Annotated in this window: 75 protein-coding genes and 3 pseudogenes (1 of these 78 cut by a window edge); 62 read left to right on the top strand and 16 right to left on the bottom strand. The window is 28.8% G+C overall.

Features of this window, described 5'->3' with window-relative positions; translation table 11 throughout:
• The 6 genes from EII29_RS07840 to EII29_RS07815 all read left to right on the top strand — a co-directional run.
• A protein-coding gene (locus tag EII29_RS07840; RefSeq protein WP_125236980.1) for a hypothetical protein crosses the window boundary here: on the top strand, positions 1-517 show its 3' portion. It extends 191 nt beyond the left edge of the window; 517 of the gene's 708 nt are visible here — the last part of the coding sequence; the start codon falls outside the window, past its left edge; the stop codon is at positions 515-517.
• 149 nt (positions 518-666) lie between these two features.
• The gene (locus tag EII29_RS07835) at positions 667-2,241 is read left to right on the top strand and encodes a type I restriction-modification system subunit M (RefSeq protein WP_125236979.1); all 1,575 of its coding nucleotides are present in this window, start codon (positions 667-669) and stop codon (positions 2,239-2,241) included.
• Positions 2,241-3,251 carry a virulence RhuM family protein gene (locus EII29_RS07830; RefSeq protein WP_125236978.1) on the top strand — a complete coding sequence of 337 codons (1,011 nt, stop codon included), beginning with the start codon at positions 2,241-2,243 and terminating at the stop codon, positions 3,249-3,251. Before EII29_RS07835 ends, EII29_RS07830 begins: the two co-directional genes overlap by 1 nt.
• A 34-nt stretch (positions 3,252-3,285) precedes the next feature.
• On the top strand, positions 3,286-5,130 hold the full coding sequence (locus EII29_RS07825; RefSeq protein WP_125236977.1) for a restriction endonuclease subunit S: 1,845 nt from the start codon (positions 3,286-3,288) through the stop codon (positions 5,128-5,130).
• 65 nt (positions 5,131-5,195) lie between these two features.
• The gene (locus EII29_RS07820; RefSeq protein WP_125236976.1) at positions 5,196-8,219 is read left to right on the top strand and encodes a type I restriction endonuclease subunit R; all 3,024 of its coding nucleotides are present in this window, start codon (positions 5,196-5,198) and stop codon (positions 8,217-8,219) included.
• A gap of 514 nt (positions 8,220-8,733) precedes the next feature.
• Positions 8,734-8,922: a hypothetical protein gene (locus EII29_RS07815; RefSeq protein WP_125236975.1), complete on the top strand. Its 189-nt coding sequence runs from the start codon at positions 8,734-8,736 to the stop codon at positions 8,920-8,922.
• A gap of 244 nt (positions 8,923-9,166) precedes the next feature.
• On the opposite strand, the gene EII29_RS07810 is transcribed toward EII29_RS07815, so the two are convergent.
• Complete coding sequence (locus EII29_RS07810) at positions 9,167-9,574, bottom strand: pyridoxamine 5'-phosphate oxidase family protein (protein WP_125236974.1); 408 nt, start codon at positions 9,572-9,574, stop codon at positions 9,167-9,169.
• Between the two features lie 313 nt (positions 9,575-9,887).
• Here EII29_RS07810 and cobI point away from each other — a divergent pair.
• The 7 genes and pseudogenes from cobI (at position 9,888) to tnpA (ending at position 14,405) form a co-directional block, all read left to right on the top strand.
• Positions 9,888-10,604 (top strand): annotated as a pseudogene (gene cobI / locus EII29_RS07805) (precorrin-2 C(20)-methyltransferase).
• Between the two features lie 161 nt (positions 10,605-10,765).
• Positions 10,766-11,524, top strand: a pseudogene (gene cobM / locus EII29_RS07800) (precorrin-4 C(11)-methyltransferase).
• A gap of 313 nt (positions 11,525-11,837) precedes the next feature.
• Entirely contained in the window at positions 11,838-12,227 is a 390-nt protein-coding gene (locus EII29_RS07795) for a helix-turn-helix domain-containing protein (RefSeq protein ID WP_125236973.1), read from the top strand.
• 65 nt (positions 12,228-12,292) lie between these two features.
• Positions 12,293-12,859, top strand: coding sequence for a cysteine hydrolase family protein (locus EII29_RS07790; RefSeq protein ID WP_125236972.1), 567 nt, complete (start codon positions 12,293-12,295; stop codon positions 12,857-12,859).
• Positions 12,860-13,036: 177 nt separating this feature from the next.
• Positions 13,037-13,162, top strand: a complete 126-nt coding sequence (locus EII29_RS13060; protein WP_255411025.1) for a hypothetical protein — start codon at positions 13,037-13,039, stop codon at positions 13,160-13,162.
• Between the two features lie 386 nt (positions 13,163-13,548).
• Positions 13,549-13,785, top strand: coding sequence for a hypothetical protein (locus EII29_RS12845; RefSeq protein WP_233573285.1), 237 nt, complete (start codon positions 13,549-13,551; stop codon positions 13,783-13,785).
• Positions 13,786-13,921: 136 nt separating this feature from the next.
• Positions 13,922-14,405 (top strand): annotated as a pseudogene (gene tnpA / locus EII29_RS07780) (IS200/IS605 family transposase).
• A gap of 261 nt (positions 14,406-14,666) precedes the next feature.
• Here tnpA and EII29_RS07775 read toward each other — a convergent pair.
• On the bottom strand, positions 14,667-14,885 hold the full coding sequence (locus tag EII29_RS07775) for a heavy-metal-associated domain-containing protein (RefSeq protein ID WP_125236971.1): 219 nt from the start codon (positions 14,883-14,885) through the stop codon (positions 14,667-14,669).
• A 151-nt stretch (positions 14,886-15,036) separates the two neighbouring features.
• On the opposite strand from EII29_RS07775, the gene EII29_RS07770 reads away from it, so the two are divergent.
• The 3 genes from EII29_RS07770 to EII29_RS07760 all read left to right on the top strand — a co-directional run bounded on the left by EII29_RS07770 (position 15,037) and on the right by EII29_RS07760 (position 16,603).
• Complete coding sequence (locus tag EII29_RS07770; protein WP_125236970.1) at positions 15,037-15,654, top strand: class I SAM-dependent methyltransferase; 618 nt, start codon at positions 15,037-15,039, stop codon at positions 15,652-15,654.
• A gap of 125 nt (positions 15,655-15,779) precedes the next feature.
• Positions 15,780-16,274, top strand: coding sequence for a flavodoxin (locus EII29_RS07765; protein ID WP_125236969.1), 495 nt, complete (start codon positions 15,780-15,782; stop codon positions 16,272-16,274).
• Positions 16,244-16,603, top strand: a complete 360-nt coding sequence (locus EII29_RS07760) for a DUF2023 family protein (RefSeq protein WP_125236968.1) — start codon at positions 16,244-16,246, stop codon at positions 16,601-16,603. Before EII29_RS07765 ends, EII29_RS07760 begins: the two co-directional genes overlap by 31 nt.
• 470 nt (positions 16,604-17,073) lie before the next feature.
• On the opposite strand, the gene EII29_RS07755 is transcribed toward EII29_RS07760, so the two are convergent.
• The 14 genes from EII29_RS07755 to EII29_RS07700 all read right to left on the bottom strand — a co-directional run bounded on the left by EII29_RS07755 (position 17,074) and on the right by EII29_RS07700 (position 22,347).
• On the bottom strand, positions 17,074-18,141 hold the full coding sequence (locus tag EII29_RS07755; protein ID WP_125236967.1) for a site-specific integrase: 1,068 nt from the start codon (positions 18,139-18,141) through the stop codon (positions 17,074-17,076).
• A gap of 91 nt (positions 18,142-18,232) precedes the next feature.
• Complete coding sequence (locus EII29_RS07750; protein ID WP_125236966.1) at positions 18,233-18,433, bottom strand: DUF739 domain-containing protein; 201 nt, start codon at positions 18,431-18,433, stop codon at positions 18,233-18,235.
• Between the two features lie 3 nt (positions 18,434-18,436).
• Positions 18,437-18,844 (bottom strand): YopX family protein, encoded by a 408-nt coding sequence (locus EII29_RS07745; protein ID WP_125236965.1) that lies wholly within the window; start codon positions 18,842-18,844, stop codon positions 18,437-18,439.
• Positions 18,831-18,986 (bottom strand): hypothetical protein, encoded by a 156-nt coding sequence (locus tag EII29_RS12090; RefSeq protein ID WP_158612492.1) that lies wholly within the window; start codon positions 18,984-18,986, stop codon positions 18,831-18,833. Before EII29_RS12090 ends, EII29_RS07745 begins: the two co-directional genes overlap by 14 nt.
• Positions 18,986-19,204 (bottom strand): hypothetical protein, encoded by a 219-nt coding sequence (locus EII29_RS07740; protein ID WP_125236964.1) that lies wholly within the window; start codon positions 19,202-19,204, stop codon positions 18,986-18,988. The genes EII29_RS12090 and EII29_RS07740 overlap by 1 nt, the downstream gene beginning before the upstream one ends.
• Positions 19,205-19,218: 14 nt before the next feature.
• Positions 19,219-19,509, bottom strand: a complete 291-nt coding sequence (locus tag EII29_RS07735; protein ID WP_125236963.1) for a hypothetical protein — start codon at positions 19,507-19,509, stop codon at positions 19,219-19,221.
• Positions 19,510-19,517: 8 nt separating this feature from the next.
• Positions 19,518-20,210 carry a transcriptional regulator gene (locus EII29_RS07730; RefSeq protein ID WP_125236962.1) on the bottom strand — a complete coding sequence of 231 codons (693 nt, stop codon included), beginning with the start codon at positions 20,208-20,210 and terminating at the stop codon, positions 19,518-19,520.
• Positions 20,211-20,223: 13 nt separating this feature from the next.
• Positions 20,224-20,829 carry an ERF family protein gene (locus EII29_RS07725; RefSeq protein WP_158612491.1) on the bottom strand — a complete coding sequence of 202 codons (606 nt, stop codon included), beginning with the start codon at positions 20,827-20,829 and terminating at the stop codon, positions 20,224-20,226.
• On the bottom strand, positions 20,826-20,954 hold the full coding sequence (locus tag EII29_RS07720) for an enterotoxin type A (protein WP_125236960.1): 129 nt from the start codon (positions 20,952-20,954) through the stop codon (positions 20,826-20,828). Before EII29_RS07720 ends, EII29_RS07725 begins: the two co-directional genes overlap by 4 nt.
• Entirely contained in the window at positions 20,954-21,202 is a 249-nt protein-coding gene (locus EII29_RS07715) for a hypothetical protein (RefSeq protein ID WP_125236959.1), read from the bottom strand. Before EII29_RS07715 ends, EII29_RS07720 begins: the two co-directional genes overlap by 1 nt.
• A gap of 64 nt (positions 21,203-21,266) precedes the next feature.
• Entirely contained in the window at positions 21,267-21,500 is a 234-nt protein-coding gene (locus EII29_RS07710; RefSeq protein ID WP_125236958.1) for a hypothetical protein, read from the bottom strand.
• Positions 21,501-21,610: 110 nt separating this feature from the next.
• Positions 21,611-21,874, bottom strand: a complete 264-nt coding sequence (locus EII29_RS07705; RefSeq protein WP_125236957.1) for a hypothetical protein — start codon at positions 21,872-21,874, stop codon at positions 21,611-21,613.
• A gap of 4 nt (positions 21,875-21,878) precedes the next feature.
• Entirely contained in the window at positions 21,879-22,025 is a 147-nt protein-coding gene (locus EII29_RS12085) for a hypothetical protein (RefSeq protein ID WP_158612490.1), read from the bottom strand.
• Position 22,026: 1 nt separating this feature from the next.
• Entirely contained in the window at positions 22,027-22,347 is a 321-nt protein-coding gene (locus tag EII29_RS07700) for a hypothetical protein (RefSeq protein ID WP_125236956.1), read from the bottom strand.
• A gap of 182 nt (positions 22,348-22,529) precedes the next feature.
• On the opposite strand from EII29_RS07700, the gene EII29_RS07695 reads away from it, so the two are divergent.
• The 46 genes from EII29_RS07695 (at position 22,530) to EII29_RS07485 (ending at position 55,571) form a co-directional block, all read left to right on the top strand.
• The gene (locus tag EII29_RS07695) at positions 22,530-22,994 is read left to right on the top strand and encodes a hypothetical protein (protein WP_125236955.1); all 465 of its coding nucleotides are present in this window, start codon (positions 22,530-22,532) and stop codon (positions 22,992-22,994) included.
• Between the two features lie 15 nt (positions 22,995-23,009).
• Positions 23,010-24,101: a type I restriction endonuclease gene (locus EII29_RS07690; protein WP_125236954.1), complete on the top strand. Its 1,092-nt coding sequence runs from the start codon at positions 23,010-23,012 to the stop codon at positions 24,099-24,101.
• Positions 24,102-24,269: 168 nt separating this feature from the next.
• A complete protein-coding gene (locus EII29_RS12080; protein ID WP_158612489.1) occupies positions 24,270-24,434 on the top strand; it encodes a hypothetical protein in 165 nt (54 codons plus the stop codon).
• Positions 24,421-24,969: a hypothetical protein gene (locus tag EII29_RS07685; RefSeq protein WP_125236953.1), complete on the top strand. Its 549-nt coding sequence runs from the start codon at positions 24,421-24,423 to the stop codon at positions 24,967-24,969. The genes EII29_RS12080 and EII29_RS07685 overlap by 14 nt, the downstream gene beginning before the upstream one ends.
• A gap of 18 nt (positions 24,970-24,987) precedes the next feature.
• Positions 24,988-25,239, top strand: a complete 252-nt coding sequence (locus EII29_RS07680; protein ID WP_125236952.1) for an ABC-three component system middle component 8 — start codon at positions 24,988-24,990, stop codon at positions 25,237-25,239.
• Positions 25,226-27,001, top strand: a complete 1,776-nt coding sequence (locus tag EII29_RS07675; RefSeq protein WP_125236951.1) for a DUF2326 domain-containing protein — start codon at positions 25,226-25,228, stop codon at positions 26,999-27,001. Before EII29_RS07680 ends, EII29_RS07675 begins: the two co-directional genes overlap by 14 nt.
• A 95-nt stretch (positions 27,002-27,096) precedes the next feature.
• Positions 27,097-27,291, top strand: a complete 195-nt coding sequence (locus tag EII29_RS07670; RefSeq protein ID WP_125236950.1) for a type II toxin-antitoxin system HicA family toxin — start codon at positions 27,097-27,099, stop codon at positions 27,289-27,291.
• A 36-nt stretch (positions 27,292-27,327) separates the two neighbouring features.
• On the top strand, positions 27,328-27,756 hold the full coding sequence (locus EII29_RS07665) for a type II toxin-antitoxin system HicB family antitoxin (protein ID WP_125236949.1): 429 nt from the start codon (positions 27,328-27,330) through the stop codon (positions 27,754-27,756).
• Between the two features lie 97 nt (positions 27,757-27,853).
• Complete coding sequence (locus tag EII29_RS07660; protein WP_125236948.1) at positions 27,854-28,078, top strand: helix-turn-helix transcriptional regulator; 225 nt, start codon at positions 27,854-27,856, stop codon at positions 28,076-28,078.
• A gap of 324 nt (positions 28,079-28,402) precedes the next feature.
• Entirely contained in the window at positions 28,403-29,185 is a 783-nt protein-coding gene (locus EII29_RS07655) for a helix-turn-helix domain-containing protein (protein ID WP_125236947.1), read from the top strand.
• Positions 29,109-29,855 carry an ATP-binding protein gene (locus EII29_RS07650; protein WP_125236946.1) on the top strand — a complete coding sequence of 249 codons (747 nt, stop codon included), beginning with the start codon at positions 29,109-29,111 and terminating at the stop codon, positions 29,853-29,855. The genes EII29_RS07655 and EII29_RS07650 overlap by 77 nt, the downstream gene beginning before the upstream one ends.
• Positions 29,852-30,013, top strand: coding sequence for a hypothetical protein (locus EII29_RS12075; protein WP_158612488.1), 162 nt, complete (start codon positions 29,852-29,854; stop codon positions 30,011-30,013). Before EII29_RS07650 ends, EII29_RS12075 begins: the two co-directional genes overlap by 4 nt.
• Positions 30,001-30,198 (top strand): hypothetical protein, encoded by a 198-nt coding sequence (locus tag EII29_RS07645; protein ID WP_125236945.1) that lies wholly within the window; start codon positions 30,001-30,003, stop codon positions 30,196-30,198. Before EII29_RS12075 ends, EII29_RS07645 begins: the two co-directional genes overlap by 13 nt.
• A gap of 11 nt (positions 30,199-30,209) precedes the next feature.
• Positions 30,210-30,683 (top strand): MmcB family DNA repair protein, encoded by a 474-nt coding sequence (locus tag EII29_RS07640; protein WP_158612487.1) that lies wholly within the window; start codon positions 30,210-30,212, stop codon positions 30,681-30,683.
• A gap of 25 nt (positions 30,684-30,708) precedes the next feature.
• A complete protein-coding gene (locus tag EII29_RS07635; protein ID WP_125236944.1) occupies positions 30,709-31,080 on the top strand; it encodes a hypothetical protein in 372 nt (123 codons plus the stop codon).
• On the top strand, positions 31,073-31,444 hold the full coding sequence (locus EII29_RS07630) for a RusA family crossover junction endodeoxyribonuclease (protein WP_158612486.1): 372 nt from the start codon (positions 31,073-31,075) through the stop codon (positions 31,442-31,444). The genes EII29_RS07635 and EII29_RS07630 overlap by 8 nt, the downstream gene beginning before the upstream one ends.
• Positions 31,445-31,454: 10 nt before the next feature.
• On the top strand, positions 31,455-32,219 hold the full coding sequence (locus EII29_RS07625) for a hypothetical protein (protein ID WP_125236942.1): 765 nt from the start codon (positions 31,455-31,457) through the stop codon (positions 32,217-32,219).
• 23 nt (positions 32,220-32,242) lie between these two features.
• A complete protein-coding gene (locus EII29_RS07620) occupies positions 32,243-32,998 on the top strand; it encodes a putative HNHc nuclease (protein ID WP_125236941.1) in 756 nt (251 codons plus the stop codon).
• Between the two features lie 98 nt (positions 32,999-33,096).
• Positions 33,097-33,681 carry a dsDNA nuclease domain-containing protein gene (locus EII29_RS07615; RefSeq protein WP_125236940.1) on the top strand — a complete coding sequence of 195 codons (585 nt, stop codon included), beginning with the start codon at positions 33,097-33,099 and terminating at the stop codon, positions 33,679-33,681.
• A gap of 358 nt (positions 33,682-34,039) precedes the next feature.
• A complete protein-coding gene (locus EII29_RS07610) occupies positions 34,040-35,740 on the top strand; it encodes an AAA family ATPase (RefSeq protein ID WP_125236939.1) in 1,701 nt (566 codons plus the stop codon).
• Positions 35,741-35,816: 76 nt separating this feature from the next.
• Entirely contained in the window at positions 35,817-35,975 is a 159-nt protein-coding gene (locus EII29_RS12070) for a hypothetical protein (protein WP_158612485.1), read from the top strand.
• A gap of 210 nt (positions 35,976-36,185) precedes the next feature.
• A complete protein-coding gene (locus EII29_RS07605) occupies positions 36,186-36,650 on the top strand; it encodes a DNA methyltransferase (protein WP_125236938.1) in 465 nt (154 codons plus the stop codon).
• Complete coding sequence (locus EII29_RS07600; RefSeq protein ID WP_125236937.1) at positions 36,643-37,335, top strand: hypothetical protein; 693 nt, start codon at positions 36,643-36,645, stop codon at positions 37,333-37,335. Before EII29_RS07605 ends, EII29_RS07600 begins: the two co-directional genes overlap by 8 nt.
• A complete protein-coding gene (locus EII29_RS07595; RefSeq protein ID WP_125236936.1) occupies positions 37,332-38,663 on the top strand; it encodes a PBSX family phage terminase large subunit in 1,332 nt (443 codons plus the stop codon). The genes EII29_RS07600 and EII29_RS07595 overlap by 4 nt, the downstream gene beginning before the upstream one ends.
• 1 nt (position 38,664) lies before the next feature.
• Positions 38,665-39,918, top strand: coding sequence for a phage portal protein (locus EII29_RS07590; RefSeq protein WP_158612484.1), 1,254 nt, complete (start codon positions 38,665-38,667; stop codon positions 39,916-39,918).
• Positions 39,887-40,627 (top strand): phage minor head protein, encoded by a 741-nt coding sequence (locus EII29_RS07585; RefSeq protein WP_158612483.1) that lies wholly within the window; start codon positions 39,887-39,889, stop codon positions 40,625-40,627. Before EII29_RS07590 ends, EII29_RS07585 begins: the two co-directional genes overlap by 32 nt.
• A gap of 10 nt (positions 40,628-40,637) precedes the next feature.
• The gene (locus EII29_RS07580; protein ID WP_125236933.1) at positions 40,638-42,293 is read left to right on the top strand and encodes a phage major capsid protein; all 1,656 of its coding nucleotides are present in this window, start codon (positions 40,638-40,640) and stop codon (positions 42,291-42,293) included.
• 11 nt (positions 42,294-42,304) lie between these two features.
• Positions 42,305-42,847 (top strand): hypothetical protein, encoded by a 543-nt coding sequence (locus tag EII29_RS07575; protein WP_125236932.1) that lies wholly within the window; start codon positions 42,305-42,307, stop codon positions 42,845-42,847.
• Positions 42,840-43,292 (top strand): hypothetical protein, encoded by a 453-nt coding sequence (locus tag EII29_RS07570; RefSeq protein WP_125236931.1) that lies wholly within the window; start codon positions 42,840-42,842, stop codon positions 43,290-43,292. The genes EII29_RS07575 and EII29_RS07570 overlap by 8 nt, the downstream gene beginning before the upstream one ends.
• Before the next feature lies 1 nt (position 43,293).
• A complete protein-coding gene (locus tag EII29_RS07565) occupies positions 43,294-43,626 on the top strand; it encodes a hypothetical protein (RefSeq protein ID WP_125236930.1) in 333 nt (110 codons plus the stop codon).
• Complete coding sequence (locus tag EII29_RS07560) at positions 43,623-44,099, top strand: hypothetical protein (RefSeq protein ID WP_125236929.1); 477 nt, start codon at positions 43,623-43,625, stop codon at positions 44,097-44,099. Before EII29_RS07565 ends, EII29_RS07560 begins: the two co-directional genes overlap by 4 nt.
• Positions 44,092-45,132: a hypothetical protein gene (locus tag EII29_RS07555; RefSeq protein WP_125236928.1), complete on the top strand. Its 1,041-nt coding sequence runs from the start codon at positions 44,092-44,094 to the stop codon at positions 45,130-45,132. The genes EII29_RS07560 and EII29_RS07555 overlap by 8 nt, the downstream gene beginning before the upstream one ends.
• A gap of 10 nt (positions 45,133-45,142) precedes the next feature.
• Complete coding sequence (locus tag EII29_RS07550) at positions 45,143-45,574, top strand: hypothetical protein (RefSeq protein WP_125236927.1); 432 nt, start codon at positions 45,143-45,145, stop codon at positions 45,572-45,574.
• A gap of 13 nt (positions 45,575-45,587) precedes the next feature.
• A complete protein-coding gene (locus tag EII29_RS07545) occupies positions 45,588-45,974 on the top strand; it encodes a hypothetical protein (protein ID WP_125236926.1) in 387 nt (128 codons plus the stop codon).
• Between the two features lie 157 nt (positions 45,975-46,131).
• Positions 46,132-48,564, top strand: coding sequence for a hypothetical protein (locus tag EII29_RS07540; RefSeq protein ID WP_125236925.1), 2,433 nt, complete (start codon positions 46,132-46,134; stop codon positions 48,562-48,564).
• A 4-nt stretch (positions 48,565-48,568) separates the two neighbouring features.
• Positions 48,569-49,246: a phage baseplate protein gene (locus EII29_RS07535; RefSeq protein ID WP_125236924.1), complete on the top strand. Its 678-nt coding sequence runs from the start codon at positions 48,569-48,571 to the stop codon at positions 49,244-49,246.
• Positions 49,228-49,596, top strand: a complete 369-nt coding sequence (locus EII29_RS07530) for a hypothetical protein (RefSeq protein ID WP_148096410.1) — start codon at positions 49,228-49,230, stop codon at positions 49,594-49,596. Before EII29_RS07535 ends, EII29_RS07530 begins: the two co-directional genes overlap by 19 nt.
• Positions 49,586-50,377: a hypothetical protein gene (locus EII29_RS07525; RefSeq protein ID WP_125236922.1), complete on the top strand. Its 792-nt coding sequence runs from the start codon at positions 49,586-49,588 to the stop codon at positions 50,375-50,377. The genes EII29_RS07530 and EII29_RS07525 overlap by 11 nt, the downstream gene beginning before the upstream one ends.
• Positions 50,343-50,723: a hypothetical protein gene (locus EII29_RS07520; RefSeq protein WP_125236921.1), complete on the top strand. Its 381-nt coding sequence runs from the start codon at positions 50,343-50,345 to the stop codon at positions 50,721-50,723. The genes EII29_RS07525 and EII29_RS07520 overlap by 35 nt, the downstream gene beginning before the upstream one ends.
• On the top strand, positions 50,723-51,253 hold the full coding sequence (locus tag EII29_RS07515; RefSeq protein ID WP_125236920.1) for a Gp138 family membrane-puncturing spike protein: 531 nt from the start codon (positions 50,723-50,725) through the stop codon (positions 51,251-51,253). Before EII29_RS07520 ends, EII29_RS07515 begins: the two co-directional genes overlap by 1 nt.
• Before the next feature lie 11 nt (positions 51,254-51,264).
• Complete coding sequence (locus EII29_RS07510; RefSeq protein ID WP_125236919.1) at positions 51,265-51,642, top strand: hypothetical protein; 378 nt, start codon at positions 51,265-51,267, stop codon at positions 51,640-51,642.
• A complete protein-coding gene (locus EII29_RS07505; protein ID WP_125236918.1) occupies positions 51,630-52,757 on the top strand; it encodes a baseplate J/gp47 family protein in 1,128 nt (375 codons plus the stop codon). The genes EII29_RS07510 and EII29_RS07505 overlap by 13 nt, the downstream gene beginning before the upstream one ends.
• The gene (locus EII29_RS07500) at positions 52,747-53,394 is read left to right on the top strand and encodes a hypothetical protein (protein WP_125236917.1); all 648 of its coding nucleotides are present in this window, start codon (positions 52,747-52,749) and stop codon (positions 53,392-53,394) included. Before EII29_RS07505 ends, EII29_RS07500 begins: the two co-directional genes overlap by 11 nt.
• A gap of 9 nt (positions 53,395-53,403) precedes the next feature.
• Positions 53,404-54,450 (top strand): hypothetical protein, encoded by a 1,047-nt coding sequence (locus tag EII29_RS12705; protein WP_199726055.1) that lies wholly within the window; start codon positions 53,404-53,406, stop codon positions 54,448-54,450.
• 21 nt (positions 54,451-54,471) lie between these two features.
• Positions 54,472-55,041: a hypothetical protein gene (locus EII29_RS07490; protein ID WP_125236916.1), complete on the top strand. Its 570-nt coding sequence runs from the start codon at positions 54,472-54,474 to the stop codon at positions 55,039-55,041.
• On the top strand, positions 55,041-55,571 hold the full coding sequence (locus tag EII29_RS07485; RefSeq protein WP_125236915.1) for a glycoside hydrolase family 108 protein: 531 nt from the start codon (positions 55,041-55,043) through the stop codon (positions 55,569-55,571). The genes EII29_RS07490 and EII29_RS07485 overlap by 1 nt, the downstream gene beginning before the upstream one ends.
• Positions 55,572-55,627 lie beyond the last annotated feature (56 nt).

Below are 55,627 nucleotides of genomic sequence, written 5' to 3'. Positions count from 1 at the left end.
AAAAAAAGATTTAGTTAAATATTATCTTGCTACAATTAATAGAACTGGTACTGAATATATTACTGGAGCAGAATTTATTTCTTTACTTTCTATTATTTTTGATTCAGCTACAACTTTTCGTAGAAGAGACTATATAAGGTATTCTGAAAAACTGTATCTTTTAATAAGAGACTCTGATAAGGCTGAAGTAATGAGAGCGAGATACTTTGAAGATCTTACTTATAAAAGAAATAAGTTAAAAAATCAAAGAATAAAAAAATATAGTATTGTGACTGATGAATTAACAGGTATGAATTTAAAAATTCAAACTGCCGAATTTTCTCATATAAGAAGTGTAGCTTTGTATCCGGACTTACAACTTGAGCTTGACAATGGACTTATTATTAATAAAAAGACTCATGAGTTAATAACAGAAAAGGGTATACAAAATGAAGAAGACTTATATAATTTATGTTTAGAAAAAAATTGGAACACGAATTGGTATAATTTTTATAAACAAATTTTTTATGAAATATAAAAATATTTTAATTTCATCTTTATTGTTACAATAAAAAAGAAATTAACTTTATCAAATATTTTTTAACTATGATATTTTAGATAATATCTAGAAAAAATGAAAATAAGAAATATTAAAGACTTAATAAAAATTTATAAAGTGAGGAAAAAATGGCTGACAACTTGAAAGAAAATAATGGAATAAATCAAAGAGCAGAGCTCCATAGAAAAATTTGGGCAATTGCCGATGATGTTCGTGGAGCAGTTGATGGATGGGATTTCAAACAGTACATATTAGGAATTCTTTTTTATAGATTTATATCAGAAAATATGACTGAATTTTTTAATTCTGCTGAACATGAAGCAGGATATACAGACTTTGATTATGCAAAAATTTCTGATGAAGAAGCTGAAATAGATTTCAGATCAAGTACAGTGGAAGAGAAAGGTTTTTTCATTTTGCCAAGTCAACTTTTTGAGAGAGTTGTAAAAGATGCCAAGGAAAATGAGAATCTAAATACTGATTTGGCAAATATATTTAAAGCAATTGAGGGAAGTGCTATCGGTTTTGCTTCTGAAGATGATATAAAAGGTTTATTTGAAGATATCGATACAACCAGTAATCGTTTAGGTGCAACAGTAGCAGAAAAGAACAGAAGACTAACTGATATATTAACAGGAATAGCGGAAATCAACTTTGGAAATTTTAAGAATAATGATATTGATGCTTTCGGTGATGCTTACGAATATTTGATTTCAAATTATGCAAGTAATGCAGGTAAATCAGGAGGAGAATTTTTTACTCCACAAACTGTATCAAAGCTTTTGGCAAGGCTTGTTATGGATGGAAAAACAAGTATTAACAAAGTATATGACCCTACATGTGGAAGTGGTTCTTTGCTCCTACAAATGAAAAAACAATTTGATGAACATATTATAGATGAAGGTTTTTTTGGACAAGAAATTAATATGACCAACTTTAACTTAGCTCGTATGAATATGTTCTTACACAATGTAAATTATAATAATTTTTCAATTAAAAGAGGAGATACTTTAATTAATCCATTACACAAAGATGAAAAGCCTTTTGATGCAATTGTTTCTAATCCTCCGTACTCAATAAAATGGGTAGGAGATGCTGATCCAACTCTTATTAATGATGAAAGATTTGCTCCGGCAGGAAAATTAGCCCCTAAATCTTATGCTGATTATGCTTTTATAATGCACTCACTTAGTTATTTATCAAGCAAAGGGAGAGCAGCAATTGTATGTTTTCCTGGAATTTTTTATCGTAAGGGAGCAGAACAAACGATTCGTAAATATTTAGTTGAAAATAACTTTGTTGATTGTGTTATTCAGTTACCAGAGAATTTATTTTTTGGAACATCAATAGCAACTTGTATTTTAGTAATGGCAAAGAATAAAACAGAAAATAAAGTTTTATTTATAGATGCAAGTAAGGAGTTTAAGAAAGAAACAAATAATAATATCTTAGAAGAAAAAAATATAAATGCAATAGTTGAGGAATTTAGAAATAGAACTGATAAAGAATACTTCTCAAGATATGTAGATAAATCAGAAATTGAAGAGAATGATTATAACTTATCCGTATCAACTTATGTAGAAAAAGAAGATACAAGGGAAATAATTGATATAGTAAAATTAAATAAGGAGATTGAAGAAACTGTTTTAAGAATTAATGAACTAAGAGCTTCTATTAATGAGATAGTAAAGGAGTTAAGCTGATGAAAAATGATATTATTATATATAATACAGAAGATGGAAATAGCAGAGTAGAACTTCATTTACTTGATGGAACAATTTGGCTTAGTCAATTGGAAATAGCAGAACTTTTTCAAACAACAAGACAAAATATAACTAAGCATATAAAAACAATACTTGAAGATGGAGAATTAGAAGAAAAAGTGGTATGCAACTATCAGTTGCATACCACTCAACATGGTGCAATAATGGGGAAAACACAAACTAATAAAATAAAATTTTATAACTTAGATATGATATTAGCAATAGGTTATCGTGTTCGTTCACCAAGAGGAATGCAATTTAGAAATTATGCAAGCACAGTTTTAAAAGAATACTTAATAAAAGGCTTTGCTATGGATGATGAAAGATTAAAAGAAAATGGTGGAGGAAAGTATTTTAAAGAATTACTAGAGCGTATTCGTGATATTCGTTCAAGTGAAAAAGTTTTTTATAGACAGGTTTTAGATTTATTTGCAACAAGTATAGATTATAATAAAAATAGTGATGAAGCAAAATATTTTTTTGCAACTGTGCAAAATAAAATGCACTATGCAATTCATCATAATACTGCAAGTGAACTTGTATATAATCGTGTAAATAGTGAAAAGGATTTTATGGGGCTTAAAACTTTTAAAGGAGAGCTTCCAACTTTAAAAGAAGCAAAAATAGCAAAAAACTATTTAAATGAAAAAGAATTAAAAAGTTTAAATAATTTAGTTTCTGGTTATTTAGAATTTGCGGAAAGACAAGCAGAAAAAGAAATTGTTATGTACATGAAAGATTGGGTAGAACATGTTGATAAAATCTTAAAAGCTGTTGGAGAAGATATTTTACAAGGGAATGGTAAAATTACAAATCAAGAGATGTCAGAAAAAGTTAAAAGTGAATATAAAAAATTCAGAGAAAAAAATTTAACCCAAGTAGAAAGAGATTATTTAGAAGAAATTAAAAATATTGAAAGAATTGCAAAAGAAAATAGTAAGAAAAAATAAAAACTTTAATCAAAAATTAAAGGAGCAAATAAGAATGTCTAAAATAATGGATATGATAAAAAATGAAAAAGTTGAGTGGAAAAAGTTGGGGGAAGTTTGTGATATTGTTAAAGGAAAACAATTTAACAAAAGGGATATGTTGGAAGATGGTAAATATCCTGTTATAAATGGAGGAATTACTCCTTCTGGATATGTAGAAGTGTATAATCAAAGTGCCAATACTATAACTATTTCACAGGGGGGAGCTTCAGCGGGGTTTATAAATTTTATAGAAAATAAATTTTGGTTAGGGGCACATGCATTTGCTATAAATCCTAAAGATACAGTTTTGAATAGATACATTTATCATTTTTTGAAAATGAATCAAGAAAAACTTCAAGATAAAAAAGAGGGAGCAGGGATTCCAAGTATTTCAAAAACAACTTTAGAAAGTTTGGAAATTCCAATCCCTAGCATAGAAACTCAAGAAAAAATTGTAAAAATACTTGACAAATTTACAAATTATGTTACTGAATTACAAGCTGAATTACAAGCTCGTACTAAACAGTATTCTTATTATAGAGATATGCTTTTGAGTGAAGAAAATTTAAATAAATTGAGTAAAAAATTAGATAGATTGGAAGATAAAAAATATGAATTAAGGATAGTTACACTTGGAGAAATAGTAGATATAATGGTGGGGGGAGATGTACCTAAGAATAATTTTTCTAAGACAAAAACAAAAGAGTTCTCTATTCCTATTTATAGCAATGGTATCGCTGAAAAGGCATTATATGGATACACAAATCAAATTAGGGTAGATAAGCCAAGTGTAACAGTTTCAGCAAGAGGTACAATAGGTTATGTATGCTTGAGAGAAGAACCATACTATCCAATTGTCAGATTGCTTTGTCTATTACCTAAACAAGATATTGCCATTAAATATTTATATTATTTTTTGCAAAATAGCAAAATTAATCATATACATACTGGTATACCATCATTGACAACTGATATGGTTAAAAATATAAAATTATATTTGCCACCAATTTTAATTCAAAATAAAGTTGTAGAAATTTTAGATAAATTCCAATCTTTGCTTTCTGATACACAAGGTTTATTGCCACAAGAAATTGAACAAAGACAAAAACAATATGAATTTTATAGAGAAAAACTCTTGACATTTGATGAAAAATATGGTAGCCTGCCTGCCTGCCTGCCTGCCTGCCTTATAATAGATACTAAGTTCTTTAGTATTTTAAAAGAGGCTGCGGCGATTGTGGAGGTTGAATTATTTAATAAAGTTGAATGGAAAACATTGGGAGAAGTATCAATAATTACAAGAGGAGCCTCTCCAAGACCTATAAATAAATATTTAACTGATAGTCATGAAGGGATACCTTGGATAAAAATAGGTGATGTTTCTAAAAATTCTAAGTATATAAAGCAAACAGAACAAAAAATAACTCAAGAGGGTGCAAAAAAATCAAGAATTTTGAAAAAGGGAGACTTTGTAATGTCAAACTCAATGAGTTATGGTCGTCCGTATATTTTGGATATAATAGGGGCTATTCATGATGGTTGGGCATCAATTAGTAATTATGAAAATACTTTAGATAGTGATTTTTTATACTATTATTTAGTTTCTTCAAAAGTGGAAAAATACTGGAGAAATAAAATAAATAGTTCGTCTGTTAGCAATCTTAACACAAATATTATAAAATCTTTACCTGTACCTATTATTTCAAAAGAAGTGCAAAAATATGTTTCTAAAATCTTAGATAAATTTGATATTTTAATCAATGATTTAACAAAGGGGTTACCAAAAGAAATAGAATTAAGAGAAAAACAATATGAATATTATAGAGAAAAGTTATTAGATTTTTCTAAAAATAATTAATATATAAGAAAAATTGTAAAAAATTTAAAATATATGCAAAATATTAAATGGAAGGAGTAACTTAAATGTCAGAAGAAAGAATACAGTACACCACATCTACAATAGCTGAAATGACCAATGGAATTATTTTAGCAAACTTTGAAAAAAACAACAGTATTAGAGAAGCATCTTATCAAAGTGAAGCCGAACTTGAAAGAAATATGATTGATAATTTAATTTCTCAAGGATATGAGAGACTTATTGTAAAATCTAATGATGATTTATATACAAATTTAAAGACACAAATTGAAAAGTTAAATGGAATTTCTTTTTCAGCCGAAGAATGGAATAGATTTTTATTGGAATATTTAGATACTCCAAATGATGGTATGATTGAAAAAACACGAAAAATCCAAGAGAATCATATCTATGATTTTATTTTTGATGACGGACATTTAAAAAACATAAAAATTATTGATAAGAAAAATATTCATAATAATTCTTTACAAGTTATAAATCAAGTTAGTCAGAAAGGAAGCAGTTACAATCGCTATGATGTAACAATTTTAGTTAATGGATTGCCATTAGTTCATATTGAATTAAAAAAACGAGGTGTAAATCTTCATGAGGCTTTTAATCAAATTCATAGATATAGTAAAGAGAGCTTCAATAGTGAAAATTCTCTATATAAGTATGTGCAGATTTTTGTTATTTCCAATGGCACTTATACAAGATATTTTGCAAATACAACAGCACAAAATAAAAATAATTATGAATTTACTTGTGAATGGGCGGATGCTAAAAATAAGGTTATTCATGATTTAGAAGATTTTACAAAGACATTTTTTGAAAAGCGTGTTATTCTTGAAGTACTTACAAAATACTGTGTTTTTGATGTAAATAATATACTGCTTATTATGAGACCTTATCAAATAGCAGCAACAGAAAGAATTTTATGGAAGATAAACTCAAGCTATGAAGCAAAAAAAGCAGGAAAAACAGAAGCAGGTGGTTTTATTTGGCATACAACAGGTTCAGGAAAAACACTTACTTCATTTAAAGCTGCAAGATTAGCAACAGAGCTTAATTTTATAGATAAAGTATTTTTTGTGGTAGATAGAAAAGATTTAGACTATCAAACTATGAAAGAATATCAAAGATTTCAGCCGGACAGTGTGAATGGAAGTAAAGATACAAAAGAACTTAAAAGATGTATTGAAAAAGATGATAACAGAATTGTAGTTACAACTATTCAAAAATTGAATGAGTTTATAAAGAAAAATTCCAATCATGAAATTTATGACAAGCATTGTGTACTTATTTTTGATGAATGCCATCGTTCACAATTTGGAGATGCACAAAAAAATATCAGAAAATCTTTTAAAAAATATTATCAATTTGGTTTTACAGGAACACCAATTTTCCCGGAAAACTCTCTTGGTGGAGAAACTACATCAGGAATATTCGGAGCACAGCTTCACAGTTATGTAATAACAGATGCTATTCGTGATGGAAAAGTTTTAAAATTTAAGGTGGATTACAATAATATTACTCCTAAATTTAAGTCAGCAGAAAAAGAAGATGATGAAAAAAAATTAGCTAAATTAGAAAGCAAAATGCTTTTACATCCTGAACGTATAACTGAAATTACAAAGCACATTTTAAAAGTTTTTGATACTAAGACACATAGAAATGAGTTTTACGATTTAAAGCATAGAAGATTAAACGGCTTTAATGCTATGTTTGCAGTACAAAGTGTTGAGGCGGCAAAACTATATTATGAAGAGTTTCAGAAACAACAGGAATCCTTGCCAGAAGAAAAAAGATTAAAAATTGCTACTATATACAGTTTTACTGCAAATGAAGAACAGTCAATTATTGGAGAAATATCAGAAGAAAATTTTGATGTATCTGCTATGGATTCTACTGCAAAAGAATTTTTAACTAAGGTAATTAAAGATTATAATAATTACTTTAAAACAAATTTTTCAATCAATGGTAATGAATTTCAAAATTATTATAAAAATTTATCATTGAAAGTAAAAAACAAAGAAGTTGATTTACTTATTGTTGTCGGCATGTTTTTAACCGGTTTTGATGCACCTACATTAAATACTTTATTTGTTGATAAAAATTTAAGATTTCACGGTCTTATTCAAGCTTTTTCAAGGACTAATCGTATATTGAATAAGGTTAAAACTTTTGGTAATATTGTTTGTTTCAGGGATTTGGAAAAAGCGACACAAAATGCAATTAAAACTTTTGGTGATGAAAACAGTGTAAATATAATTTTGGAAAAAAGTTATGAAGAATATATTCATGGTTTTACTGATGAAGAAACCGGGAAAACAATTAAAGGATATGTAGATATATGTAATGAAATTATTGCTAAATTTCCGGAACCGACTGAAATAGAGCTTGAAGCAGATAAAAAAGAATTTGTAGAGCTTTTTGGTGAAGTATTAAAAGCAGAAAATATACTTAGAAATTTTGATGAATTTGAAAATTTTGAAAAAATTATTTCTGACAGACAAATGCAAGATATGAAAAGTGTATATGTTGATATCAGAGAAAATATTCTAAATTCAAAACGAAATGAAGTAACAGATGGAGAAAATATTGATTTTTCTGATGTTGAATTTCAAATTGATTTGCTAAAAACAGATGAAATAAATTTGGACTATATTTTAGCTTTAATTCTTGAAAAATCTAAAGAAAATGATGATATGGACAGTTTGAAAGCTGAAGTTCGTAGAGTTATTAGAACAAGCCTTGGAACCAGAGCAAAAGAAGAATTAATTATAGATTTTATTAATAAAACAAGATTATCGGAATTAAAAACTACTGATGATATTCTTGAGACATTTTATAGTTTTGCAAAAAAGGAAAAAATGAATAAAATTAATTATTTGGTAGAAGAAGAAAAATTAAAAGAAAATTCAAAACGTTTTATAGAAAAAGCAATTGGAAAAGGATATGTGGAGTATGCGGGAGATGAGTTAGACAGTATAATTCCTGCAACATCACGTAGACATGGTGCACGAGAAAAGAAAAAAGAAACAGTGTTAGAGAAAATAAGGAATATTGTGGAAATTTTTGTTGGCATTTAATTATAATATTTAAGTTATTAAAATTTTATAAATGACTGAAGTGCATATATTGAAATTAATTAAGGCTAGAACAGATAAAAATCTTAAAATAAACTTAAATGGGAATAAATCTTAATGTTATTAAAGAATAAATCTTAGTTTTTATAAATTCTATAAGTTGTAAATGATAAAAACATTAAATTTAAATTTTTTATAAATTCTAATTGATAAGAGCTAAATATATAAAAAATTATTCGTTTTATCAATAAAAATATTATAAAGATTTTAACTGGTCTTATAAGAAAAGAGAAATGAATAATGTTAAATTTTATAATGGAAGAATTAAAAAATACAACTACAGATGTATTTTTTCTGAAAGATTGAAATAACTAAAATATATCCTAAAAATATAATTTCGGGAAGAAAGGAACATCGACTATAAATCTAATTTATATTAGTAAAGGATGCTATAATGTAACATCGTATCGAAACAGGGTTCAAAAAATATACAATCGATGCCGAAATAATAAATTATATGCTATATTTAGTTATAGTAGTTGAAAAAGGTGAGCTGTCTTTTAAAGAAAACATTTCAGGAATGTGGAATATGGAAAGATATATAAACTTACTCATGGGAGAAATACCGAGATTTGGAGATGATGAAAAAGGTTACGGGCCTAAAGGGAAAACTACGTTGTTCATGTGGATATTCCCGACAAAGTAGAAAAAGATTTTTTTGAACTGAAAAAAGAATATCTAAACCTCATAAGAGAAGCAAATCCGATTTTATTTCAGTAAAATAGGAAATAAAAATAAAATTATTTATTTGAACATTTTTAAATGTAATAATAAAAACTTTGAATGATAATGGATTGGAAAAATACGGGACAATACTGAAGAGAAGCAAGTCTGACAAAACACAGAAAATATAATGGGCTTACTTCTCTTCAAAAAAATAGGGGAAAATACTATTGTATTACGTATTTTTCACTGACACCCGTTGAAAAATCAAAGGTCTTGACTTCCTCGACATCAATATAGAAAATCTCAAAGACAGGATTGTCAGGAGTTTTATAAATAGCTTTAATAGCGGGATATTCTTCCATGGCCTTAGTTTTTAGGGAAAGATCGTCAATGAAAGTAACTTTTCCGTTTACGGAAAGTATAAAAGAATACTCTTTATCGTGAGAACAGAAAGAAGCGTAAGGACAGGCTTTCAGCTGTTTATAAACTTCCTTATAATTTGTAGTCCCTATATAAATTTTATTTCCGTCAGAAAAAAGGTATTGAAGCACCCTTGTTTTAGGTCTGTTTTCATCAAGAGTAGCCATAACACCGTATAAATTGTTTTTCAAAAATTTATTAAAATCAATCATCGGAAATACCTCCTTATAATATTTAATTAATTATAATGAAAATAAAAATTATTGTAAAGTAGGCACAAATTTGTTTTATAGTTACCTAAATGAAACTTATATTTCAAAATTTGATATTTTTAAAAACAGATTTTGGAAAAGGAAAATAAAGAAAATTCTGATTTACAACTGAATGAAACATTCGGAGAATATATATTTATAAAAAGCAGTAAATAGGAAAAATTAGAAAATAATCTTTAAAACAGCATATATATATTACGAATAAAATTTATAAAAAATAAAATAATTTAGACATCATCATAAAAGGTGAAAAATGAGAAGTAAGAAAGGGAAATTTTATGGTATAGGGGCAGGAATCGGAGATCCCGAAAATATGACGATAAAAGCATTTAAAAAGCTTAATGACATAGATGTGATAATTCTTCCTGAAGCTAAAAGTGGAGAGGGAAGTACGGTTTTTAGTATAGTGATGGATTATGTAAAGGAAGATGTGGAACGAATATTTCTTGAATTTCCAATGGTAAAAGACTTGGAAGCAAGGAAAATATCAAGAAAAAATAATGCGGACATAATAAATAAATTACTCTCTGAAGGTAAAAATGTAGCTTTTCTAACAATATGAGATCCTATGACTTATAGTACATATACTTATATTCTTGAGCATATAGAAAATGATGTGGAAGTGGAAACTATTGCCGGAATAAGTTCATTTAACAGTATAGCTGCCAGGCTGAACATTCCTTTAATAATAAGCGATGAAGATTTGAAAATAATATCTGTAAATAAAAAAACGGATTTTTCTAAAGAAATAGAAAATAATGATAATCTTGTCTTGATGAAAATAAGCAGAAGCTTTGATAAAATAAAAAGAGTACTTATAGAAACGAGAAATAAAAATAATATAGTAGTTGTATCCGATTGCGGAAAAAAATGAAAAGATTTATACAAATATTGAAGAAATTCAGGAAGTGCCATATTTTCAACATTAATTTTAAAAAAATCAGGATTTGGAAAATGGAAAAAATTGTGAATGACAGAGAACGGAATATAATAAAATAGACAGAAATTTACAAAAGCCTTTTCCACGAACATAATATTTTTATATAAAGTAATATAATAGATTTTATAATGCTTGAAATAATTAAAACAATAAAAAACGAAGCTGAAAATAACAGAAAGGATTTGGAAAAAATGGGAAAAGTGTATTTTACAGGAGCGGGACCGGGAGATCCGGAACTCATTACAATAAAAGGACAAAGAATAGTAAAAGAAGCGGATGTCATAATATATACAGGTTCTCTTGTTCCGAAAGAAGTTATAGAATGTCATAAAGAAGAAGACGAGATATATAATTCTGCGGGAATGTCCTTAGACGAAGTGATCGACGTAACTGTTACTGCAATAAAATCCGGAAAGAAAGTTGCGAGAGTACATACGGGAGACTTTGCTATTTATGGAGTGCATAGGGAATAAATGGACATACTTGATGAGCATGGAATAGAATATGAAGTAATTCCCGGAGTAAGCTCATTTTTGGCTTCTGCCGCAATAATAAAAAAAGAATTTACGCTGCCTGATATTTCCCAGACAGTTATTTGTACAAGAATGGAAGGAGGAACTCCCGTACCTGAAAAGGAAAGTCTCGAAAGTCTTACACAGCATAGAGCTTCTATGGCGATATTTCTGTCGGTACAGATGATAGACAAAGTTGTAAAGTCTCTGTCCGTTCATTATCCTATGACCACTCCTGTAGCGGTAATTCAGAGAGCAACATGGTTTGACCAGAAAATAGTAATAGGTACTTTAGAAACGATAGAAAAAAAAGTAAAAAAAGAAAATATAACTAAAACTGCATAAATTTTAGTCGGAGATTTTTTAGGAAATAAGTACGGGAAATCTAAACTATATGATAAAAGGTTTACTTATGAGTATAGAAAAGGTTTAGAATAAAAATTAATTAAATAAACTGTAAATTGAAAAAGGTCTTTTAATTTGGATATGTCTAAAAATTTACAATGTACAATATTTTAATCTTTTTTATATTTTTTAAATTAACAGAATTATGATAAAACTCGTATTCTATTATTTACAATTTTTAAAATATCCGTTAAAATCTTTTATTTTGACAGTTTTCAGACACACCTTGGTGTTTTTGTGAATTTACTACAAAAGTACTATATAAAAAGATAGAACCTTAAAATTTGAATATACAAATATTGTAGAACTTAATGTCTAATATAAATATTAAATTCGGAGAATATCAATGAAATTAAGAAAGAATTATACATGTCTGTTGGAAATTATACATGACATTATAAGAGGAAAATGGAAAACTATTATTATTTTTCAGCTAAGAAATGGAGAGAATTCATTTTCACAATTACTGCATTCTATAAATGGAATTTCTGAAAAAATGTTATTGGAACAATTACAGGAATTAAAAGAATTCGGACTTATAGATAAGCATTCTTATAAAAAATATCCTCTAAAAGTTGAATATTTTTTAACTGAAAGGGGAAAAAAAGTATTAAATGCGGTCAAAATTATGCAGAATGTGGGCATAGAATATATGATTGACAACGGAATGGAAAAGATTTTAAATGAAAAAGGTATAAAATACAGTAAAAATACATGTATACAAAAAAGTAAGTAATTTACAAATTGTCAGTTATAATATATCATTTTATTAAAAACTAATTTCAGAAAGGATTTGATAAAATGAAAAAGGCACTTATAATTATTGATGTACAAAATGATTACTTTCCCAATGGAAAGTTTGAGTTATTTCAAAGCGAGGAAGCACTTGAAAAAATCCAAAAAGTATTGGGATATTTTAGGAAAAACGAGCTTCCTGTATACTATATAAAGCATATTTCAACAAGAGAAGGAGCGATTTTTTTCTTGCCTGATACTCAAGGTGTGGAAATACACGAAAAAATTAAACCGTTAGAAAATGAAAAAATTATTGTGAAACATTTTCCTAACAGTTTTCTTCATACGGAATTACATCAGGAATTACAGAAAGATTCCATAAATGAACTGGTTATTTGTGGAATGATGACTCATATGTGTGTGGATACGACGGTAAGAGCAGGAAAGGATTTAGGATATAATATAATTTTAATTGAGGACGGATGTACCACAAAGGACTTAGAGTGGAATGGAAAGACCGTATCTGCTGAAATAGTACAGGAAGTCTATATGTCATCTTTAAATAATATGTTTGCTAAAGTTATGACATTGGACAAATATTTGGAAAATAAAAAAATAAATGAAAAATGGTAAAATTTCTTTTCTAAAAAGGAAAATTATAAAATAATGGAGGAAAGTTCGGAGAGATTTTTCATCTGACAGCTAAATTCATATTTTAATAAAAAATTGAAGGAGTATAGAATATAAAGAGAAAATGCTTAAAGGAAAAAAAGAAACAAATTAAAAATAGATAAAAACTAAGGGAGAAAAATGAAAACGACAATTTATTGTGTAAGTAAAAATGGTTACAGAGTAACTTTAAATATAACGGAAAAAGTTTACAGAAATGCACATATGTACGTTTCAGGAAGGATATATGAGATGCTCAATCTTTAGAATGAAAATAGAAAAAATATGTTTAAAATAAATGAAAGAATACCTGAATTACTTGACAAAAAATTTGCGTGTATTTATTGCTGCAACAGGAGCAGTGGTAAGAATTATCGTCGGAAAATATAGTAGATACTTATAAAAACAGCTCAGAAGCTATAATTATATCAAACAGAAAAAAATTTCGAAGCAAAAGCAAAATAAATGAAAAAAATGTATCCCTTGATTCTATAGCTGTAAAGTTTATAAAAACGAAATGTGATACTCTTGAAAATAAAAAAATATTTGTAATCGGAGTAGGAGATTTAAGTCAATCCATTTTGGCAATTTTACATAAAATAAGTAACTGTAAACTTACAATGACAAATAGAAACTTGAGAAAGTCAGTGTAATTGCAGAAAATATTTACTGATATTGAAACTGCTGAATTTAGTCAGAAATATGATATTATAAAAGAAAGTGACATTGTAATAAGTGCAACCTCTGCACCTCATCCTGTAATTTTAAAGGAAAAAATGGGGAATATAGAAAATGACGGTAAAAAAAGACTTTTTCTTGATTTGGCAGTACCGAGAGATATTGAAGCAACTGTCGGAGAAAACAAAAATATTTCTTTATTATTGACTTAAGTTAGTTGAGTACGCAAAGCATACGAAACATAAAACCATCCGCTATGCGGGTCCGGAAACTTAAGTTTGCAACAAAATACACCTTCCGATATAATAGAGTTGTTCAAGCTGCTATTAATGAAAGGAAGGTGTTTATATAGCTAATAAAACTAATAGCCTGTCTCATACTAAATGGATATGTAAGTATCATATAGTATTTACACCTAAGTATAGACGAAAAATCATATATAGTCAATACAGAAAAAGTGTGGGAGAAATTCTAAGAAGATTATATGAATACAAAGGAGTTGAAATAATAGAAGGACATCTGATGAAAGATCACGTACATATGCTGGTAAACATACCGCCGAAAATAAGTGTATCAAGTTTTATGGGATATTTGAAGGGAAAAAGTGCAACGATGATGTTTGACAAGCATGCAAATTTAAAATATAAATTTGGAAACAGGTATTTCTGGTCAGAAGGATATTATGTGAGTACAGTAGGCTTAAAATGAAGCGACAATAAAAAAATATATATCAGAACAGGAAAAACATGATATAGCAATGGATAAATTAAGTGTAAAGGAATATGAAGACCCTTTTAAGGGTAGCAACGAGTCAAATACAATAGTAGCTTGAACAAAGGTCAGGTGTCGTCTTTAGGCGAAGTAGGAGACCCGACGGCTTATAGCCGTAGAACAAGCCACACTTTTGAAGGGTGGTCTTGACAATTTTAAATTATTAATGGAATGATTATTTGACGAGCATTGAAAATGAACATGAGATGTATCTAAATTTTATTTCCAAGTAATTTTTTCATTCATAATCTTGACGTTTAATTTGAAATAAAAAACTGTAATTTAATGTATTTGATTTTACATTTATTTACAGTTTTTTAAATTATATTTCTTTTATGTTTTTAACTGAAAAATGACCTGCTGTCTGAATTAAATTTGAAAGAAGTTCATCATCAATATTTGAAGAAAGTAAAACTTCAGCATTTTTGCCGTTATAGTCTACTTTTACTTCTTCCACTTCAGGTAGTCCATATAAGGCATTTTCAATTTTTTCTGCACAATTGAAGCAGTGTATTCCCTCAATTTCTATAATTTTTTTCATATTTTCTATTCTCCTTAAGATTATATTAAATTTTATTATTTATACACTTATATGTTATCAAAAATAGATTTCAGTGTCAATTTATATTTACAATTTACTGTATAAAATATATAATATTAAATAAATATAAATCGAAAGGATATGAATAGTTATGGAACATTATTTTTCAGAAAATCCGAACACAAAATCTGAAAGAAAAAAAATAAAGTATACGATAGAAAATAAAACATTTGAATTTATCACTGATAATGGGGTTTTTTCCAAAGGAAAAGTTGATTCAGGGACTGATCTTATGCTAAAAACTTTCATAAAGGATAAGAAATTTAAAAAAAAAGAAAAAATGAATGTTTTGGATATAGGTTGTGGATATGGAACGGTTTCAGTGATATTGAAGTCTTTTTATCCATTTTTGCATATGACATTATCAGATGTAAATGAACGGGCATTGAAGTTAAGTGAGGAAAATTTAAAAAATCACAATATAAAAGGGTATGAAATAATAAAATCTTCCGTTTTTGATAATATATCAGGAAATTTTGATATAATTCTGTCAAATCCTCCTATAAGAGCCGGAAAAGAAATAATTTTCAGTATATATGAAGGTGCTTATGAACATTTAAATCTAAACGGAGAATTTTACTGTGTAATAAGAACAAAACATGGTGCAAAAAGTACTCAAAAAAAAATGGAACAAATTTTTGGAAATTGTGAAACAGAGAAAATAGATGGAGGATATAGAGTTTACAAGAGCATAAAAAAGATTAAATAAAAAAATAAGCACAGATAAAAAAGATATAAAAAAATAAAATTTGTCACACGAAAAGTTTGACAATCAAAATAAAATGTGGTATATTTATATAAGAGTGTAAACTTATATAATGGGAGGAAAGAGACATGTCAAAAATTGGTATTTTTTATGGTTCAACAACAGGAGTTACAGAAGATATTGCTAACAGAATAGCTGAAAAACTCGATGGAGTTGAAGTATATAATATTTCAGGTAATGAAGATAAACTGGGAGATTATGATGTTTTAATCTTAGGAACTTCGACTTGGGGATTCGGAGATTTACAGGATGATTGGCAGACGGCATTAGATTCATTATCCAGTCTTGATTTAAACGGTAAGAAAGTAGCATATTTCGGAACGGGAGATCAAGTGACTTTTGCTGATACATTCATAGACGGAATAGCAATTATACATGAAGAAATTCAAAATTCCGGAGTGACATTAGTAGGAGAAACTGATATAGACGGATATGATTTTGGTGAGTCCAGAGCAGTTAAAAATTCCAAATTTTTAGGTTTAGCTATTGATGAAGTAAACCAATCGGATTTAACTGATGAAAGGATAGAAGCATGGACGACGGAGTTAAAAAAAGTTTTATAAAGTATAATTATGAACTTTTTGCCCATCATTTATACGAGTTGGAAAAAGGACTAAGACATTTAGTATTACATACAGCACCTATTGAAGCTGTTAATGATATGGTAAGAAAACTGGAAAAAAACGATGTTACTTATCACATACAAGAAATAAATGGTGATAAAATAAATTTATTTTTCGGAGAAAAAGAGTGTGTGGAAACAATAAAAATGTTCAATAACAAAGCTCTTAATAAATATACTCCTGAAGAAGATTTTATATTAGGCATTTTATTGGGTTATGATCCGTTAAAGCAAACAAAAAGGTACTTAAAGTTTAAAGATAAGATTTGACAGAAAATGGGGAAGATAAGTATTTTAAAAATTTAAAATACTTATAAATACAAGATAATTAAGATATTTTTATAAATAAAAATAAGTCTAATAAAAAGACGGGAAACACATTAAATGTGGTTTTAGCTATATTTATATATAACTAAAATAAATCAATTTTCACGAGTTGATTTTCTCTCCAAAAAGCAAATAAGTCGGCGTATCCACAGCGTCGGCTTTTTTGCGTATATAGATTTTAAGGGGTTTAGAGGATTTTTATGTTGATGTCAGAATGGTTTATTTTTACCGAAAATTCAAATAAATAACATAAAACTTCAATATTTTTAAGTCGGGTAGGTATACCGTAGGTACACTTTGAGAATACTTTATAAGATAATAACTTCAATATTTTGAAGTCATATGTTTTGAAAAGTATTTTTTTAAAAAGCAGGTTTTTATAAATAACAAAAAAGCACTTTTTTTAAAGTGCCTTAGTTAAATATTTTTATCTTATTTATACTGTTTTTTATAGTTTCAATATCATTTTGTATATAATAATCTTGTGTTGTTTTTATATCGGTATGTCCCATTAAGTCAGTAATAATAGTTTCACTTATATTATTTTTTTCTAATATACTCGCTAATGTTCCTCTTGTGTCGTGGGGGACATGACTCATCCCTAAACTTTCCATTAATTTTAAAAAATGTACTCTTATTGTTTGTACGCTATTAGGAGTATTTTTGTGTTTTTCTGTAGGTCTTTTATGTTTTATGCATATAAAATAATCGTTGCTTGATTGCTCCAGTATTTCTTTTGTTATTTTTAGTATGTCGTTGTGTAATGGAATAATTCTATTTTTGGATTTTTCAGTTTTATTTCCCATATTTTTTATTACTCCATTAATCAAATCTACATTTCTTTTTTTAAGGTTTGCCATTTCTCCTATTCTTAAACCTGTATATATCATAAATAATACCATTTTAGAATTATATAAATCACTATTTTCCCATAATCTTTTTATTTCTTCTATAGTAAATATAGATTTTTGTTTTACAGGTTTATGGGTACCTATTTTAATAGGTTTAGCTCTATTTAAGGGGATATACTCCATTTGAACAGCATATTCAAATACCATAACTAAAAATCTTTTTATTTCAATTTTACTTCCACTCGATAAATTAATTTTATTAACTAACTCTTGTAATTGAGGAGTTCTTATATCTTTTATTAATAAATAATGCAGGGGTTTACAATGATTAAATTTAAAATAGTAACTATTGTAAGTTTTATCTGATACACTCCCTTTTTTCATTTTCAGAAAATACTCGAATAATTCCTGAAATGTTACATTAGAGCCGTCAATGTCATAAGGATTAAATAAATATTCTTCCAGAACTTTTATAGCTTCTTTTTTTGTTTCATAATAACCTAAACTTTTTCTGTCTTGTTTTCCATTTTTATCAAATCCTACAGTTACCCTTACAAGATAAGGTTTTCTTAACTTTTTATTTTTAATTTTTATGATACTTCCGCTACCATTCTTATTTTTTATTGTCACTTTATCACTTTCCTTTATTTTTAAAATATGATAAAATAATTTAAAAGATTAATTTTATAGACACTTTGCCAGAGTGTCTTTTTATTTTATCTTAGTTGAAGAATATTTCAATTGTTTCTTTATCATCTAAATTTAAGATTTTTCTCAACCTTTTCACTTCTCTTAAAAGTAATGGCTGTTTCTTGTTAAGTTTCTGCGTCATAGATGTTTCACCTATTCCGATTTTGTTAGCTAAGGTCTTATAGTTAAACCTTTTTTCTTTTATTTTCCCTTTTAATTTATCTGCATTCATATTTTACTCCTCCAGTAATTCTCTATTTTCGTAAATATTCCCGATTACTTCTAAAAATCTTTCTTCGCAGTTGGATAACTGTTCTGTAAAATATCTATTTTCTAATATATAGCTGCCGTATTTGTATTTAACAACACATTTGTATTCTTCTTCGGAGTCGTTAAGTATCACAATATCCCCTTCATAAATTTCTTTCCCTCTTTTGTCTTTAACGCCTGTGTACTGCGTTATTATAAAATTTTTTTGTTCCAGTTCATTCATAAAATCTCCGCCACCTTCAGAACTTTCGATCCATTCAAATAATTCCCCTTTGGTATTCAAGACGTACTCTATTTTCACATATCCGTCATCATAACTTTCTAAAAACTTATTACCCTGTTTATCCCATATCTTAAATTTAATTTCTCTCATCTTCTTCCTCCAGTACAGATTTTAGAGTTTTTAGCTCTACTTCTTTTATATAAGCCATCAGATACAAACCACACTTTGAATAATTTAACAGGTCTTTCTCTACCTGTTTTATTTCTTCTTTTATTTCCTTTTCTGTTTTCATTATTCTTTCTCCCATTCTGCTATATTTTGTATTTTAATTCCTCTTTTTTTGCACTTATCACAAGTAATATAACCGTAATATAATGTAGTTTCCTCACATTCGATTACTGTTCCTTGCTTGTCAATTTTTGTTAAATTTAAATTTCCCTTAGTGGGTTGTGAAAATAGACAACCCCCGCAATTTTTGCATTTCCAACTCATTTTTACTCCATTCTTCAATCACCCCCCTATTTTTATTCAGAGAATTCTATTTTTATTTTTTCAATTTCTTCTTTTATTCTTTGTAATTCTTTTTCTTCTCCCAATAATAAAGCATTTAGTAAATCAAATATTAAATTTATTGATTTTTTATCTTTGAATGTAAAATCATCACATATATATCTATCTTCATGTTTTTCTCCTACTCTTATGATAATTTGGGTAGGTGAAGTAATTCCTGTATTTTTTTTTCTGTTTAGATTTCTTTCAATTTTATCTTTATCATTGAAAAGAATATCTATTTTATCTTTTTCTTTTTGTTTCATTTTTTCTCCTATGCCCTTAAAGCTTTAATATCTAATGTAAGATACTTTAATAATTGAGAACCTAACTTTTTACATTCTTTATAGATGTCTTTGTAGTACATTTTATTTTTCATACTTTCAATCATTATTTTAGAAAATAAATCTTCTAATTTTCTAATATATAGCAGAGTTTCGACATCTATTGTTTCTCTCATACCGCTTTCTATTCCGACAAGTTTATTTGTCAATTTTGAATAGACTATATATAATTTATCAGCATTTTTACTTCCTTGTGACCTTGCATACGGTATAAGTTCGGCTATCCTATCAGTTTCGCTTCTTCTTGTGAGTTTTCCTTGTTGCCTTGTTAGTAGCCATTCACTGTTACTTCTGTTCAGTAACATTAATTTTAATTGTTCATTCTGTTTTTCAAGCTTTTCAATATATTCAAATACTTTTCCTCTTACATATCTACTTTCTTTAGTTAAAAGCCTTAATGCTTGTTTCAAAGTCAATATATACATAGGTTGTTTTTTATTTTGGGAATTTATGTATGAGGACTGTACTATAAATTTCAGTCCTATTTCTTCCCTTATATTCCTTAACAAAGTATTATGACTTAATTCTGTATAATTTCCTTCTTCCTTTCTCAATCTATTTATCAAATCTACAAGCTCTAAGCTTGTTATAGTTTCTTTTGATTTTATTATCAATTCATTCATTTTCATTCACTCCTTATTCACTTTTCTTTTTTTCTTCTATTTTTTTATATATTATTTTTAATTCATTTAAATTCATATTGTCTAAATCAATTAATTCTTTTCCATTTAACACTTCAATCTGTTCTGTATCTGTTAAATTAGAAATGTTGTCTATTATAGCTTTTATAGCGTTTTCTTTTCTTTCTTTTTCAGTTTTTTCATTTTTCTGTTTTTGTGTTTTAGTCTGTTCTTTGTTTTTATCCTTATCGATAGTTGCTTCTGTCTCGTCATTTATGATTATCTCAAGAGCATTGTAATAACAATATCTTTTTAGATATGTATGAGTAGAACCAATCTGCTGTAATCCATTCTGTCCTTTCATTTCTACAACTATTTTAGGAGTTGTGAAAGTTTCTTTTTCTTCTGTATTTTCTGAATTTATTATGGTTAAAATCCCTTCATTTTCTAATAAATCAAATTTAGAAAAAAGTTTTAGTTTTAAAAATATTTCATTTACTTTAGGCAAAAAATCTTTTAATTCGAAGTAATCAAAATTAGCAAATTTATTATATCCGCTTTTTTTAAGTCCCATTTCCTGCAATTCAACCCTTGCTTTCTGTAATTTTTCGTATATATTCATTGTCTTTTTCCTTTCCATCTATCATTTTCTTCTTTCAGTTCTTTATTCATAGATTCTAATCTTTTAGCTATGATCTTTAAATATTCTATTTCTTTTTTTTGATTTTCTAAATATTTATTAAACATTATTCCTTAATCTCCTCTATGCTGACGAAGTTTTTGTGGACTTCCACTTCTCGTCCAAATTCATCTTGGAATATTAAATATTCCCCGTCCATTATATAAGTATCTACATAATAAATCACCTCTTTTATCCTTATTTTGTACCCCTTAGGGGGGTCTTGCTTTTTAATTACAAATATAAGAATTATATTTATTGCAGCTAAGAATGTTACTAAGGCTAAACTTTCCCATATAAATCTTTTTGTTATCATTTTCATCACTCCTTTATTTCTTTTATTTTTTAGATCCTTACTGGTTATCAATTATTAGTATTTTTTATTTCATGCCGCTATACAACTTTTCCAATGCCTGCATTGCTTCAGTTGCTTTTGGATGATTACATTTATCAGGGTGAATAAGTTTTACAATTTCCTTATACCATCTTTCAGCAACTTTTTTGTTGCTGTAATGAGTAATATTTACTCCTAAAAAATCAAGTTGTAATTTTCCTTTAAGCTCCACCAAATAAAATATATACTTAGAAATTTCATCTTTAAAATAATCGTTCATTTTTTATCTCCAATCTATAATCATTTTATCGCCTTTTTACAGTTTAAATATCATCATTAGTGACTCCTATGCGGGGGATTGCTCCCCCTATATATATTAAAACTTTTGGATTATACAAATTTTCCGCTTAAATCCATACCAGCATATCTCTTAATGCGGTAAGTTTTCTCTCCTATTTTATTTTTGCTGTAAGCTATAAAGAAATACAATGTGCCTATAGGAGTTTTAACACTTATTCTTCCGTCGTTAGTTATTGTTTCTCCGACTTTTATATGTTTATTTACAATTCCTCTTACCTTTCTTGTGAGTTCAGAAGTATCATCACTTCTTAACTCAAATACTTCCCTCTTAATTCTTCTTTTCAGTGTTTTCATATTTTTATCTCCCTTTCTTATATATTTTTTTTCTATTTTTTTTACGTTCTTCAGTTTCCCTATTACTTATTATGGTAGACTTTTTAGGTTCTACCACAAAAGTAACTTTGTCCCATATTTTTTGTAATTCTTCCTTTTCTTTTTTTGTCATTTTAAGCCACCTTCTTCATAGTTACCAATACATCAACGATTTCATCTTCCGTGATGTACTCTTGATTTCCGTTATCATAAGTGTGTATACCCGTTATTGTGCTTACAACGGCTTCTTTTTCGTACTCAAATGTTTCAAAAGTTTCAAGTACAATCATTGCTTCTTCAGTCGTATATCCGTCATTTATCCACTCCATTAGCCAGTTATTAAGCCAAGATTGAGTGTATTCAATCTCGTATTCGTCGTTTAGCTGTAGCTCTCCATTGTTTACCATTTCAAGTATTATCTCTTCTGTTAATCTTTCCAGTTCTTTTTTGTTCATATCAGGCTCCTTATTTATTTAACTTATTTTAGTTAAACATAAATTTAAAAAAATAAGTTATATCTATTTTCTTAACTTATTTTAACTTATAAAAAGTTAAAAGTCAAGTCTTTTTGTAAAAAAATTTAGTTTTTTTCGTAAAATATGGTAAAATTATAGTAAAATATATTGGGAGAAATAAAATGGAATATAAAATAGCAATTTTTTTAAATGAATTTTTAAATGGAAAAGAGATAAATGTTTCAGAGTTATCTCAAAAGCTGGATATAAGTAATGCTTATATATCCTATATCAAAAATAGTGAAAGAACAGCTTCTAAAAAATTTATTATGAAACTGGTAAGTAATTATCCTTATCTAAAAAAAAGAGAAGAAGAGCTACTGTTATTGTTAGAAGAAGACAAATTAAAAGAAAAATTGTTAAAAATTGAAAAGAGCAGAAAAAAAATATTAGGGATAAAAGATATAGAAGAAAAGAGTAGCGATGAATTAACAAATTTGTTAAATATATTGGATAATGAAGAACAAAAGGAAGTTTTAAATACCTTAATCAAAGAAGTAGAATTATTAACTTTTAAGAATGGGAAGTATGAAGAAGTAAAAGAATTGATAGAATTAACAAAAGAAAAAATAAATAATCTAAAATAAAAGGAGTGATTGCTTATGGAATTTAAGGACAAAATTGAAGAGCATGTAAAGGTTATTAGAAAGTATCAGAACGAAGATTTTAAGGAAGAGCAGACGAAAATGTACTTGATAGCACCATTTTTAAATTTATTGGGATATAATGTGTTTAATCCTGATGATGTTATAGCTGAATTTGTAGCAGATATAGGAGAGAAAAAAGGTGAAAAAGTAGACTATGCTTTAAAAGTAAATGGAGAAATTGAAATTTTAATTGAAACGAAACCTATGGCAGACGATTTAAGCAATCATGATATTCAGCTTAAAAGATATTTCCATGTTACAAAGGCTAAAATAGGAATACTAACAAATGGAGTAATATATAAATTTTTTACGGATTTAGAAGAAAAAAATATAATGGATAATAAACCATTTTTATCAGTAAATTTTTTAGATTTGACAGAAGACAAAATACCCGAAATAAGAAAATTTTCTAAAAGTAATTATAACCCGGAACAAATTTTAAATAATGCTGAAATACTTAAATATTCAAATGGAATGAAGAATTATTTGAGTAGACAACTTGAAAATCCCGATGACGATTTTATAAAAATAATTGCAAAAGAAGTTTATGATGGAAGGTTAATGCAAAGTAAAATAGAAGGTTTTAAAGTTATTTTCAAAGATACTTTTAAAACATTTATTAATGATTATGCGAGAAGAAAGTTTGAAAGAGTATTAGAAAATAGCACTAAGGAAAATATTGAAGTAGTAGAAGAAATGACAGAAGAAATTGAAGAAAATCCTGAAGATAAAATAGTTACAACTGAAACAGAAATGGAAAGTTATTTTATAATAAAATCAATTTTAGGAAAATATACAGACTTAGATAATATAACTTTTAAAGATACAAGAAGTTATTTCAGTATATTATTTCAAAATAACACAAGAAAATGGATTTGTAGAATATTTACAGGGGTTGAAAAAATAGTCATAAGTTTTCCAACAGATGAAAGACGTGATGGTGGTGCTGTAGTAGAAGAAAGAACCCAGATGGATTCTTTAAAAGAATTATACAAATTTGAAGAAAAACTGGTTGAGATATTGAATAAATATATTGAAGAGAAGTAGGAAGAACAAATTACAAAATCACAATATTTCTGAGAAATTTCCGCTAACATTTTTGTGATTTTAGGAATAGGAAATTAGGAAAAACAATAAATATAATGAGATAGAGGATTTAATCAAGGAAGTAAAAGTGAAGATAGATGAATTATAAAATAAAAGGAGTTGTATAGTATGTTGGAAAATATTTGGAATTTTTTAAAAGGAATTTTTGGCGGAGCAGAAATAAATAATGAAAACAATATTACTCAAATAAATAAAGTAAAAAAAAATAAAGATAGCATTGTAAATATCAATCAAATAAATAACGAAAAGGGAAAAAATAATGAAAAAAGATAAAATTCAGCAAGAAATAAATATTTCAAAGAATAAAAATAGTGATATTACAGTAAATCAAACCAATAATTATTATCAACCGTATAATACAATTGAATTTAATGAAGAAAGATTTAAAAATACAATAGAGTTATTTTTAGAAAATAAGGACGAAATTATTGAAGAAGATAAAGATAAGTATCAAAATTTCAAAAGAAATCAAGCAGAAAAACATAAAAAAAATAATATGAGTCCAGAGTATTATGATCAAGTAATATTGGGTGGTGATATAGAATATTTCTCAGAGATTGACGCATTTTTTAAAAATAAGAGAAATTTGCTGTATAAAAAAAATTATGAAATTGTAGCTAAGGACTTAACAAGAGATTTTTTTTCGAAAAAACAAAAAGATAAAAATTATAATATAATAGAACATATGAGTAAAATTAAGGGTGAACTATTGCAAAGAATAGGAAAAAATGATAGTATGGAAGTTGAAAAATATATTATAATATTTTTACATTATATGTATCAAGAATGTGATTATGGAATAAAATAAAAAAGAAAGGAGGATATTATGATAAGACCAGATAAATTTATGGATTTAAAAACATCTGTGTTATTTGTATCAGGAGAAATTATAAAACAAATTTTAAAAAACAAAAATAAAAGAATAAAATATTCAGATTTGTATAATTTTTTTTACGAGAAATATAAAGAAGATACAGAATATAATTTCCCTCCTGCTCTTAATTTTTTATTTTTGCTAGATAAAATAGAATACTCTCTTTCAAAAGATGAGGTGAGATTAAAAAATGAAATTAGTTAAAATTTTTTCTAATAAAAAAGAATTTAAAGAAATAGAATTCAATGAACATTTTAATATAATAGTTGGAAAAAAAACAAGAGAAACAAATGATGAAAATAACAAAAAAAAAGACAGCCATAATTTAGGAAAAACATCATTAGTAAATTTAATTGATTTTTTACTATTAAAGCGGATTAATGAAGAAAGTATTTTTAAAAGACATTTTAATTTATTTAAAGAACATATTTTTTATTTGGAACTATTACTTGATAGTGGAAAATATCTTTTAATTAAACGTAGTGTGGAAAAAAACTCGAAGATATCTTTTGCTTTATTAGAATCAAAATTAAAAGAACTAGACGAAGAAAAAATTGTGTGGGAACATGTAGACTTACCTTATGAAAAAGCCAAAAAATTATTGAATAATGTTTATTTAGATTTTAATGTCTTAAAAAAATATGATTATAGAACATATTTAAGGATGATTTTTCTTAAAGATAAAGATTCTTTTTCTAAAAAAATGAAAAATCCATATAAAGGTTCAGACTTTGAATGGAAAAATAAATTATTGTATTTATTTGGCTTTGATAATCATATTTTTGAAGAGAAAAAAGAGTTAGAGGAAAAGTTAAAGGTTCTAAAAAAGGAAAGCCCCAAAAATATTACCACAATGATAGATAAAAAGAGAACTGAAATTCTTGAATTTGAAGACAATATCTCAGAACTTGAAAAAAATATAGATGTTCATAATGATTATTCTTTTGACAAAAATGTAACAGAAGAAACTGTTAAAAATATTTCCAGTGAGATTTCTAAATATAACCAAAAAAGATATAATCTTTCTATTGATATAGAAAAAATAAGCACAGCATTGGAAGAAGAAATAAACGCTATTGATTTGGATCAATTAGAAAATGTATTTAAGGAAGTTAATTTATACTTTCCTGAACAATTGAAAAAGAATTATAAAGAATTGATAGAATTTAATAAAATAATTTTTGTAGAGAGAGAAAAAGCCTTAAAAAATAAATTATCAAAATTATCTAATGAATCCAATGAAGTAAATCAAAAGTTGGAATTTTTAAATAAACAGAGAGAAAAAAATATAAAAATTTTAAATGAAAATGAGTTTTATAAAAAGAAAGCCAAAGAAATAATTGAATTAGAAATTCAAAAAGAGAAATTGGAAAAATTAAAAATTGAATTAGAAGAACTAGAAAAAAAACTAGAAAACATTACTGAAAAAACAGAAATAGAAAATAAACACAATACTATTGTTAGTAAATTAAAAATAGAAGTATCAAGAGATAATGAAACTTATAATGATATAAAAAAAATATTTCAAAAGATAACAAAAAAAATTTTTCCAGAAAGAAATGGAAGAATAATAATAAATTTGAACAAAGAAAATAACCCCGAATTTGATTTATATTTAGAAGATAAACTTGAAAACAGAACATCTGAAGATGATGGCGGAACATATAAGGGTATTCTAATGGCTTGTTTTTGCTTGTCAATAGCTAGTTATTATTCTCGATTTAATTATCACAAATTTTTATTTCAAGATGGTATGTTAGAAGGCGGAGATAATCGGAAGAAAAAGCTTCTCATAGAATTGATAAAAGAACTTTGTGTAGAATATGATTTACAATATATTACTACTGCTATTGAAGACGAAATTAATGACAATGAAGTAAAAAAACTTCTTGATAAAGAAAATATAATTGCCAAATTAACAGATGAAGATAATGGAAAAGGTACGTTGTTTGGATTTCAATTTTAAGAGCCTAATGGCTCTTTTCTTTTTTGTGAAATAATTATAAAAACAAACTTGACTTTATTACACAATATTAAGTATAATAATATTGAGGTGGTACTATGCCGATGACGTCAAAGGAAATGATTAAATTTCTAAAAAAGAATGGCTTTGTTGAAATACAAGGTGGCAAAGGTTCTCATAGGAAATTTATTAATCATAGTACTGGTAAAATAACGATAGTTCCGTATCACTCAAAGGAATTGAAAAAGGGTATGGAACAAGTTATTTTAAAACAGGCAGGACTAAAAAAATAGTCCTCCTGTTACTTCTCAAAAATAGGAGGTAATATAATGGTTATAGTTTATCCTGCAATTTTTCATAAAGCGGTTGAAGGAGGTTATGTAGTAATATTCCCCGATTTAAATAATGGTGCTACACAAGGAGAAACACTTGAAGAAGCTATAGAAATGGCACAGGATTATATTGGAACTTATTTATATGATGATTTTTTGAATGGAAATGAATTGCCGAAAGCGAGTAGTATAGAAGATATAAAAATAAATTTGGAAGAAGAAGAAAAGGAATATTATAGGGAAAATGAGAGTTTTACTTCTTTAGTAAACTTAAATATGAAAAGATATGTTAATGAATGCAAAAGCCAGACAGTAAGAAAGAATGTTTCAATTCCGAGCTGGTTAAATGAAATGGCTAAAAGAAGTAATATAAATTTTTCAAATGTGCTTCAGGAAGCATTAAAACAAGAATTAGGTATAGATTAATAAAGGCTCTTAGGGGTCTTTATTTTTTTATACAACATTTTATAATTTCGCTTGATTTTTAACAAAAAATAAGTTAAAATAAATTGAGGTGATAAAAATGGATACAAAAGAATTTCATAGAAATATATATGTCAATTTGGAAAATGAAATTGTAAAATCTGGATTAAGTAAAAAAGAAATTGCAAAAAAATTAGGTACTGAAAGTTCGAATGTATCGTACATTCTAAATAAATTAAAAAATGGAAATACTATAAATACTAAAACTTTAGTGAAATTTTCAAAAGTATTGAATATTTCTATGAAAAATTTTTTTAAACAATAATTTAACTTAAATTAAGTTAAAAAAGCTCCTAAATTTATTAAGGAGCTTTAATAAAATTATTTTTTCAAAATAGTTTTCAATAGATCAATAATTTCTTTTAATTTTTCGTCGTTATTCTTAGCCATTGAGACCACTCCTTTTTATAAGTGTACATTAAGGCTAAAGAAAATCAAGAAAGGAGGGAGAAATAGGAGGTGAAAATATGAAAGAATTATCAGTTGAAAACGAAAAAATAATACAAAAAAAGCACCCGAAGGTGCAAATAAAATACTATTATAGGGCAATTATAACATTATTGCTCCTGTAATTCAAGAGGTGAAAAAAGTGGCTAAAAAAACAGTAAATAAAAAAACAAATTTTACAACCATACATAACAAATTAATAAATGATGATAACATATCTTTAAAAGCTAAAGGAATAATGCTTTATATGTTATCAAAGCCTGAAGATTGGAATTATAATCCTAAAGAGATAGCAAAAAATTCAAAAGACGGGTTAGATTCTGTGTATTCGGGGATAAAAGAGTTAATAGAAGCGGGATATATAAGCAGAATACGGCATTCTGACGGAACGGTAGATTATTTTGTTTTTGAAGATATAGAAGAAAATGATGTAATTGATTTTTCTAAAAAAGAAAGTCAAAACCCAAATCGGGAAAACCCAAATCGGGAAAACCCAAATCGGGAAAACCCAAATCGGGAAAATCCCGATGTATATAAAAGAAAGAATACTACTAAAGAAAGAATAATACTAAATATTGAATATACTAAAGAAAAAAATACCAAAAAAGAAATTGAGGATTTTATAAATTCACAAGATAAAACTGAAGAATATAAAAATCTTCTGTTTGAATTCGTCCGATATAGGAGGAAAATAAAAGATAGTGTAAAAACAACGGGTCCTATTAAATTGTTGTTAAAAAATTTTAGTGATGAAGTTGCTTTAAAAGAAGCTTTGGAATACATGGACTTATATAACTGGAAGACGGCAGAGCCTGAATGGATAGAAAATAAAAAACGAGGAGGCAAGAATGGGAATAGTAACAATGTCGGAAATGGTAAAAAACAAACAAGAAAACCCGACTACAATATCGAAGCAGACTTCTAATATGGTAGAAACTGTGAGTTTTGGGATATTCGATAATGAAAGAAATAAAAAGTTGATAAATTATTATAAAAATATTTCGACATTACCCAGAAAAATTTCAGAATGTACATTTGAAAAATCGGTTGTGAAGAGCGAAAAGGAACTGGAAATAAAATCTAAGCTTGAAAAATACTGTGAAAATTTTGAAAAAGCTTTAAAACATGGGATAGGATTATATCTCTATGGAAAAAGAGGAACAGGAAAAACATTTTACAGTCTGTGTATTTTTAATGAATTATCAATCAGATACAGGGTTTATCGTACAAGCTTGATGGAAATAAATAACAAGATAAAAAGTTCTTTTCAGGACAAAAATACAACGGAACATGGAATTATTAATGATTTACTGAATGCGGATCTCATAATTTTAGATGATTTAGGAAAGGAATATCTGAGCGAAAGTTGGGGAAAAGAGAAACTGTTTTATATTTTTAACAAGCTTTATGAAGCAGAAAAATGTTTGATAATATCAACGACTTTAGATATGGAACAGATGAAAGAGTATTTAAGTATTAATGGAAGTGATGATGTATTTGATAGGGTGACCGAAAACTGTAGAAGCTTAAAATTTGACTGGGAAAGTAGACGTAAAACGATTAAAGAAGAAATCAAAAAGGAGATATTCGGATGAAAACAATAACAGAAGAAGATGTGAAAAAATCTAAATTGGAAAATAAGGCTATGAGCCTAAGAAGAGAGCAATTGGAGAAAGAGGACAGGGAGTTATTCAAGAAAATTAATAAAAACATCGAATTAATACAGAAATGGGAAAGAATATGCAAAAAATAAAAGTTTATTTTATGGAAATTACTGATTTAAACGGTCAGAAACATCAGATAAAATCCTTAAATTACGAAGAAATATTTAAATTTCAAAAAAGACATAAAGGCAAGGTTGCAGGAATACATAAAGGTAGGAAGTTAGTTACAAAGGAAAAATTAAAGGAAATAAAAACAGAACATTGTTTTAAATAGGAGGAGTGGTAGTGACTACGAAAGAAATTGAAAATAAGCTTTTTAAATATTTCCATAAGAGCATAGCTGTTATTGATAAAATAAAAGGATTACACGTAAACGGCATACAAGAAATAAACGGCACTCTTATGAGAATACAGCCTGTTATCTTTCACGAATGTGATATTTTAGCAGTTTCAGAAGCAGGATATGCGACAGAAGTTGAAATTAAAATCTCAATATCTGATTTAAAAGCGGACTTCAAAAAAGAGCATAATCATAAATCGGAAGTAATTAAAAACTTTTACTACTGTGTTCCTGAAAACTTGCTTGAAAAAGCTTTGCCTATAATTCCCTTAACGTGCGGAATATTACTTGCAACGGAAATAGGAATAAAAAAGTACAGAACTTGTAAAAAAAATAAAAAAGCAAGGGCTATGTCTGAAAGAGAGATAGCGGAAATATGGAGATTATCCATGTTCAGATATTTAAATTCAAGAAAATAAAAATAAAATTCAGGAGGAGAAAATTATGTTAGCAGATGTAGTAGTAAATTTTATGATAGAAAAATGTAGAAAAACTTATAATTTGGAGAATGCAATTTTAAAAGAAAAAACTGTAGCAGATAACAAAGTTAAATTTAAGTTTGAAAAAAAGGGGGGGCTTAAATTACAGGTTGAATTTGGAAATGAAGATATATCAGATATAATTTACAATAATTTTTTAAATGAAGCTGAAACTGAAAATATAACTGCCGGAGAATTTAAAGCACGTCTGAATGATCATTTAGAATTAAATGATGTGGAAACCGAAGAAAAGCTAAATTCTTTGGTATATGAAATAATTGAAGATGTTAATAGTGAGAAGTTATTTAAGAAAAATAAAGGCGGTAAGTATGATTAAACTTGAATTACCAATGGCACCGCCAAGTGTAAATACGATATGGATAAATAAGCCGAAAGGAAGATTTAAATCTGTAAAAGGTCGTGAATTTGATAAAAGGGCAAAACAAGAAATAGCTATTCAGTATTTGGGAAAGCCCTTAAGAGGAAAGCTAAAAGTAAAAATAAAACTTTTTTTCAAGGATAATAGGAAAAGAGATATAGACAACTACAATAAGGGAGTACTGGACGCAATGACAGGATTTATTTATGAAGACGACAGCCAAATTGATGAATTATTTCTTGTGAAGAAAATAAATTGTGGATTTGATAAAGTTGAAATATTTATAGATGAGATTAGCGAAGAAAAAATGACATTATTTTAGGAGAACTAAAATGACTGAATTAATAAAGATAGAAAAGAAAATAAATGAAATAACAAGTTTAGAATTATTGGAGCAAATTAATGTTTTTAGGAAGCAGGAAAATAAAAAAGAACAGAGTCACAGCGATTTGTTAAAAATAATAAGAGATGAATTTGAAGATGAAATAGCCGAAGGAAAAATTTCCCTCGGCTCATATAAGGATAAAAATAATCAGAGCAGACCACTTTATATTCTAAATTTATCGCAGGCAAGACAATTATTAGTTAGAGAAAGCAAATTTGTAAGGAAAGCTGTTATAAAGTGGATAAATGGATTAGAAAAAAGAATAAATGATCCTTATTTTCAACTTTCTCAATCTGTAGTTTTTGCTAATAATCTTATTGAGCAACGAGAAAAAGAGATAAAAGAATTGACATATAAGGTTGAAGCTATTGAAAAGGAATTGGAACACAAGAAAGAGATTATAGCAGGTGTTACTGAAAATATAGACTTGTACCAAAAAAGAGAAATATTAGGAAGAGTAGTAAAACATAAAGGTGCTAATTTCAGAGAACGTTGGAACGAACTATACAAATGTTTCAGGGAAACATACCACATAGATTTAAAAGCCAGAATGGAGGGATATAACGCCACACTGAGAAATAAGGATAAATGTAAAAGTGTAGTTGAATATGCTGAAAAATTTGGTCATATAGATAAATTGTATAAAATAGCTTTAAAACTGTATGAAACAGATATGAGCGAAATTATAGAAAATATTAGAAAAGTAGCGTGATTTGCAAAAATAGGAGTGAAAAAATGGCGAATGCTGAAATCCTAAATAATGAGATAATAATAACTTTACCTGTTGAAAAAGTATATCCAGGATTAAAGCAAGAAATAGAGGAGTATTTTAATAATTTGCCTATTAAAGTACTCCCGATAAAAAAATTATCTGCTGCACAAAACGGACTTATACATGTACTTTTAAAACAGTTTGGAGATGAATTAGGATATACATTAATTGAAATAAAAGAAGTTATGAAAGAACAGTTTTCTATTTCAACGGATCAGTTAAATTTTTCTACTTCCTGTTGTGATATGGAAACGGCAAATGAATTTATATCTTTCATTATAGAGCAGGCTTTGGACTTAGGAATTAATTTATATATTCTTGGGAAACAGGACAAAAGATACAGGCATATTTTGGAAATTGATAAAATGACTGAAAGATACATTATAGCTTGTTTAAGAAAACGTACCTGTTGTATATGTGGTAAAAAACATGATGAATATAATACAGTTGACCTTGAGCATTACGATAATGTAAATACAATAGGCGGTTATGAGTTTGATGATGGTTTACAGACAAGATTTATGACTTTGTGTAGAGAACATCATTCTGAGAGACATTCGATTTCTGAAAAAGATTTTGAGAATAAATGGTATTTATCAGGAGTATGGCTTAATCCCCAATTAGTATATGAACTACTTCCTGTATATCCGAATCACTTTAAATTATTTAGGAAACGGCTCAAAGAGGGCTACTACGATGGGTTAATAGTGAAAAAATAAATAAAATAGGACAATGGGAATTGAATATTTTTTGTTTTAAAAAGAAACATTTTGGGGTATAATATAAAATAATAATTGTTATACAGCCGAGGTGAATTATGAGTGATTTGGAAAAAGATTATCTGAAATATGAAGATGGAGGAAAAAATGCTATTAAAGGATATAATTTTCAAAGCTATGCTGGAATATATTATATGTTAGTTTTATATAAGAATGATAAATCATTTAAAATAGGATTTGAAAAGAATGATGATATAGAAATACATTTGCTAGATAGTATTAGGTATAAAATACAAGTCAAAAGCTCTAAAAAAGGATTAACATTAAATAAAATATTAAAAACATCTGATAAAGAAAAATTATCAATATTTCAAAAATTGATATCGGATAAAACGTATGACTGTTATAAGATTTGTTTTCCGATTAAAGCATTTTCAAATTTTGAAAACTTAGAAAAATGTATAGATCTAGGAATAGGAGAAGAATGCAGGCATATAGAAAAGAATAAGGAAGTTTTAAAGTCATTGAAAGAGAAAGAGATAGATATAAAAAAAATAATATTACAAGAACTTCCTTTTTCTGAAAAACATGATAATGCAAAAAAATATATATTGGGATTAGTAAAGTCAGATATAAAAAAATTGAATTTGATAGCGAAAGTTTCGATAGCCTTGTTGGTGTAATTTACCAGTACTCCGCTATTGAAAATGATATAAATCAATATCTTGATAATACATATTTTAAAAAAATAGAAAAGCAGAATTTACTTCAAAAAGAGATAGAAAAGAATTTAGAGATTATAGAAAATAAAACAAATAGTATTGTAAAAAATAAATATTATAAGTCTATAATTGAAATCAGAACAAGAAAAGAAATTTATGAAAAGGAATTTGAAAATATTGAATTATTAGAAATTGGAGAAAAAAGATTTTATAATTATTTAGAAGATGAAATCAAAAGAATAGAGTTGACAATAAAAAAAGATAAGTATTTTATAGGAGCATACATAATTTTAAAATATTCGGAAAAGGTGACTGAAGTATGGAAATAAAAATTAAGAGAATAAAAATTATAGAGTTAGAGAGCAAAAAATTTGGGGAATATTTTTTTTCAGAAGGTGTAAATATTATAAATGGAGGAAACGGTTCTGGAAAATCAAGTTTAATAAAATCTATAATGTATTGTTTAGGATATGAAATAAAAAACTGGTCTACTAATTTCAAAGTGAATGGGATGATATTTGAATTAAGTATTACTATAAATGGGAAAGAATATTCATTAAAGAGATTTAGAGAATATTTTATTTTAAATAATAAAATAATGAAGTTATCAGAATATAGAGAAAAAATATTAAAGTGTTTAAACATAAAATTGAAATTGAGTTTATCTAAAGCAAATAGTGAAGTGATTCCATATCCTACAGATATTTTGATGTATAACTATTTAGATCAAGATTCTTCATGGGATGGTAAAATTTTTTACAATAATCATAAAAATTATAACATGTATGCAAAAAAAGAATTAGAAAAAATACTTTCATATTATTTGGGAATAAGCAATGATTTTATCAATGAATTGATTTTAAAAGAGAGTGATTTAAAAAGAAAATCTGATAGCTTAAAGCAGAATATAGAAAAATTAGAATACAGCCAAAAAATTTTAAATTATAATGAAGAAAATAAAATATCATTAGACATTAATGATTTTGAATTTGAAATTAAAGAGCTGGAAAAAAATTTGAAAAAGATTTATAAAGAAGAAAATATAGTTAAATATAAAATATTTGATACAACTAAAAAGATACAGGATATTGATTTAGATATCAGGGAATTGGAAGTAATTTATTCAGATTTGAAAGAAAAAAATAAAAAAACTGAAAAATTTGTTTGTAAAACTTGCAATTCAAAAATAAATCAAGAAATGTTTTTAAAAAAATATGATATAGAAAAAAATATGTATTCTATTTTTTCAATATACGAATTACAAATAAAAGAAAAAGAAGAATTAACAAAAAAATTGAAAAAGTACACGCAGGAAAATGAAAATATAAAAAAAGAACTCTTTAAAATTGAGGGAATTTTAAAAACTAAAAAAGAAAATATATCTTTAAAGGAAGTGATAGAAAGTAAAAGTAAAATAGAAGGAACAAAAAAAATAAATGAGTTTTTAAATAATTTTAAAAAAGAAAACAGCTCAATTCAAATTGAAATAAATGAATTGAGCAAAAAAATCAGAGAAGAAAAAAATAAAACGAAAAGTTTAACTGCAGAATATAAAAATAAATTTAATATATTGCTAGATGAAATAAATTTATTGTTTGAAAAAATAGATTTGGGACAAATGAAAGATAAATTTTTAGACTTTTCAAAAATGCCTGATACTGGGGCGGCTAAAAATTTATATTACATGTCAATTTATTTTGTTTATTGGAAATTATTAGATGAAAGTTCTATTGTGAAAGTACCATTTGTATTAGATACAATAATAAAAGATGAAATGGATATATCAAATAAAAAAAATATAAGCAAATTGATAGAGGAAAATGTTTTTACATTGAAAAATCAAATTATATTTGGATATACCGAAAAAGCAAATATAATATTGAAAAATAAATACAATAATATTATAGACCTGACATCTAAAGAAAGAGTTTGTGATAGAGAAATTACCAAAAGAGAAGAAAAATTTTTGGAATTTATACAAAAAAAGATAAAAGAATTAAGTGAGGAAAAGACCAAGTAAACGGGTATTTTTGTTTGCAAAATTAATCAAAAGTATTGAAAAAACACAAAAAATAGGGTATAATAAGGAGGTAAAAATGAGTATAAACAAAGAATTCAAGGAAATAGAAGAGTTTTTAAAAAGTAATAAAGTTGGAAGTGTTATTATTGAAAGAAAACCAAATGGAACAGTAACAATACAGAAGACGGAAACGGCACAATATAAGAAAGAGTATGCGAATAATAAGGCAACCTAATTGTGGATATTCCAAAACAATTGAATAAATTATAAATATTGAGTACATGAATATTAAGATGACCGTATTTATAGAGTTAAGGGTAAAACCTTGATTTTATAATTACGGTCATTTTTATTTAGTTCCTTCCTGAATTAATATAAAGAGTTTAAGAAGTAATAAAAAAATAAACGGTTGTGGTTGGTGGGAAAGTTTAAATTTGGAGGAAAAATGAAAATAGAAAAAATAAATATAAATGACATAAGCCCTATCATAATTGATGAAAACAATATGATACTTGCAGGACACGGGCGATACTTAGCATTGAAAAAATTAGGTTATGAGAATGTGCAGGTAATAAAGCACACTGATTTAACTGAAAAAAGGATAGGCAGTGTATGGACAGTGAGCAAAGACGCTTCAATAAATTATGTTCACCCGACTCAAAAGCCTGTTAAGTTATCAGCGATCGCCATTGAAAGCACGACAAAAGAAAATGAGATAGTGTTGGATTTGTTCGGTGGTAGTGGGAGTACATTATTAGCCTGTGAGCAACTAAATAGAAAAGCATATTTAATGGAATTAGAACCTAAGTGGGTGCAAGTAATAATAGAAAGATACTTAAGATTTACAGGAGAGGAAGAAGTAAAAATAAACGGAAAAACTGTAAATTGGGAAGAATATAAAAATGGATAAACAGGACTTAAGAGATCTATTAAGGAAGGAATACGAGAACGGTGCAGGAGTAACAGAGTTATCCCAAAAATACAACATAAGCATAAATACGATTAAGAGTTGGAGAAAAAGGGGTAACTGGAAAAAAAAACAAAAGAATGCACCCTCAACTAATGCACCCCCTAAGAGAAAAAATGCACCCCAAAAGATAAAGGGTGCAAATGAAAAAGAAATAAAAATAATTCAAGATGTCTTAGACGGTAAAAATAAAGAAGAAATAATGAAAGAAAACGGTATTTCACACACTACTTATTATAGAAAGTCTAAGAATGCAAGATGTCTAAGACTGGAACGCACCGAAAAGTATCTTGATAAGATAATAGATGAAGTGTATCCCGATTTAGAAAACTTGTTAAAGAATATTGAAATAAGTAAAAGGAACATACTTATAAATGCTTTAAAGGAAATAAAAGGGGAAACAGATGTTAAAAAAATTAATGATATAAAAAAGATATATGACAATATTAAATCAATGGGAAACGATTTAATAAGAACAGGGAAACTTTTGACTTCATTCGAGCTTCTGGAAATAGACCAGCAACTTTCAAATGAGGAGCTACAGCTGGAGAAAATAGAAGTTGAAAAGAGTAAGAATAAAATCAACAATGAAGATACGAAAATAGAAATTGAGTTGATTGAAGTATGAGAATAAAAACTGAAATCAATAAGCACTTTAAGGAATTTATCAAAGATAATGAGAAGAGCGTTTATTTTTTACTAGGTGGCTATGGAAGCGGTAAGTCATATAACGCTGCGCTTAAATTGATAATAATGTCTGCTATGGAAAAAAGAAAGATATTAGTAGTCAGACAGGTAAAAGAGAATTTAAGAGGGAGTTGTTTTGCAGACTTGGAAAGTAGTATTGAAACGTTAGAATTAAATAACTACTTCTATAGAACAACAAGTCCTTTAAGCATTAAATGCACGATAACAGGCAGTGAATTTATTTTTAGAGGATTAGATGATGTAAGGAAGATAAAGTCAATCAAAGATATTGACACAATCTGGATAGAAGAGTCAGACGAGATTGATTTCAAATCATTTAAGGAACTTAAAGCGAGATTGCGTTCAGTAAGAAACAGGAACGTAATTATACTCACTACTAATCCAAATGAGTATGGAGTGTGGACATATAAATACCTTATGTCAATACTCGATAAAGCTGGAAAGACTGAACTGGATTTATACAACGAAAGAATTATAAATATAGTTGAAGAAACAAAATTAAAAAGTGGGAAAGTATACAGTGAAAATATATATCTACATCATTCAGTATACAGCGACAATAAATTTCTTCCTGATGACTTTATAGCATTGCTGGAAAACGAAACAGATGATTTCCAACGGGCGATAAAGACACTGGGAAGATTTGGAAGTTCAGGGCAGAACATTTTTAGAAACATCAGACATATGGATCAGCAGAGAATAGAAAAAATAATTGCTGATAAATGGAACAGGTACACAGGCTTTGATTTTGGATTTGAGCATTCTTATAACGCGATTGTAAGAATGGTAATTGATGAAGAATTGAATGACCTGTACATTTATGAGGAATTTTATCAGAATAAGTTAACAGATCCTGAAATGTTAGAAACGGAAATAATACAAAAAATGATTGAAGAGAGCGAAGTTATATATGCGGACAGTGCAGAGCCTAAAGCGATAGCTTTCTACAACGTGAATGGTCTTTTGATTAATGCTGTTAAAAAGACAGCCGATGTAAGCAAGTCAGGAGTTAAGAAAATACAGTCTTTCAGAAATATATTTATTGATAAAAATGTGTGTCCGAATACATACAGAGAATTAACAGAAATGAAATGGTATTTGGATAAAAACGGACTTATTTCTAAAAATCCGAAGACACAAAAACCATTTAACATTGACCCACACACGTTTGACGCTATCAAATACGGAATAAGTGAATACACTCCGTACATTTTAAATAAAGACTACTATAAAAGAAAGGAGGAATAAATTGTTTGGTTTAAATTTTTTAAGAAAAAATAAACAGCAAATAATTTCTATAAATGAGTTTGGGAGAATATTTGACGGATTTTATAAGCAGGACAGTGAGAAGTTTTTGAATGAATTATATGACAATCCTTTTACATCAAGTGCAATAACTAGGATTAACGAGGCTATCAACAATCTTGTGTGGAGTACTTACAAGAAAGGACACAACGATAATATAACAGAAGTTAAAGATAGTTATGTCAACAGGACAATAAGAAGTCCGTCAAAAATATTAAATACGGATCAGCTGATTAATTATTTTTCGCTCTACTACATAATATATGGCGAATTACTTGTGTTAAGGCAAGATTTATTCACAAAATCTGAAATTATTCTTTTAAAAAAAGGAACGTATACAGTTGAATATGACGACCAAAACGTTCTGAATGGAATAAAAAGAATAAGAATAGGAATGAAAGAATACACAGGAAAACAGCTGGAACAGTTCACATATATTAAAAGCATTAATATATATGACAATGTTGCTGGTGCAGGGCACGGAATAAGCAAAGTCAAGTCATTAACAATGCTACATGCATATTATTGTTATATTACAGCCTGGAACGTTGGAATATTGAAGAATGGTGGTAAAAGGGAAATAATAGCACTGGTTAAACAGTTTCTTAGTCCTAAAAAGAAACAGGAACTTATGGAAGATATAAAAGAAAAATCAGGTGCAAAGAATACAGGAGTTCCTCTTATATTAGATGGAACAGATATTGACATAAGGAACGGAGATTTTACACCGAGAGATTTTGACTTTTTAACAGCATTAGATGAAATAAGGAACATTACAGCCAGTGTTCTGAATGTTCCTAGTATTCTTATAGGAGATAGGACGAACAGTAAATTCAACAACTACAAAGAGGCTAAAAAGGATTTATATACCGAAAACATAATTCCAATGGCTGAACAGATTGCCGAACATCTGAACGAAATATTTAAGGATAAGCTCGGACCGAACGAACGTATTGATTTTGATACTTCAAAGATTGAGGTTTTAAAAGAAGACAGGAATACAAAAATGGAAAGGCTGAACAATATCAGCTATTTAACCATAAATGAGAAAAGAGCAGAGCTGGAATATCCTCCTGTCGAAAATGGCGATGATATTTTAATAAATACAGGAACGACATCATTAAAAGAAATTTATGGAGATGTAAAGCCAGTTGAGGAGGAAGATGATGGCGAAAAAGCAGAAAACGAAGAAAATTAAGCTGACTAATTCACAGAAAAAAATAATTGCAAAAAGGCAGCTGAAAATGAGAAACAGGCTTATTTTAAGACAGTTTGGAAGATTAAGGACTGTCTTTAAACAGTTAAGAGGCGAAATAGATCCTGATGAACAATTATTTATAAGTGAGTTAGCATGGGAAACATTTAGCACACAGTTATACAATCAGCTAAAAAAAGGAATGCTTGAAACAGTCAATGAAACAACAAGTTTTCTAGTAACTCATAGAAATGTCAGTAAAGAGCTTATTCCTGCTATTAAAAACGACACTTTGAAGAAGTTTAGCGAAAAGGTAATGGCTCAAAAGGTAACAAATGTAACTCAAACTACTAAAAATACAATTAACAAAATAATTGTAAAAGGACAAGCAAGCGGAACAAATATTAAAGAAATAGCAAAGGAAATAACTGAAAAAGTTAAAGGAATGGAAAAAACAAGGGCAATGGTAATAGCTAGAACTGAAACAGCAACGACATCAACGACAACATATTTAGAGGGACTTATAAAGGCGGGTTTGCCAAAAACATGGCGTCACGTTGGAGGAGGCAAAACTGACAGACCAACTCATTTAGCTCTTGATAATGTAACAATTGAGGACGCTAGTGAACCATTTTCTAATGGAATGATGTGCCCTCATGATTTAAATGCAGACGTAAGTGAATTGATACGTTGTCATTGTGAATTAGTGTAAAGGAGGGAATATGGAAAAATTTAATAAAAGTGTCGAAATGGTATTAAAAAAAGACACAGAAGAAAAAGGAATAATCGAAGGACAGTTAATAACTCACAGTGTTATTGATAGTTACGGAGATTATTTCGATAAACAAGCATTGGATAAAGTAAATAAAGATAAAACTTATTTTTTACTGCATATGCACGAATGGAGCAAAGAACTTGGAACATTAAAGGTATATCAGGACGAAAAAGGAAATCTTAAATTTACAGCTAAACTTGATTTGTCTACTGATGAAAATGGAAATGCGATAAATAAGGACGCACAAAAAGTTTATTCGATGATGAAAAGCGGAGCAAATTACGAAATGTCGGTCGGTGGATTTCTGAAACAAAGGGAATGGGGAAAGATACAGACTGATAAAGGCGAAGTTGACGCAAGAATAATAAAAGAAATTGATGTTGTTGAGGGGAGTGTTGTATTAAAAGGAGCAGTGCCTGACGCAACAGTAACAACAGTTAAAAATGACAAAGGAGATGAAAATATGAATTTAGAAAATTTAGAAAAAGGGATTAACAAAAACACAGAAGAAATTGAAAAAGCGGGACAAAAATTAACAGAATTAGAAGAAAAAGCTAATAAAATAGCTGAATTAGAAGAAAAACTTAATAAATCAAGTGAAGAAATGGAAAAAATGGCTGGAGCATTAGATGAAGTAATGAGAAAAGGAATGGAAAATCCTGAAACAGTAAATAAGGCACAGAATGAAGCTTTTGAAAAATATTTAAGAACAGGAGATAAAAGCATTGAGGGATTAGAAAAAGCTGCAATAGGAACAGGACAGGCAACAGTATTAATTCCAACTATATTATCACATGAAATACTGAAAGAAACTAAAGAAGTTTCAAATTTCCTAATGCAAGGGAAGGTTTATCAAGGTAGTGGTGACTATATAAAAATACCTGTCAGAAATGATATAACGCCAGCTAACCAAATTGTCAAAGAGGGACAAGGGAATACGCAAGACGGAGCTTTGGCGTACACTCATAAAGAATTAAGAGCAGGATATAGACAGGTTAGATATCCAATTACTGATGAGTTGGTGCAAGATAGTGCTTTTGATATGGTAGGAGAACTTAAAGAGGCAATATCAGAAGAATTCGGACAAACATTATCTGATTTAACAGTAAAAGGGACATATAATGCTTCTACAGAACAGTACATTGAGGGATTTTTAACAAATACAGCTATAACAGGTGCAGCTATTACGTCAGCAACAACTAAAAAAGTAACAGCTGATGACTTAGTAAAACTGGAAACAGGAATGAAAGCAAGTTACAGACAAGGGGCAGCTTACTTTGTTTCGCCTAAACTTTACGAAGAAATGAAGTTGTGGAAAGACGCTGATGGAAGATTTTTGTGGGCTAACATCATAGAGGGAGCAACAATGAAATTCAATGGATACCCAGTATATGTTGAAGAGTTCCTTGAAGACATAGACACTGGGAAATATCCAGCTGTATTTTGTGACTTTAAAAAAGGTTATGCTTATTACTTGAAAAAAGGATTTGAGCAGGAACTGCACAGAAACGTGAACGAAAGAACAACAGAATATTACACAAGAATTAGAATAGGTGGAGGAGTAATAAGACCTAAGGCGTTCTCTGTACTGAAAGTAAAATAGGAGTGATTTGAATGTTAATCACAATAGAAGACTATAAAAAAATAACGGGTAAGACCTTAGCTGATGAAGAATTGGCTAAGGTTGAAACTTTGTTAATGGCAGTTGTCGGTCACATTGAAAATATACTTGGATACGAGCTTGAAGAACATGAAATTGTTGAATTTTATCCTTATATGAAAAATATATATTTAAATCATAGACCAGTCATAAAAGTCACAAATGTTTTTATATCAGGAGAAAGTGACAAAGAAATGCGTAATTTTAGGTATGGCAAAAGTTCAAATTTTATAACTCTTATAAAATACAGAGAATGTCCGTGTTGTTACAGGCAAGAAAAAGAAGTAGAAATAACTTATACAGCAGGATACAAAGAACTCCCAGACTGGCTTAAATTTGAAATAGTCGGACTTGTAGATGACTTTATAAATAGCTTTGACGAAGAAATAAGCAAATATACAAGCTACAAGATAGATGACATAGCTTATTCAATGAGAGATATGCTGACAACTAGGAACGATAAGCTGAATAACATAGCGAGGTTGATATATGGCTAGTATAGTTGAAGAGTTAGGAGATTTGGAAAAGCTGCAAAAGGAACTGGAGTATTTACAGACACATGCTGTAAAAGTTGGAGTATTAGGAAATGGCAGTGCTGATGGAGTTTCTGTACAGGACTATGCGATATTTAACGAATATGGAACAAGCCATATTCCAAAAAGACCATTTTTCAGATTATCTGTTGGGACTGAAAATGCACAGAATAGAATTAAAGAATATATGAACATGCAGATTGAAATGATTATACAGGGAGAAATTTCAGGACAAGAGGCATATGAGAAACTGGGTTCATTTGTTGTTCAGAAAATAAAGAAGACGATAATGAACGGAGATTTTGCACCGCTTAATCCAAAAACTATAAAGAGGAAAAGACATAGTAGACCACTTATAGATACCCGCTCGCTAATCAATTCAATTTCTTATGAGATTGTAGGTGTATAGAATGGCACATAAGACATTTATTCCAAAGCGTTTTTTTAGCAAGTGTAAGATATCAAAGAAAACTAGCGAGTGGATTAATTCAGAGCTGGTTGAAGTTGATGAAAGCAAGGAGTTCGAGGGAGCTGTATTAAATTTAGGTAGACAGGATATAAAAATGCTATCTGACCAGGGAATACAGGTTACACTAGATAGTAAAAAAATATACTGTTACATAGATATTGAGCCAAAACAAACCATTGAATTTGAGGGCAACAGCTACATTGTAACAACTGCTAGAAATTATATGAAACATGATAAGCTTAGAGTTTATTACATTGAGAGGGTACAGGAATGAAAAATGAGAAATTAAGAAAATTATTGGCTAGTTTTGTAGACTTTCAGATTATACGTGACGATTATATAGCTAAAAAACCGCAAGAATGTGCTGTAATGCACACAGTAAGTCTGACAAAATCAGCTTATAGTGCATACAGGACTGTAGAAACAACAGAAGAAAGCATTAAGGAACAGGCAACAAGGCTTGTTTATGCTTATTTTCAAATTGATTTCTATGCTCCAACGCAGGCAAGGGCAGAAGAAATGGCAAGTGAATTGCTTGAAGTAATAGTATTTAAAAAAAGGCACGAACTTGTCAGAAGTGGTTTTGGATTAAGTGAAGATGAAATAGAAATAAAGGACTTAACTTTCCTTGAGGGTAGCCAATATATTTACAGATTCAGCTTTGATGTAGAAATAAACTGGCGAGAAACAAGCGAAAGAGTAAGACAGTTAATAAAAGATGTAAAAGTGGAGGTAGAAAATGGCTAGAAAAAAAGTAAAAGTAGTAGTAAATAGACCTAGAAAACCTTTAGTAATGGGAGATTTTAGTAAAATTTTATTTATCACTAAAGAGGCAGACAAGGACTATAAAAGATACACAACTTTAAAGGAAGTTGAAACGGATTTTGGAAATACTTCATTAATGTATAAAGGAATAAATACATTCCTTTCGCAAGAGGATTTTGATGGCAATAGATTACAGCCTGAACAATGGTTTTGTGTAGGTAAAACAACACCTAATGAGGCATTCTTAAACGGATTGCCTGAGGGTGAATTTTATGGAGTGGTTGTGGCATTCTATGACAAGGCATTTATAGCGTTACTATCGAAATATCTGACTAGAACTGGAAAGTTTGGAGTAGTTCTTAATACAGATGGAGATAAGACCCCTGAAAATATAAGGGAAAGTAAGAGAATATATTACATGTTCGGAACAGAGGGAAAAGATAACCTCGACATTTTTGGACTGCCAGCATGGACATTCGTTCAAGGTATAAACGGGCGTTGGTCTGACAGAAGAATTTTAGGTGTAGAGCCTAGCTGTAATGACACAACTAAGTCAGCAAAGCTAGACGAACTATTTATAAACTACACAGAAAGCAGAGTTGGATTTAATGCTGTTACGAGTGGCTCATGGTGTGCTGATGGAATTACACACGCAGACCAGACTATTAAAATAGATGCAATAACTCATGCTATTGATACTAATTTAAACAGGCTCTTAATAATGCGTAAAAATACAACAATGGATTCAGACGGAATTCCAAGTATTGAGGACATGTTAATTAGAGCTATGACAGAATTAGGAAAGCAGGGAGCATTTGCGAAGAGTAACAATGGAGAATACTTATTTAAAGTTACCGTTCCAAATATAGAAGATACATCAGCAACTACAGGACTGACTGTAGATGACTATATAAATAGAGTGTTAAGAAATGTAAAAATAAATTTTACACTTTCAACAGAAATTGAAGAAATTGAAGTTGAGCTGGTATGGCACGATGAGCCAATAACAATATAGGAGGTAGAAAATGGGTAATAATTTTTTAGAAAAATCAGTTGATTTAAGTAAAGTGGATTTAATTATAACTTTCCCGGGAATAGGAACTTATATGATAAAAGAAGCTAAAGAGATTAATAATAATCCAACTGAAGATTCGCACACAATGGGAGACCCTGACATCAAAGGGAATGTTCCGACAATTCAGACAAGAGTAACAAAAAGGGAAATTAAAGTTACAACAGTAAAAGGATCAGATGATGACATCTTTTTAACTAAATGTAATAAAAATCCTGATGGGAAATTAGGAACATTAACATATATAGATAATACAGGAATGAACAAGGTAGTTGGAATAGGTTCAGGGGTATCTGTACAAAAAGGTGGAGAAAGAAAGAATAATACTAAAGATATCGAGATTGAATTTACAGTACAGGCTGCAAAATATGAAGAACAGGTATAGGAGGATATAAAAAATGGAAGATAAAAGAACAGAAACAATTGAGGAAACAAAAGAACAAAATAACGTATTTATTGATGAAATGGGAAGACTTAATATAAAAGGTCAGGAAATATACATCAATGAGGACGGAGATACAAAAGAAGTAGATTTCAGGCTAACTAAACCACAAAATACACAGATGTATCAGAAAGCATATTTAGATTTAGTTGCAAAATATGATTATTTAACTTTCGCTGGAATATTATTGCCAAAAATGGTTGAAAAACCAGTTGAAGCAAGAAAAGTAGACTTTTTCGAACATGATACTGAAGCTCTTGTTGAGATATGTGAGGTTATAGTTGACTACATGGGAAAGTCGAAAGAGAAGAAGAAAAGAAAATTAAACATGAAATTGAAATAGCAGGAGATGACTATGAAAACCCATTAATCAAAGCAAAATGGGAATTTATAGTCAGGAATAAAATTAAAGACCCTAACGTTGTTCTTGATATGAGCAATGTTAGGTTCTTTCAATGGATACAGGCTATCAATGATTTTGGTAAAAAGGAGTAATTAACATGGCAGGTAAAAATAAATTAGAGATTTTAATTAATGCAAAATCAAATGTAGACAGTGCAATAAATAAGATTAGAGGAAAAATGAGAAGTATTTTACCTGTTGCCGACAATGTTGAAAAGAAAGTTGGAAACATTGGAAATAATATACATGGTAGTGGAATACAGAAACTTAGAAGTAAGATGGTAAGCGTCCTGCCAACAGTTGGCAAGGTAAATGGAGTTATTTCAAGGCTTGGAAATAAAATAAATGCTAATGGTGTCAACAATCTAATTAATAGACTGGATAGAATTCCTTTTGTAGGGAAAAAGATTTCAGGAGTTTTTGACAAAACAAGAGACAAAATTAATAGAATTATTTTTTCAGCAAATCCGCTTGCTAACTCTTTCAAGGCAGTTGGAAAGGCAGTACAGAATGCTTTTAAATCTGGAATTCTTAGTAAGTTTACAGGAGCTATGAAAAAAGTCGGAAGTGGAGTTAAAAGTTTAGCTGGAAAATTCAATTTTTTAAAAAGTAATATAGCAAAATTAGCTGGAATGATAGGAATTGTAATTTCTTTAGGTGCGGCAGTTAACTTTGTTAAGGAATCCGTTAGCGCTTATCAACTACAGTCACAAAGTGAACAGAAACTACAGTCAAATATTCAGATAGTAGGAGCTTATAAGAAAAATCCTAATACTATGAACAAAGTATTTGAGGAATTTAAAGGAGAAGCAAGCAGAATACAAAGTAAAGGCGTGTATGGCGACGAACTTGTAATGGCTGGACAGGCACAGTTGTCAACATTCCAGCTGACTAACAAAGAGATTAATATGCTAATGCCTAAAATCGCCGATATAGTTGCTAACCAAAAAGGAATGAATGGAACTGCCGAGGACTTTTATGGAACAGCTAACATGATAGGAAAAGCAATGAGTACTGGACAATTAGCCGCATTGAGAAAAGTTGGAATTGCGTTAACAGATAATGAGGCAAAGCAATTCAAATCTTTAAATACTGCTCAAAGGGCGGCGATGATGCAACAGATACTAGAAAGAAATGTCGGTAATGTAAATGAAGCATTAGCAAATACTCCTGAGGGTAAAATTCAACAGGCTAAAAACTTATGGGGTGATATGCAGGAAGAAATAGGAAAAGCTGCAATTCAAATTGGTGGAAAGCTGGCTCCTGGAATAACAGCAATGATACCTTATGTCCAGCAGTTCGGTATACAGCTTGTGGAAAACTTAAGTAAAGGCTTTGATGTAGTTACACAGTTGTTTTCTAAATTGAATTTTGCTCCTTTAATGGGTCCACTTGCAACACTCGGAAATACAATTATGGGAATATTTAACTCCATGAGCGGTGGAAAAGGGCTGACAGATGGATTTGCAGGAGCGTTAAACGGATTAATTGCTTTTGGTGGAACGGTTGCAGGAGTAATTAACGGAGCTTTGCAAGGAATTAATTTTGAGCAAGTAGGACAGATAATAGGAAATATAGGAAATGCTTTTTCTACATTATTCCAGACTATTGATTTTGGAAGCATAGGAAATCTATTTGGAATGACATTTAATATAATAATGCAGGCATTAACTATGATAACACCTTTACTCGCACCAATTATGCAGACAATAGGAATGATAGTTAATTATGTTATTCAAGTTGCAACGGCAATAATGCCGATTATAGGAATAATAATTCAAATAGGAGCGGTATTGCTCGGAATAATAGTTCCCGTTGTACAGGTAGTAATAGGAATATTTATAGGAATGTCTTCAACGATAGTTGGCGTGTTTTCAACAATTATTGGGGTTGTTGCAAGTATAATGAGCGGTATTTTAGGAGTTGTTTCAGGAGTAATAAATGCCATAGGTGGAGTAATCAATCAAATTTCAATATTCTTTACTAATGCTTTTAACAAGGCAAAAAGCGTGGCACAGAGTGCCATAAATGGCATTAAAGGATTTATTGATGGATTGTTTGGAAAAATAGGTGAGCTTGGCGGAAAAATTTCCAATGCTGTATCTAAATTCAATATTTTTAAAGGATTTGGAATAGGAAAAAGTTATATTGGAGCTAAGTCCTGGAGAGGTGGACTGACTACAGTGGCTGAAAAAGGTGCGGAAATGATTAAACTTCCAGGCGGTCAGCAGTTCCTAGCAGGACATGAAATGCTCATGAATTTACCACAAGGTACTGAAATTTCAACAGCAGAGGCAACGAGAGGAATACTTGAAGATGGACTGAGTGGAATGAAAAAGACATTTAGTGCAAATGGTAAGGCTTCAACAACTAACAATTCAACAACGAATAAAGGCAACAACAATAAATATGTATTTTCTCCGACAATTGTTATTGAAAACACAGGAGAAAACGGCAATGAGCTAGAAAAAAAGGTCAAGAAAATTTTGAGAGAATTTTTTGACGACAGTTTCGCAATGATGGGAGGTTAGAGTAATGGATTTTAGCAATTTAAACGCAATGAAAAACAGTTCATTAGGTAAAATAGCATATAACAAAGCTAAAGAAAAAGGATTTAGCTTAGGATTGAACAGTTTTTTAGGAACAGCAGGAGCTGGAATTTATGGAGTTGCTTTAGCTCATTCGGATCAAGTAAATAATTTTTTTCAAAATAGATTTGGATTTAAACTCTTTGAAGACGCTGACAGATGTAAAATCAATGATATTCCACTTGAATGGGTACATATAACAAGTGATGATAGAAGTAGCAGCGTCAAGACGCATTCGCTTGAGGACAGGGACAGCACATTGATAAGCAGTAATGTATCGCATGGGAACAGAAAATACAATATTTCTGTTCTCCTTACTCAAATTGGAACTGAAAATCCTGAAGCGGTGTATGCTGAAATAGTGGAATTATGGCAAAAAAAGGAACTCTGTACAATTTCAACAAATGAAACAATAGAAGATATGGTTATCACTAAGGTTTCAAGGAACTATGAACATCAGACCGCTATAAAATTTGAAATAGACTTTGAAGTTCTTGAATTTGCTTATCTGATGAAAAAAGGTCAGGTTCTTGAATCTGAAAAAACTATTTTAAAAGAAGAACAGAAAACAGGAGTAGCAGGGACTAAAAACAGTGGCTTTGATTTTTGGGGGTTTCTGAAATGAGAATAGAAATAGATAAAAACAAAATACCTTATGTCTTTACATTTAAAAGCGGTAGTGAAATTTATTTACTTAGAATAAAGCATTTTAAGACTAATGATCGTATTTACGTTGACATAATGGACGAAGACGGAGAAATATTACTTGAAAATGAAAAACTTATCTGTGGAAGACCATTGGGCTGGTTTATGCTGGAAGATGACAATAAAAATATAAATAATGACTTCCTTAACTGTTATATAGTTCCACTTGCACAGGATAATAAAGAAATTCCAGTCACTTTTGAGAACTTCTGTGAAACTGTATTTCTTGAATACTTTGAGATAGAAGAGGATGAAGAAGATGTTGAATAAATTGTTTTTAGAAAGAACTGAAATAAAGATTGAAACAGATGATGGAGATTTAAATTTCATTTTTCCAAAAGATTTCAACTTAACAGATCCGCAAATAATTAACGGAGTAGAAATAAAATGGAACTATAAATCCGTTAATGAAGAGCCGAATGAATTTAACATTGAAATACACGGTTTGACAAATACTACAATAGCTAAAATCAAGCTTAAAAACGATATCAGACTTGTTGCAGGGTATGGAACAGATATTGGAGAGGTAGCAAGTGGAATAATTACTAAAAAAGAAGTTGAAAAAGGAACTTTAAAGCTTAAATGCCGAGAAGTTCCAGCTGATTTTAGAAAGCTTGTAAGTTCCGCATATGCTCCTGGAACTAATGCAAGTACAATAATTAATGATTTGGCTAGTAAATGCGGATTTACTGTAAAGCAATGTGAATTAAAGACTGACAAGGTATACAGCATAGGCGAAAGTATATTGGGCAGTGCTTTATATGAAATAAGTCAGATTGTCAAGGATTGTAACAGTCAGATGACAACAAAAAATGATTTTATTTATATATATCATGATGAAGTCGATACTGAAAAAGTCATTAAATTGAGCTATCAAAGTGGGCTACTGGAAGAACCTAAGCCTCAAAATGTTGAAGAAATAAGCTATAAAGTTGAAAAAGAAAACAAAGGAAAAACTTCAAAGTCTGGAAAATCTAAAAAAGGAAGTAAGAAATCCTCAAAAAAAGGGGGTAAAAATGGCAAAAAAGGAAAAGGGAAAAGCAAAAAATAATAAAAAAGAAGAAAAAAACAAGAATTCTAAAAAAGCTAAGGAAACTAAAAAGGATAAAAAAACAGAGAAAAAAGAAGAGCTTAAATATGATTATGAAGTCAAATGCTTACTAATTTATCAGTTAAAAAAAGGTGATCTAATTGAACTTATAAGCAATGAAATATCTACAATATGTCAGATTGTTGAAATATCTGATATAAGTGATTTTGTAATGACTTTAAAAGTAAGAGTAATTAATAACTCTTCTGATATTAAGAAAAACAATGCTGAAATAAAGCAAATCGAAAAGTCTGAAAACAAAAAAGGAAAAACTGTTCAGACGAAAAGAAAGGGGAAAAAGAAATAATGGAAGAATATTTAAAAGCCATGATTGGAAGAATAGATACCTCCATTATAGCTAAAATAACAAAGGTATATTCAAATGGCTTTGTAGATGTCGAGCCTGTAGCTGAATACAAGGAAGTTAATTTGCCCCCTATTTTGTATGTTCCGATGTGTCAGATTGGAAACAGAAACATAAATATCAAGCTAAATTTTAAGGATGGAGATATTGTTCCGCTGCTTATATGTAGTCGAGATATAAGCGGATACATTACTAAAGAAACTAGCATTGTTAATACTAACAAAAGACATAATCTGACAAACGCTATTGCTTTGCCAATTTTGATTTCTACTGATCTGACTGCTGTAGATATTCCTGAAAATATAGAGATAAACGGAGATGTTATTTTAAATGGCGATTTAACTGTAAACGGAAATACTGAAATAACAGGAAAATTAAAAGTTGGAAGTATTGAAAGCGGACCGATTAAAGCAGAAAGCATTGATACTGATAGTGGAGTGAGCAAAGGCGGAACTCCTTATATACATCCGTAGGAGTGTGATTTATGGATATAAAACTAAACAATGCAACAGGAGAAATATATGTTGAAAATGGAGATGTACAGTTTTTTCAAGTCAGAGAAAAGTATTTTGAAGTTATTCAGCAAATAGTATTGATGTTGCATGTAAGAGAGGGAGAGCTAGACTATGACACAGAATATGGCTTGAACTTTGAAAAGCTCTTTGGAACACATGGAAATGAAAATGAAGTGATAGAACATATAAGAAATAAAATCTACAATAATTTTAAGGATTATTTGAAAAGCTGCTTTGTTGAAGTCTATGAGTTTGAAAGAAGAAAATTGAAATTGAAAATAGGGCTTGTATTTGCAGATGATGAAAAAATGCTAATGGAAGGAGTTGGAATAGGTTGGCGAGAATAACAGTTAACACAGTACAGGACAATATGAATATATTGAATAATGAACTTAAATCATTACTGAAAGATGACCATTCTAACGATAAACGGAGTGCCTGGTTTATGCTTATGTTCCCTGTTGCTAGACTTATGAGAGTTAAGATGGAACGTCAGCAGATACAGGCAGATAAAATGAATTTGCTGAACTGTGAGGGAATAGAAATAGATGAACATCTTTCAAATAGTCCGTTTTTTTTCAAAAGGAAACAGGAAAGCAAGGCAACGGTAAATATTGAATTAATTGGAGGACTTAATGTTTCTCTTGAAATAGGAGATGTAATCGTTGAAGCAAACGACGGAACAAGATATACACTTTCGGAAAATGGAACACTGAATAATAAGACAACTTTTAAATTTGAATGTAATATTGCAGGAGAACAAGGAAACAAGGAAATGGGTAGCATTATAAAGCTCGTTAAAGTTGTTAATGGCGTATACGACTTTAAACAAAATGAAGTTGCAGCAGGGGGACAGGAACAGGAAACAGATAACGCTTATATAGAGCGTTGGTTTCTAAGCAGAAACGAAAGTGAATGGAATTTGGATGGAATAAGGGCTGAAATTCTAAAACAAGAGGGTGTTAAATCTGTCTATGCTGACGAAAATAAGACAATGTCAGTTGACACTAAAGGGCTAGAGCCGAAGTCAATTGTATTAATAGTAGACGGTGGAAGAAATGAGGATATAGCAAAAGCAATATGGAAAAAAAAGGATCAGGCTATTCAAATGAATGGAGATACTATTGTAACTGTCAAGGATAATCAGGGAATAGACAGAGAAGTGAGATTTTATAGACCGAAAAAAAGAGAAGTACAGGTAAAAATCGAGTTCCAAAAAGCTGATGGAGTAAATATTTTTGAAGAAAATTTAAGAGATATTGTTAAGGAATATATTAAATCTGTGAAAGTAGGAGAATATATTACAAGTTATAAATGTGAAAGTGAATTTATAAGAACAGTATACTCTGCAGAAAAGCTTTTAAATATAGATGTTTCTTTTAAGCTGAAAGAAACATCAGGAAACAATTTTGTCAAAGTATTGAAATTAGGTTTTAACGAGGTGGCGAAGTATGCAGAATAATTATGATTATTTACTGTCTAAATGCCCCTGGTGGCTTAAAAAAAACGAAAATGTACAGGCATTTTATAAAGCTGTAGCAAAACTTTTTGATGAAATTGATAACATTTATAATTTGCTGGAGAAACAGCATTTAATAGATTATGCGACAGGAGAGTTTTTGGACGACTTAGGCATTAAATTTAACGTCAGCAGAAACGGACAAACTGATGACAGATACAGAAACAGAATCAAACTGGCTATGAGGAAATATAAGTTAATTCCGAATTTAGAAACAATAAGCAATATCGGAGAAATGTTCACAGGATTAACTCCAGTCATAGAGTTGAATACTAATAACGAACATGCACTTTACGATGTCAAATTTGTAAGCGACAGAGATTATGATTATTCTTTGATTGATGAACTTGACTTAAATAGTATTGTTGGCGGTGGAGTTAAAGTAAATACTTTAAAATGTTTGGATAATTACATAGTTGGAATGAGATTTGGAAGAAAAACATTAGGTCAAAATGTAATTAAAAATGAAGTTAAGAGAAATCCTGTTTGTAATTTTTCTTATTCAGCATTTGGAAGATTTGGGAGAAATAAGCTAGGTCAATTTGATTTAGGAAAAGATAATATGATTAATTTAAAATAAGGAGGTAATATGGCTAAATTAACTAAATTTAAAGCACAACAAGTTGAATTTCCATCTCATTATAAAGTGGAAGATACAAATAGAGGAGATACTAAGATTAAAAATATAATTCCAGCTTTTGGAACTATAAGAGAAAACGGAACTCCTGAGACTGAAGAAATATATAACGGATTGCAGCTTGGAAACGTGCATACGTTACAGGCTAATAAAACAACAAATCTGAATATAGATTATTATGTCTGCAATTTGGAGGGGTTAACAGAATTTGGAGTAAATAATGACTTAAAATTAAGAATAAATGTTGATACTAAAAACACAAATACAACAACAAAATTAAGACTAAATAATGTTGATTACACGTTGCTAAAAGAATACAACGGAACTTTAAAGCAGATAGAGGCTGGAGACTTTAAACCTAACAAGTCATATGAATTAACATACAACGGAAATCAATTTGTAATAATAAATATTACTGAATATGGAACAGAATCAGATACAGTTTTAGAGGGAAAAAGACTGGCAGAAATAATTGGACTGGAATTTGGAGGAAATATTCAAGATATAGGAACAAAAACAGTAGGAAAATTCTATTATGATACCGGTACAAAACATTATTTTGAATGCGTGAGTAATAATAATTTAACTTATGTAGATGTTGCTAAATTTAAACCTATTTCTAACAAACCAATTTCGGATAAATTAGAAAACCTATATAGTTTTAGGCAAGAGGAAGTAAGGTTAAATAGTGCAAATGGATTAACACAACAAATTTTTAATCTTATTTCTGTTGGGAGTTTAAGAATAATTAGTTTTTCCAATCTTGGCGTAAAAAATGAATACGAAACTAAATTTGTAAATATCCCAGATTGGTTTTGCAAAAATGCAGTTACTTTAAATTTTTCTGCCGCAAATGGAACGGGCGGATCAGGCGGAGAAGTTGCAGAATGTTACTTTAATGCCACAGAAAGAAGTTTAAGTATTTATCCTAGTATAAGAAATGGTCATGTCGGAAACTTGCAAATGACAGGACAAGGAGTAACCGTAGCAAGAATTTAATAAAAATTAGGAGGTAAAAATATGAATGTAATGTATATTTATAAAAAGGATGATTTAGAGTTAATAGCACAACCCGTTATTACAACAGTAAATGAATTTAAGGAAAGTCCCGAAAAATTTTATCCCGATTGGAATAGTGAAACTATGGCATATTCTGAAACTTTATTAATTAATCCAATTATTGATAAAAATGGAGAATTGAGAGAAATGACAGAATATGAAAAAGCAAAAGCAGGAAAAATAACATTAAAAGAAGGGCAATACTTAGATGAGAGTAGCAAAATCATTATAACGGTGCCAAAACCTAATCCATACAGCGTATGGAAAAATACTATATGGGAAGAAGATAAAGTTTTAAAATTACAATATTTAAAAGATGAACGTTATAAAAAACAACAAGAATATTTAAGATATAAACATGAGTTGGAAGAAAAACAAAAGGAAAAAACAGAATTTGAAGAGCTCGGGTTTGACACTTCTGAAACAGAAGAAAGAATTATAGAAATAAATGCAGAAATGGATTTGTTGAAAAAGGAAATAACTAAATTAAGTAAAGAAATAAAAACATTGGAAAAGGAGGTGAAAGAGTAATGGAACAAAGATTTAAAAAAATATTTGAGTATCTACTTAAAGTAGAGGGTGGATACAGTAACGATAAATATGACAGCGGGGGGAAAACAAAATATGGAATAATAGAAGTTGAAGCTCGGAGATACGGCTATAAGGGACATATGAGAGATATGCCGATATCCATAGCTGAAGATATCTATAGAAAGAAATACTTTTTAGGAAATCGGTTAAATGAAGTGGTAAACGACAAAATATCCTTATCTATATGCGACTGGATTGTAAATTCTGGCAACTGGGGAGCAAAAAAGGCACAACAGGCGATTAATTTAATAGAGGGTAGACAAGTGTTAGCTACAGACGGGAAAATAGGAAATAACACCCTTTTTGCCCTGAATAACGTAAATTCTGAAAAGTTTTTACAAGTTTACCACGACTTACAAAGAAAGTTTTACAGAAGCATTGTATCAAGCAGACCAACACAAAAAGTTTTCCTTAAAGGTTGGCTAAATAGGGTTGATAGAAAAGAAAAATTTATAAAAAATAATTTTTAAATAAAAAACAGGAGATGATTCAAATGAAAGAATTTTTATTACAAATTGTAAATGGA

Origin of the sequence: Leptotrichia sp. OH3620_COT-345 (assembly GCF_003932895.1) — a bacterium.
Taxonomy (GTDB): Bacteria; Fusobacteriota; Fusobacteriia; order Fusobacteriales; family Leptotrichiaceae; genus Pseudoleptotrichia.
This window is presented reverse-complemented; position numbering and strand designations above follow the sequence as displayed.

Excerpts from the sequence above, each read along its gene's own strand:
- EII29_RS07835 (WP_125236979.1), top strand. The coding sequence starts at position 667 with ATGGCTGACAACTTGAAAGAAAATAATGGAATAAATCAAAGAGCAGAG.
- EII29_RS07830 (WP_125236978.1), top strand. The coding sequence starts at position 2,241 with ATGAAAAATGATATTATTATATATAATACAGAAGATGGAAATAGCAGA.
- EII29_RS07825 (WP_125236977.1), top strand. The coding sequence starts at position 3,286 with ATGTCTAAAATAATGGATATGATAAAAAATGAAAAAGTTGAGTGGAAA.
- EII29_RS07820 (WP_125236976.1), top strand. The coding sequence starts at position 5,196 with ATGTCAGAAGAAAGAATACAGTACACCACATCTACAATAGCTGAAATG.
- EII29_RS07815 (WP_125236975.1), top strand. The coding sequence starts at position 8,734 with ATGCTATATTTAGTTATAGTAGTTGAAAAAGGTGAGCTGTCTTTTAAA.
- EII29_RS07810 (WP_125236974.1), bottom strand. The coding sequence starts at position 9,574 with ATGATTGATTTTAATAAATTTTTGAAAAACAATTTATACGGTGTTATG.
- EII29_RS07795 (WP_125236973.1), top strand. The coding sequence starts at position 11,838 with ATGAAATTAAGAAAGAATTATACATGTCTGTTGGAAATTATACATGAC.
- EII29_RS07790 (WP_125236972.1), top strand. The coding sequence starts at position 12,293 with ATGAAAAAGGCACTTATAATTATTGATGTACAAAATGATTACTTTCCC.
- EII29_RS13060 (WP_255411025.1), top strand. The coding sequence starts at position 13,037 with ATGAAAACGACAATTTATTGTGTAAGTAAAAATGGTTACAGAGTAACT.
- EII29_RS07775 (WP_125236971.1), bottom strand. The coding sequence starts at position 14,885 with ATGAAAAAAATTATAGAAATTGAGGGAATACACTGCTTCAATTGTGCA.
- EII29_RS07770 (WP_125236970.1), top strand. The coding sequence starts at position 15,037 with ATGGAACATTATTTTTCAGAAAATCCGAACACAAAATCTGAAAGAAAA.
- EII29_RS07765 (WP_125236969.1), top strand. The coding sequence starts at position 15,780 with ATGTCAAAAATTGGTATTTTTTATGGTTCAACAACAGGAGTTACAGAA.
- EII29_RS07760 (WP_125236968.1), top strand. The coding sequence starts at position 16,244 with ATGGACGACGGAGTTAAAAAAAGTTTTATAAAGTATAATTATGAACTT.
- EII29_RS07750 (WP_125236966.1), bottom strand. The coding sequence starts at position 18,433 with ATGAATGCAGATAAATTAAAAGGGAAAATAAAAGAAAAAAGGTTTAAC.
- EII29_RS07745 (WP_125236965.1), bottom strand. The coding sequence starts at position 18,844 with ATGAGAGAAATTAAATTTAAGATATGGGATAAACAGGGTAATAAGTTT.
- EII29_RS12090 (WP_158612492.1), bottom strand. The coding sequence starts at position 18,986 with ATGAAAACAGAAAAGGAAATAAAAGAAGAAATAAAACAGGTAGAGAAA.
- EII29_RS07735 (WP_125236963.1), bottom strand. The coding sequence starts at position 19,509 with ATGAAACAAAAAGAAAAAGATAAAATAGATATTCTTTTCAATGATAAA.
- EII29_RS07730 (WP_125236962.1), bottom strand. The coding sequence starts at position 20,210 with ATGAATGAATTGATAATAAAATCAAAAGAAACTATAACAAGCTTAGAG.
- EII29_RS07725 (WP_158612491.1), bottom strand. The coding sequence starts at position 20,829 with ATGAATATATACGAAAAATTACAGAAAGCAAGGGTTGAATTGCAGGAA.
- EII29_RS07720 (WP_125236960.1), bottom strand. The coding sequence starts at position 20,954 with ATGTTTAATAAATATTTAGAAAATCAAAAAAAAGAAATAGAATATTTA.
- EII29_RS07715 (WP_125236959.1), bottom strand. The coding sequence starts at position 21,202 with ATGATAACAAAAAGATTTATATGGGAAAGTTTAGCCTTAGTAACATTC.
- EII29_RS07710 (WP_125236958.1), bottom strand. The coding sequence starts at position 21,500 with ATGAACGATTATTTTAAAGATGAAATTTCTAAGTATATATTTTATTTG.
- EII29_RS07705 (WP_125236957.1), bottom strand. The coding sequence starts at position 21,874 with ATGAAAACACTGAAAAGAAGAATTAAGAGGGAAGTATTTGAGTTAAGA.
- EII29_RS12085 (WP_158612490.1), bottom strand. The coding sequence starts at position 22,025 with ATGACAAAAAAAGAAAAGGAAGAATTACAAAAAATATGGGACAAAGTT.
- EII29_RS07700 (WP_125236956.1), bottom strand. The coding sequence starts at position 22,347 with ATGAACAAAAAAGAACTGGAAAGATTAACAGAAGAGATAATACTTGAA.
- EII29_RS07695 (WP_125236955.1), top strand. The coding sequence starts at position 22,530 with ATGGAATATAAAATAGCAATTTTTTTAAATGAATTTTTAAATGGAAAA.
- EII29_RS07690 (WP_125236954.1), top strand. The coding sequence starts at position 23,010 with ATGGAATTTAAGGACAAAATTGAAGAGCATGTAAAGGTTATTAGAAAG.
- EII29_RS12080 (WP_158612489.1), top strand. The coding sequence starts at position 24,270 with ATGTTGGAAAATATTTGGAATTTTTTAAAAGGAATTTTTGGCGGAGCA.
- EII29_RS07685 (WP_125236953.1), top strand. The coding sequence starts at position 24,421 with ATGAAAAAAGATAAAATTCAGCAAGAAATAAATATTTCAAAGAATAAA.
- EII29_RS07680 (WP_125236952.1), top strand. The coding sequence starts at position 24,988 with ATGATAAGACCAGATAAATTTATGGATTTAAAAACATCTGTGTTATTT.
- EII29_RS07675 (WP_125236951.1), top strand. The coding sequence starts at position 25,226 with ATGAAATTAGTTAAAATTTTTTCTAATAAAAAAGAATTTAAAGAAATA.
- EII29_RS07670 (WP_125236950.1), top strand. The coding sequence starts at position 27,097 with ATGCCGATGACGTCAAAGGAAATGATTAAATTTCTAAAAAAGAATGGC.
- EII29_RS07665 (WP_125236949.1), top strand. The coding sequence starts at position 27,328 with ATGGTTATAGTTTATCCTGCAATTTTTCATAAAGCGGTTGAAGGAGGT.
- EII29_RS07660 (WP_125236948.1), top strand. The coding sequence starts at position 27,854 with ATGGATACAAAAGAATTTCATAGAAATATATATGTCAATTTGGAAAAT.
- EII29_RS07650 (WP_125236946.1), top strand. The coding sequence starts at position 29,109 with ATGGGAATAGTAACAATGTCGGAAATGGTAAAAAACAAACAAGAAAAC.
- EII29_RS12075 (WP_158612488.1), top strand. The coding sequence starts at position 29,852 with ATGAAAACAATAACAGAAGAAGATGTGAAAAAATCTAAATTGGAAAAT.
- EII29_RS07645 (WP_125236945.1), top strand. The coding sequence starts at position 30,001 with ATGCAAAAAATAAAAGTTTATTTTATGGAAATTACTGATTTAAACGGT.
- EII29_RS07635 (WP_125236944.1), top strand. The coding sequence starts at position 30,709 with ATGTTAGCAGATGTAGTAGTAAATTTTATGATAGAAAAATGTAGAAAA.
- EII29_RS07630 (WP_158612486.1), top strand. The coding sequence starts at position 31,073 with ATGATTAAACTTGAATTACCAATGGCACCGCCAAGTGTAAATACGATA.
- EII29_RS07625 (WP_125236942.1), top strand. The coding sequence starts at position 31,455 with ATGACTGAATTAATAAAGATAGAAAAGAAAATAAATGAAATAACAAGT.
- EII29_RS07620 (WP_125236941.1), top strand. The coding sequence starts at position 32,243 with ATGGCGAATGCTGAAATCCTAAATAATGAGATAATAATAACTTTACCT.
- EII29_RS07615 (WP_125236940.1), top strand. The coding sequence starts at position 33,097 with ATGAGTGATTTGGAAAAAGATTATCTGAAATATGAAGATGGAGGAAAA.
- EII29_RS07610 (WP_125236939.1), top strand. The coding sequence starts at position 34,040 with ATGGAAATAAAAATTAAGAGAATAAAAATTATAGAGTTAGAGAGCAAA.
- EII29_RS12070 (WP_158612485.1), top strand. The coding sequence starts at position 35,817 with ATGAGTATAAACAAAGAATTCAAGGAAATAGAAGAGTTTTTAAAAAGT.
- EII29_RS07605 (WP_125236938.1), top strand. The coding sequence starts at position 36,186 with ATGAAAATAGAAAAAATAAATATAAATGACATAAGCCCTATCATAATT.
- EII29_RS07600 (WP_125236937.1), top strand. The coding sequence starts at position 36,643 with ATGGATAAACAGGACTTAAGAGATCTATTAAGGAAGGAATACGAGAAC.
- EII29_RS07595 (WP_125236936.1), top strand. The coding sequence starts at position 37,332 with ATGAGAATAAAAACTGAAATCAATAAGCACTTTAAGGAATTTATCAAA.
- EII29_RS07585 (WP_158612483.1), top strand. The coding sequence starts at position 39,887 with ATGGCGAAAAAGCAGAAAACGAAGAAAATTAAGCTGACTAATTCACAG.
- EII29_RS07580 (WP_125236933.1), top strand. The coding sequence starts at position 40,638 with ATGGAAAAATTTAATAAAAGTGTCGAAATGGTATTAAAAAAAGACACA.
- EII29_RS07575 (WP_125236932.1), top strand. The coding sequence starts at position 42,305 with ATGTTAATCACAATAGAAGACTATAAAAAAATAACGGGTAAGACCTTA.
- EII29_RS07570 (WP_125236931.1), top strand. The coding sequence starts at position 42,840 with ATGGCTAGTATAGTTGAAGAGTTAGGAGATTTGGAAAAGCTGCAAAAG.
- EII29_RS07565 (WP_125236930.1), top strand. The coding sequence starts at position 43,294 with ATGGCACATAAGACATTTATTCCAAAGCGTTTTTTTAGCAAGTGTAAG.
- EII29_RS07560 (WP_125236929.1), top strand. The coding sequence starts at position 43,623 with ATGAAAAATGAGAAATTAAGAAAATTATTGGCTAGTTTTGTAGACTTT.
- EII29_RS07555 (WP_125236928.1), top strand. The coding sequence starts at position 44,092 with ATGGCTAGAAAAAAAGTAAAAGTAGTAGTAAATAGACCTAGAAAACCT.
- EII29_RS07550 (WP_125236927.1), top strand. The coding sequence starts at position 45,143 with ATGGGTAATAATTTTTTAGAAAAATCAGTTGATTTAAGTAAAGTGGAT.
- EII29_RS07545 (WP_125236926.1), top strand. The coding sequence starts at position 45,588 with ATGGAAGATAAAAGAACAGAAACAATTGAGGAAACAAAAGAACAAAAT.
- EII29_RS07540 (WP_125236925.1), top strand. The coding sequence starts at position 46,132 with ATGGCAGGTAAAAATAAATTAGAGATTTTAATTAATGCAAAATCAAAT.
- EII29_RS07535 (WP_125236924.1), top strand. The coding sequence starts at position 48,569 with ATGGATTTTAGCAATTTAAACGCAATGAAAAACAGTTCATTAGGTAAA.
- EII29_RS07525 (WP_125236922.1), top strand. The coding sequence starts at position 49,586 with ATGTTGAATAAATTGTTTTTAGAAAGAACTGAAATAAAGATTGAAACA.
- EII29_RS07520 (WP_125236921.1), top strand. The coding sequence starts at position 50,343 with ATGGCAAAAAAGGAAAAGGGAAAAGCAAAAAATAATAAAAAAGAAGAA.
- EII29_RS07515 (WP_125236920.1), top strand. The coding sequence starts at position 50,723 with ATGGAAGAATATTTAAAAGCCATGATTGGAAGAATAGATACCTCCATT.
- EII29_RS07510 (WP_125236919.1), top strand. The coding sequence starts at position 51,265 with ATGGATATAAAACTAAACAATGCAACAGGAGAAATATATGTTGAAAAT.
- EII29_RS07500 (WP_125236917.1), top strand. The coding sequence starts at position 52,747 with ATGCAGAATAATTATGATTATTTACTGTCTAAATGCCCCTGGTGGCTT.
- EII29_RS12705 (WP_199726055.1), top strand. The coding sequence starts at position 53,404 with ATGGCTAAATTAACTAAATTTAAAGCACAACAAGTTGAATTTCCATCT.
- EII29_RS07490 (WP_125236916.1), top strand. The coding sequence starts at position 54,472 with ATGAATGTAATGTATATTTATAAAAAGGATGATTTAGAGTTAATAGCA.
- EII29_RS07485 (WP_125236915.1), top strand. The coding sequence starts at position 55,041 with ATGGAACAAAGATTTAAAAAAATATTTGAGTATCTACTTAAAGTAGAG.